Source organism: Pseudomonas sp. C321, assembly GCF_055407105.1.
The window spans coordinates 1-55,837 of the sequence record NZ_JBUZRB010000003.1 but is presented as its reverse complement, the minus strand read 5'-3'; the positions used below and the strand labels follow the sequence as shown (position 1 = coordinate 55,837).

General features: G+C 59.0%; 54 protein-coding genes, 1 tRNA gene and 2 pseudogenes (1 of these 57 cut by a window edge). 31 read left to right on the top strand and 26 right to left on the bottom strand.

The features are described from left to right. From sctJ to ACZRJ6_RS09700, 8 genes are all read left to right on the top strand, one after another. Positions 1-173, top strand: partial view of a type III secretion system inner membrane ring lipoprotein SctJ gene (gene sctJ, locus ACZRJ6_RS09735; RefSeq protein ID WP_463967983.1) — the 3' end only. Its footprint begins 640 nt before the window's first position; the window shows 173 of its 813 coding nt (coding positions 641-813); its start codon lies beyond the left edge, outside the window; it ends in the stop codon at positions 171-173. Further along, positions 166-720, top strand: a complete 555-nt coding sequence (locus tag ACZRJ6_RS09730) for a type III secretion protein (protein ID WP_463967982.1) — start codon at positions 166-168, stop codon at positions 718-720. Before sctJ ends, ACZRJ6_RS09730 begins: the two co-directional genes overlap by 8 nt. An 11-nt stretch (positions 721-731) precedes the next feature. Continuing rightward, entirely contained in the window at positions 732-1,307 is a 576-nt protein-coding gene (gene sctL, locus ACZRJ6_RS09725) for a type III secretion system stator protein SctL (protein WP_463967981.1), read from the top strand. A gap of 121 nt (positions 1,308-1,428) precedes the next feature. Next, positions 1,429-1,647 (top strand): type III secretion protein, encoded by a 219-nt coding sequence (locus ACZRJ6_RS09720; protein WP_463967980.1) that lies wholly within the window; start codon positions 1,429-1,431, stop codon positions 1,645-1,647. Next, positions 1,631-2,038, top strand: coding sequence for a CesT family type III secretion system chaperone (locus ACZRJ6_RS09715; RefSeq protein WP_463993535.1), 408 nt, complete (start codon positions 1,631-1,633; stop codon positions 2,036-2,038). Before ACZRJ6_RS09720 ends, ACZRJ6_RS09715 begins: the two co-directional genes overlap by 17 nt. Positions 2,039-2,051: 13 nt before the next feature. After that, a complete protein-coding gene (gene sctC, locus ACZRJ6_RS09710; RefSeq protein ID WP_463967978.1) occupies positions 2,052-4,199 on the top strand; it encodes a type III secretion system outer membrane ring subunit SctC in 2,148 nt (715 codons plus the stop codon). Beyond that, a complete protein-coding gene (gene hrpT, locus ACZRJ6_RS09705) occupies positions 4,196-4,399 on the top strand; it encodes an HrpT family type III secretion system protein (RefSeq protein ID WP_463967977.1) in 204 nt (67 codons plus the stop codon). Before sctC ends, hrpT begins: the two co-directional genes overlap by 4 nt. A 56-nt stretch (positions 4,400-4,455) precedes the next feature. Then, on the top strand, positions 4,456-4,776 hold the full coding sequence (locus ACZRJ6_RS09700; RefSeq protein WP_463993534.1) for a transcriptional regulator: 321 nt from the start codon (positions 4,456-4,458) through the stop codon (positions 4,774-4,776). 33 nt (positions 4,777-4,809) lie between these two features. Here the strand turns inward: ACZRJ6_RS09700 and sctU are convergent, their stop codons facing one another. The 11 genes from sctU to ACZRJ6_RS09645 are packed head-to-tail and all read right to left on the bottom strand — an operon-like array spanning position 4,810 to position 14,986. Then, entirely contained in the window at positions 4,810-5,907 is a 1,098-nt protein-coding gene (gene sctU / locus ACZRJ6_RS09695) for a type III secretion system export apparatus subunit SctU (protein ID WP_463967975.1), read from the bottom strand. Beyond that, complete coding sequence (sctT, locus tag ACZRJ6_RS09690; protein WP_463968415.1) at positions 5,904-6,692, bottom strand: type III secretion system export apparatus subunit SctT; 789 nt, start codon at positions 6,690-6,692, stop codon at positions 5,904-5,906. Before sctT ends, sctU begins: the two co-directional genes overlap by 4 nt. A gap of 15 nt (positions 6,693-6,707) precedes the next feature. Then, positions 6,708-6,968 (bottom strand): type III secretion system export apparatus subunit SctS, encoded by a 261-nt coding sequence (gene sctS / locus ACZRJ6_RS09685; protein WP_463967974.1) that lies wholly within the window; start codon positions 6,966-6,968, stop codon positions 6,708-6,710. Between the two features lie 7 nt (positions 6,969-6,975). Then, positions 6,976-7,629 carry a type III secretion system export apparatus subunit SctR gene (sctR, locus tag ACZRJ6_RS09680; RefSeq protein WP_463967973.1) on the bottom strand — a complete coding sequence of 218 codons (654 nt, stop codon included), beginning with the start codon at positions 7,627-7,629 and terminating at the stop codon, positions 6,976-6,978. Then, entirely contained in the window at positions 7,626-8,660 is a 1,035-nt protein-coding gene (locus tag ACZRJ6_RS09675) for a FliM/FliN family flagellar motor switch protein (protein WP_463967972.1), read from the bottom strand. The genes sctR and ACZRJ6_RS09675 overlap by 4 nt, the downstream gene beginning before the upstream one ends. Beyond that, positions 8,657-9,115: a type III secretion system HrpP C-terminal domain-containing protein gene (locus tag ACZRJ6_RS09670; protein WP_463967971.1), complete on the bottom strand. Its 459-nt coding sequence runs from the start codon at positions 9,113-9,115 to the stop codon at positions 8,657-8,659. The genes ACZRJ6_RS09675 and ACZRJ6_RS09670 overlap by 4 nt, the downstream gene beginning before the upstream one ends. Next, positions 9,112-9,525 (bottom strand): type III secretion system stalk subunit SctO, encoded by a 414-nt coding sequence (gene sctO / locus ACZRJ6_RS09665; RefSeq protein ID WP_463967970.1) that lies wholly within the window; start codon positions 9,523-9,525, stop codon positions 9,112-9,114. The genes ACZRJ6_RS09670 and sctO overlap by 4 nt, the downstream gene beginning before the upstream one ends. Further along, on the bottom strand, positions 9,512-10,870 hold the full coding sequence (locus tag ACZRJ6_RS09660) for a FliI/YscN family ATPase (RefSeq protein ID WP_463967969.1): 1,359 nt from the start codon (positions 10,868-10,870) through the stop codon (positions 9,512-9,514). The genes sctO and ACZRJ6_RS09660 overlap by 14 nt, the downstream gene beginning before the upstream one ends. Then, a complete protein-coding gene (locus ACZRJ6_RS09655; protein WP_463967968.1) occupies positions 10,867-11,763 on the bottom strand; it encodes an FHA domain-containing protein in 897 nt (298 codons plus the stop codon). The genes ACZRJ6_RS09660 and ACZRJ6_RS09655 overlap by 4 nt, the downstream gene beginning before the upstream one ends. 23 nt (positions 11,764-11,786) lie before the next feature. Further along, positions 11,787-13,883: a type III secretion system export apparatus subunit SctV gene (gene sctV / locus ACZRJ6_RS09650; protein ID WP_463967967.1), complete on the bottom strand. Its 2,097-nt coding sequence runs from the start codon at positions 13,881-13,883 to the stop codon at positions 11,787-11,789. Further along, positions 13,880-14,986 carry a TyeA family type III secretion system gatekeeper subunit gene (locus ACZRJ6_RS09645; RefSeq protein WP_463967966.1) on the bottom strand — a complete coding sequence of 369 codons (1,107 nt, stop codon included), beginning with the start codon at positions 14,984-14,986 and terminating at the stop codon, positions 13,880-13,882. The genes sctV and ACZRJ6_RS09645 overlap by 4 nt, the downstream gene beginning before the upstream one ends. 262 nt (positions 14,987-15,248) lie before the next feature. Here ACZRJ6_RS09645 and ACZRJ6_RS09640 point away from each other — a divergent pair, with 262 nt between their 5' ends. Beyond that, the gene (locus tag ACZRJ6_RS09640) at positions 15,249-15,797 is read left to right on the top strand and encodes an RNA polymerase sigma factor (RefSeq protein ID WP_463967965.1); all 549 of its coding nucleotides are present in this window, start codon (positions 15,249-15,251) and stop codon (positions 15,795-15,797) included. A gap of 53 nt (positions 15,798-15,850) precedes the next feature. On the opposite strand, the gene ACZRJ6_RS09635 is transcribed toward ACZRJ6_RS09640, so the two are convergent. Continuing rightward, positions 15,851-17,068 carry an MFS transporter gene (locus ACZRJ6_RS09635; RefSeq protein ID WP_463967964.1) on the bottom strand — a complete coding sequence of 406 codons (1,218 nt, stop codon included), beginning with the start codon at positions 17,066-17,068 and terminating at the stop codon, positions 15,851-15,853. A 377-nt stretch (positions 17,069-17,445) separates the two neighbouring features. Here ACZRJ6_RS09635 and ACZRJ6_RS09630 point away from each other — a divergent pair. Then, positions 17,446-17,522 (top strand) — tRNA-Met (locus ACZRJ6_RS09630). 170 nt (positions 17,523-17,692) lie between these two features. After that, positions 17,693-17,945: pseudogene (locus tag ACZRJ6_RS09625) on the top strand (phage integrase central domain-containing protein); the annotation flags it as partial. A 41-nt stretch (positions 17,946-17,986) separates the two neighbouring features. Here the strand turns inward: ACZRJ6_RS09625 and ACZRJ6_RS09620 are convergent. Both ACZRJ6_RS09620 and ACZRJ6_RS09615 read right to left on the bottom strand, forming a co-directional pair. Beyond that, positions 17,987-19,543 (bottom strand): methyl-accepting chemotaxis protein, encoded by a 1,557-nt coding sequence (locus ACZRJ6_RS09620; protein WP_463967963.1) that lies wholly within the window; start codon positions 19,541-19,543, stop codon positions 17,987-17,989. A gap of 399 nt (positions 19,544-19,942) precedes the next feature. After that, positions 19,943-20,917: a bifunctional helix-turn-helix transcriptional regulator/GNAT family N-acetyltransferase gene (locus tag ACZRJ6_RS09615; protein WP_463967962.1), complete on the bottom strand. Its 975-nt coding sequence runs from the start codon at positions 20,915-20,917 to the stop codon at positions 19,943-19,945. A gap of 119 nt (positions 20,918-21,036) precedes the next feature. Here ACZRJ6_RS09615 and ACZRJ6_RS09610 point away from each other — a divergent pair, with 119 nt between their 5' ends. From ACZRJ6_RS09610 to ACZRJ6_RS09595, 4 genes are all read left to right on the top strand, one after another. Next, on the top strand, positions 21,037-21,816 hold the full coding sequence (locus ACZRJ6_RS09610; RefSeq protein ID WP_463967961.1) for a PhzF family phenazine biosynthesis protein: 780 nt from the start codon (positions 21,037-21,039) through the stop codon (positions 21,814-21,816). A 34-nt stretch (positions 21,817-21,850) separates the two neighbouring features. Then, positions 21,851-23,695, top strand: coding sequence for a gamma-glutamyltransferase (ggt, locus tag ACZRJ6_RS09605; protein ID WP_463967960.1), 1,845 nt, complete (start codon positions 21,851-21,853; stop codon positions 23,693-23,695). Positions 23,696-23,856: 161 nt separating this feature from the next. Further along, complete coding sequence (locus ACZRJ6_RS09600; protein ID WP_463967959.1) at positions 23,857-24,177, top strand: transcriptional regulator; 321 nt, start codon at positions 23,857-23,859, stop codon at positions 24,175-24,177. Then, entirely contained in the window at positions 24,164-24,478 is a 315-nt protein-coding gene (locus ACZRJ6_RS09595; protein ID WP_463967958.1) for a helix-turn-helix domain-containing protein, read from the top strand. The genes ACZRJ6_RS09600 and ACZRJ6_RS09595 overlap by 14 nt, the downstream gene beginning before the upstream one ends. 21 nt (positions 24,479-24,499) lie before the next feature. On the opposite strand, the gene ddlA is transcribed toward ACZRJ6_RS09595, so the two are convergent. Continuing rightward, positions 24,500-25,594 carry a D-alanine--D-alanine ligase gene (gene ddlA, locus ACZRJ6_RS09590; protein WP_463967957.1) on the bottom strand — a complete coding sequence of 365 codons (1,095 nt, stop codon included), beginning with the start codon at positions 25,592-25,594 and terminating at the stop codon, positions 24,500-24,502. Between the two features lie 252 nt (positions 25,595-25,846). On the opposite strand from ddlA, the gene ACZRJ6_RS09585 reads away from it, so the two are divergent. Then, positions 25,847-26,650, top strand: a complete 804-nt coding sequence (locus tag ACZRJ6_RS09585) for an AraC family transcriptional regulator (RefSeq protein WP_463967956.1) — start codon at positions 25,847-25,849, stop codon at positions 26,648-26,650. A 117-nt stretch (positions 26,651-26,767) separates the two neighbouring features. Continuing rightward, a complete protein-coding gene (locus tag ACZRJ6_RS09580; protein ID WP_463967955.1) occupies positions 26,768-27,358 on the top strand; it encodes a GNAT family N-acetyltransferase in 591 nt (196 codons plus the stop codon). On the opposite strand, the gene ACZRJ6_RS09575 is transcribed toward ACZRJ6_RS09580, so the two are convergent. After that, positions 27,306-27,638 (bottom strand): DUF2790 domain-containing protein, encoded by a 333-nt coding sequence (locus ACZRJ6_RS09575; protein ID WP_463967954.1) that lies wholly within the window; start codon positions 27,636-27,638, stop codon positions 27,306-27,308. The two genes, ACZRJ6_RS09580 and ACZRJ6_RS09575, sit on opposite strands and share 53 nt — an antisense overlap. A gap of 257 nt (positions 27,639-27,895) precedes the next feature. Between ACZRJ6_RS09575 and ACZRJ6_RS09570 the strand changes: the two genes are divergently transcribed. The 4 genes from ACZRJ6_RS09570 to ACZRJ6_RS09555 all read left to right on the top strand — a co-directional run bounded on the left by ACZRJ6_RS09570 (position 27,896) and on the right by ACZRJ6_RS09555 (position 31,926). Next, positions 27,896-29,224 carry an OprD family porin gene (locus tag ACZRJ6_RS09570; RefSeq protein ID WP_463967953.1) on the top strand — a complete coding sequence of 443 codons (1,329 nt, stop codon included), beginning with the start codon at positions 27,896-27,898 and terminating at the stop codon, positions 29,222-29,224. A gap of 184 nt (positions 29,225-29,408) precedes the next feature. After that, positions 29,409-29,603, top strand: a complete 195-nt coding sequence (locus ACZRJ6_RS09565) for a hypothetical protein (protein ID WP_463967952.1) — start codon at positions 29,409-29,411, stop codon at positions 29,601-29,603. Positions 29,604-29,875: 272 nt separating this feature from the next. Further along, the gene (locus ACZRJ6_RS09560) at positions 29,876-30,550 is read left to right on the top strand and encodes a heavy metal response regulator transcription factor (protein WP_463967951.1); all 675 of its coding nucleotides are present in this window, start codon (positions 29,876-29,878) and stop codon (positions 30,548-30,550) included. Then, the gene (locus tag ACZRJ6_RS09555) at positions 30,547-31,926 is read left to right on the top strand and encodes a heavy metal sensor histidine kinase (protein WP_463967950.1); all 1,380 of its coding nucleotides are present in this window, start codon (positions 30,547-30,549) and stop codon (positions 31,924-31,926) included. Before ACZRJ6_RS09560 ends, ACZRJ6_RS09555 begins: the two co-directional genes overlap by 4 nt. 23 nt (positions 31,927-31,949) lie before the next feature. Here the strand turns inward: ACZRJ6_RS09555 and ACZRJ6_RS09550 are convergent, their stop codons facing one another. From ACZRJ6_RS09550 to ACZRJ6_RS09540, 3 genes are read right to left on the bottom strand one after another with little or no spacing between them, the layout of a single operon-like run. Next, on the bottom strand, positions 31,950-35,120 hold the full coding sequence (locus tag ACZRJ6_RS09550) for a CusA/CzcA family heavy metal efflux RND transporter (RefSeq protein ID WP_463967949.1): 3,171 nt from the start codon (positions 35,118-35,120) through the stop codon (positions 31,950-31,952). Between the two features lie 18 nt (positions 35,121-35,138). Continuing rightward, positions 35,139-36,293 carry an efflux RND transporter periplasmic adaptor subunit gene (locus ACZRJ6_RS09545; protein WP_463967948.1) on the bottom strand — a complete coding sequence of 385 codons (1,155 nt, stop codon included), beginning with the start codon at positions 36,291-36,293 and terminating at the stop codon, positions 35,139-35,141. 17 nt (positions 36,294-36,310) lie between these two features. Beyond that, complete coding sequence (locus ACZRJ6_RS09540; RefSeq protein WP_463967947.1) at positions 36,311-37,555, bottom strand: TolC family protein; 1,245 nt, start codon at positions 37,553-37,555, stop codon at positions 36,311-36,313. Positions 37,556-37,806: 251 nt separating this feature from the next. Here ACZRJ6_RS09540 and ACZRJ6_RS09535 point away from each other — a divergent pair, with 251 nt between their 5' ends. Continuing rightward, the gene (locus ACZRJ6_RS09535) at positions 37,807-38,481 is read left to right on the top strand and encodes a heavy metal response regulator transcription factor (protein ID WP_463967946.1); all 675 of its coding nucleotides are present in this window, start codon (positions 37,807-37,809) and stop codon (positions 38,479-38,481) included. A 74-nt stretch (positions 38,482-38,555) separates the two neighbouring features. Here ACZRJ6_RS09535 and ACZRJ6_RS09530 read toward each other — a convergent pair whose 3' ends face one another. Beyond that, positions 38,556-39,845 carry an MFS transporter gene (locus ACZRJ6_RS09530; protein WP_463967945.1) on the bottom strand — a complete coding sequence of 430 codons (1,290 nt, stop codon included), beginning with the start codon at positions 39,843-39,845 and terminating at the stop codon, positions 38,556-38,558. Between the two features lie 174 nt (positions 39,846-40,019). Between ACZRJ6_RS09530 and ACZRJ6_RS09525 the strand changes: the two genes are divergently transcribed. The 5 genes and pseudogenes from ACZRJ6_RS09525 to ACZRJ6_RS09505 all read left to right on the top strand — a co-directional run. Continuing rightward, positions 40,020-40,724 carry a hypothetical protein gene (locus ACZRJ6_RS09525; protein WP_463967944.1) on the top strand — a complete coding sequence of 235 codons (705 nt, stop codon included), beginning with the start codon at positions 40,020-40,022 and terminating at the stop codon, positions 40,722-40,724. An 11-nt stretch (positions 40,725-40,735) separates the two neighbouring features. Further along, on the top strand, positions 40,736-41,200 hold the full coding sequence (locus ACZRJ6_RS09520; protein ID WP_463967943.1) for a hypothetical protein: 465 nt from the start codon (positions 40,736-40,738) through the stop codon (positions 41,198-41,200). Between the two features lie 106 nt (positions 41,201-41,306). Continuing rightward, positions 41,307-42,725 carry a short-chain fatty acid transporter gene (locus ACZRJ6_RS09515; RefSeq protein WP_463967942.1) on the top strand — a complete coding sequence of 473 codons (1,419 nt, stop codon included), beginning with the start codon at positions 41,307-41,309 and terminating at the stop codon, positions 42,723-42,725. Positions 42,726-42,955: 230 nt separating this feature from the next. After that, a complete protein-coding gene (locus tag ACZRJ6_RS09510; RefSeq protein WP_463967941.1) occupies positions 42,956-44,125 on the top strand; it encodes a hypothetical protein in 1,170 nt (389 codons plus the stop codon). Between the two features lie 48 nt (positions 44,126-44,173). Further along, positions 44,174-44,509: pseudogene (locus ACZRJ6_RS09505) on the top strand (SET domain-containing protein-lysine N-methyltransferase); the annotation flags it as partial. Here ACZRJ6_RS09505 and can read toward each other — a convergent pair. Then, the gene (can, locus tag ACZRJ6_RS09500) at positions 44,506-45,150 is read right to left on the bottom strand and encodes a carbonate dehydratase (RefSeq protein ID WP_133101908.1); all 645 of its coding nucleotides are present in this window, start codon (positions 45,148-45,150) and stop codon (positions 44,506-44,508) included. The pseudogene ACZRJ6_RS09505 and the gene can sit on opposite strands and share 4 nt — an antisense overlap. A gap of 151 nt (positions 45,151-45,301) precedes the next feature. On the opposite strand from can, the gene ACZRJ6_RS09495 reads away from it, so the two are divergent. Beyond that, positions 45,302-45,706 carry a serine kinase/phosphatase gene (locus tag ACZRJ6_RS09495; protein ID WP_463967940.1) on the top strand — a complete coding sequence of 135 codons (405 nt, stop codon included), beginning with the start codon at positions 45,302-45,304 and terminating at the stop codon, positions 45,704-45,706. A gap of 57 nt (positions 45,707-45,763) precedes the next feature. On the opposite strand, the gene rimI is transcribed toward ACZRJ6_RS09495, so the two are convergent. Beyond that, on the bottom strand, positions 45,764-46,216 hold the full coding sequence (gene rimI, locus ACZRJ6_RS09490; RefSeq protein WP_149411788.1) for a ribosomal protein S18-alanine N-acetyltransferase: 453 nt from the start codon (positions 46,214-46,216) through the stop codon (positions 45,764-45,766). After that, positions 46,209-46,955 carry an energy transducer TonB gene (locus ACZRJ6_RS09485; protein WP_463968414.1) on the bottom strand — a complete coding sequence of 249 codons (747 nt, stop codon included), beginning with the start codon at positions 46,953-46,955 and terminating at the stop codon, positions 46,209-46,211. The genes rimI and ACZRJ6_RS09485 overlap by 8 nt, the downstream gene beginning before the upstream one ends. A 214-nt stretch (positions 46,956-47,169) precedes the next feature. On the opposite strand from ACZRJ6_RS09485, the gene mksB reads away from it, so the two are divergent. The 3 genes from mksB to mksF are packed head-to-tail and all read left to right on the top strand — an operon-like array spanning position 47,170 to position 51,996. After that, the gene (gene mksB / locus ACZRJ6_RS09480) at positions 47,170-48,462 is read left to right on the top strand and encodes an Mks condensin complex protein MksB (protein WP_463968413.1); all 1,293 of its coding nucleotides are present in this window, start codon (positions 47,170-47,172) and stop codon (positions 48,460-48,462) included. After that, positions 48,452-49,159: an Mks condensin complex protein MksE gene (gene mksE, locus ACZRJ6_RS09475; protein ID WP_133101905.1), complete on the top strand. Its 708-nt coding sequence runs from the start codon at positions 48,452-48,454 to the stop codon at positions 49,157-49,159. The genes mksB and mksE overlap by 11 nt, the downstream gene beginning before the upstream one ends. Then, the gene (gene mksF, locus ACZRJ6_RS09470; protein WP_463967939.1) at positions 49,156-51,996 is read left to right on the top strand and encodes an Mks condensin complex protein MksF; all 2,841 of its coding nucleotides are present in this window, start codon (positions 49,156-49,158) and stop codon (positions 51,994-51,996) included. The genes mksE and mksF overlap by 4 nt, the downstream gene beginning before the upstream one ends. Positions 51,997-52,062: 66 nt before the next feature. On the opposite strand, the gene ACZRJ6_RS09465 is transcribed toward mksF, so the two are convergent. From ACZRJ6_RS09465 to ACZRJ6_RS09455, 3 genes are read right to left on the bottom strand one after another with little or no spacing between them, the layout of a single operon-like run. Continuing rightward, positions 52,063-54,366, bottom strand: coding sequence for a PqiB family protein (locus ACZRJ6_RS09465; protein WP_463967938.1), 2,304 nt, complete (start codon positions 54,364-54,366; stop codon positions 52,063-52,065). Further along, the gene (locus ACZRJ6_RS09460; protein WP_149411792.1) at positions 54,359-54,982 is read right to left on the bottom strand and encodes a paraquat-inducible protein A; all 624 of its coding nucleotides are present in this window, start codon (positions 54,980-54,982) and stop codon (positions 54,359-54,361) included. Before ACZRJ6_RS09460 ends, ACZRJ6_RS09465 begins: the two co-directional genes overlap by 8 nt. Next, positions 54,969-55,628 carry a paraquat-inducible protein A gene (locus ACZRJ6_RS09455; protein ID WP_463967937.1) on the bottom strand — a complete coding sequence of 220 codons (660 nt, stop codon included), beginning with the start codon at positions 55,626-55,628 and terminating at the stop codon, positions 54,969-54,971. Before ACZRJ6_RS09455 ends, ACZRJ6_RS09460 begins: the two co-directional genes overlap by 14 nt. Positions 55,629-55,837: the final 209 nt, after the last annotated feature.

The following is a 55,837-nucleotide window of genomic DNA, read 5'->3' as shown; positions in this document are numbered from 1 at the left end:
AGAGCAACGACCTTGGATTTTGGCATCGGAGCCTCGTGGGAGGGCTGATAACACTCCTGCTGGCCGGAGCCGCCGTTGTACTTTGGCGCAAACGGGCCATGCAAGCACAACGCGACAGGCATCCTGAAGAATCAGCACTGCATTCCAACCCGCATACGTCATCTTATGAATGAGCACCTGGCCTGGGTTCATTGGTGGGCTTACGCCTGGATGTCCCGTCGCACGGACTGGCTGCCTGTCAATCCAGGCAAAACCAGCCAGCAATCCATCGAGAGTATTTCGCGTAGCCACCACCTGCTGTTGAGCAAGCAATTTGGGGTGGAGCCTTGCTCTCCTCCACAACCCCAACCCACCCTGCTGCGCCTTGTACTTGCCTCACCACAACAGCAAGCCTTGATCCTGGCGCTGATTGAAACCGTATGCCATCCCGTGATCGACCATAAATTAAGCGATGAGCAGCATATCTGGTGTCAACGCCTGGCCAAGGCCATGCATCCCGAACAATGGCTGGAAAATGACCAGGACCCGCTGAAGCTGCTCCAAGCCTGGGTTGCACCTGCAATTTGGCAGCGGCTGCGATTGCGTTTTCCCCGTCAACGGATTCTGGCGATAGAACAAACTCGCGATCAATCCATGTCACGCATCAAGCTCGATGCACTCTGGCAGGCTGTTATCTGGCGTGCAAATCATGCGCCAGGACCTCAAGGGTCCGTCATTTGAGGAACAGCACCATGTTATGCCATCGCAAAATTGAGTTATGCCCCAATTCGCCTCGATTGCCACAACCCTTGATTAGTCGGGAAACACTTGTCGACTGCGGCCGAGCCGACCAATTACTCCGGCAAACAAAAGAGCGGGCGCGTCGGTTATTAAGACAAGCCAAGCAACAGTGTGAAGAGCAACGTAACGAGGCCAGCCATGAGTTCTGGGAGCGAGCCAACAGGCAATTGAAGCATTGGCAGATGGAGCGCGAACTGATGTGCAATGCGCTGGAACAATCGGCCTCCAAACTGACCAATCAAGCGCTACGTTGCGTATTGGAAGAAGTGCCGTCCGACCAGCGCATCACTGTTTTATTACGCCAACTCCTGGAGATTCAAAGCCCTGCACCTGACATGACGCTGCGCTGTCATCCACTCGTCCGCAATGACGTGATGCGGTGGATAAGTGAACAGGAAAACACCCTCTGGAACCTTCAATCGGACGACACCCTTGATACTCAGGGACTCGTACTGGAAACGAGCGAAGGTGATTTTCGGATCGATTGGGCTTCGTCCATGGAGGTATTGCTACTACCAGAGAATTAGCGCTGGAAGATGTTTTTAGAGCGTGACCAATTGCTTACGTCCTTTGCAGGCACCTTGTCGCAGATGGAACTGATTTCAGTATTGAAACCACTGACAGGAACCCCATCGCAGAGGACAAAATGTGATTACTTACGAAAGTGCCCAAGCCCGACTTGACCGACGCTACAACCAAGCAACTAAAAACATTCACGACATGGCCGCCAACGCCGATGGCTCGGTCGAAGACTCACGAGAGTTCGTGCGTGCCATGCAGGAGATGGCTTACGCGGGCTTTGCCGTAAGGGAGCAGCACCGCCTCAAACACAGCCTGACTAAAGCGGTTATTGATGCGATTCAATGAACTTGAGGGCCATCTTGTTGATTGGTGGAAAAGCGGTGAGGACCACATCACGCTGCTTGAATCAAACGACCTGATCAACCTGCAACGCAATGCAAACGGCCTGCTGTTGAGTGTCCAGCTAACCCACACGCCCTCCGACAATCTGTCGTTGGAAACCTGGATGCGCCACGGACAATTGAGCCTTGAGTACTTCCAGGGTGCACTCGCCCAGGCCCCCGCAAGCGGCCATCTCTGGTTACTCCAGCAACGGCCTGGCGATTGTGGCCAGGATCAACTCCTTGACAGCCTGCAGGCTCTGCTCAATCAACGTGACACCTGGCGCTCCATGTGGATGCGCCCCCCTCGGCCGATGGCAAAAAAAACCCCACTGCTGCGCTCGCTACCGCACTGATCAGAGAAGCCTCATGCCTAACAATATCCACACGCGAACCTGCTTGCGTAAACCTTCGCCTTCCGCAACAACGACACAGCGTGCCCATTGGCCCTGGCTTGCCATGTTGCCCTGGCTGCTGATGCCTCTGGAAAGCACGCTGGCAGCCATCCCCGCCGAATGGAAAACCACGGCATTTGCCTACGAGGCCGACAACAAGACCCTGCAGGAGGTACTCGAAGACTTCACGAAAACCTTCGGCACCCAACTGCAAATCGACGGTTTCCTGGAAGGCTACGTCAATGGCAAAATTCGCTCAAACACGCCCCAATCGCTGTTGGACCGACTCGCCGTCGAGCACCGTTTCCAGTGGTTCATGTACAACAACACTCTGTACATCAGTACCCTGGACCAGCAAGAGTCAGCACGGCTTGAGGTTTCAGCCGAAACTGTTGCCGACCTGAAGCAGGCCTTGACCGACATCGGCCTGCTGGATAGCCGTTTTGGCTGGGGTGAACTGCCGGATGACGGCGTCGTATTGGTCTCTGGCCCCAAGCGCTATATAGAACAGATCAAACAATTCAGTAGCAAGCGCAAGACGCCTGATGAAAAACAGAGTGTGCTGACGTTTACCCTGCAGTTCGCCAATGCCGCGGATCGCCAGATCGACTATCGCGGCGAAAAACTGGTTATCCCGGGCGTCGCCAGCATGCTGCGTGGTCTGCTGGAGCCGCGAACATCCTCGACGCTCTCGAATGCGGCTCAAAACCCTGCGCCAGCGTCAATGCCATCCCCCATGGCCCAAAGCTTTCCACGGCTGAGCAATCCTCTGCTGGGGCAGATGCTCAGCCCCCCGGCCGCCCTCGGCCAGCCGGATGACAACTACGCCATGACGCCCCGAGCTCCGACACCCACGAGCAAAATCCGCGTCGAAGCCGATGTGCGCAACAACGCCGTGCTGATCTACGACCTGCCGGAACGCCAGGCCATGTACCGCGAACTGATCGCCAAGCTCGACGTGGCGCGCAAGCTGGTGGAGATTGACGCGATCATCCTGGACATCGATCGCACTCAACTCAAGGAGTTCGGAGTGAACTGGGGCTTTCAAAACAGTCGCTTCAGGGCCGGGGTCAATAACGTTGCCCCGGGGACGGCATCGCAAGTGTCTATAGGTAACCGTGACCGCTTTGAAGCAGACCTGCGGGCACTGGAAGCCCGCGGCCTGGCGACCGTAGTGTCCAATCCCTCGATCCTGACCCTGGAAAACCAGCCGGCGGTGATCGACTTCAACCGCACGCAGTACATTACCGCAGGCACCGAAAACGCAACCATTCTGCCGGTCACAGTGGGCACCAGTTTCCAGGTTGTCCCACGGGTCATTACGTCCAAGGGCGCGCACCAGATCCACTTGGTAGTGGACATCGAAGACGGCAGTTTCGATGAAACCAACCCCAATCGAATCGGCCCGGATGTGCGTAAGGGTAAGGTCAGCACCCAGGCGGTGATGGCGGAAAAGCGCTCGCTGGTAGTGGGAGGGTTCCATGTCACAGAGAACGCCGACAGGCTGAACAAGGTGCCATTACTGGGGGATATCCCACTGCTGGGCAAGGCGCTGTTTTCCTCTACCGAACGCAAGAGCAACCGGCGAGAGCGTCTGTTTATCCTGACGCCCCGAGTCATCGGTGATCAGGCCGACCCCTCGCGCTATTTGCCAAAATCTGATCAGGTGGAATTGGAAGACGCCCTCAAACCGCTGGCGCGTCGCTACGCCGAACACCAGCCGGTGATCAAGCGTAGCGATGTCACCTCTACCCTGGCCCATCTGGTCACCGGGCAGGTACCCAAGGACTTCAAGGCCGCGCCCATGCCACTGGGGCTCGATACCCTGTGCCGAACCCGCGACCTCCTGACGCTCAACACCGCCAGCAGCCAGTGGTATGCCGGCCCGCAGTACAACGTGGCCGTCATCGTTCTGCGTAACCAGTTCAACCGCAATGTACGCATCGACGAGAGGGAATGCAGCAACTCGCAGACCCTGGCCGTCACTGTCTGGCCGCACGCCTGGCTCAAGCCGGGCGAGGAAGCGGAAGTGTTTATCGCCATGCGCCCTGTTGTGAAGGACGAACACATTGGCGTGTCTCGCCCTTCCCTGCTCACACCGACCCGGAAGACCAATCAATGAGAAAGATACTCTCGCCCCTCGCACTCCTTGCCCTGGCCTTGGTCATGTCGGGTTGCACGCCAACCTGCAAGGGTGACTCCTGCTCACGGCCGCAATCAAACGCCCAGCAAATGGTGATCTGGTGGCCTGAACAGATGCGGGTGGAGCCCGGCCCGTCCGGCGAACACTCGGACTATCAGACGGTCTCTCTGGAGCGATGAAGAACGCAGGGATTTCTGCCGACGAGCAACGTCGGCAGGCCTTTCTGGACGCCCTCATGGCTGGCAATGACGATGAGTGGTCGTTGTGCGACGGCATCATTTTTTGTCGGTTGAGGGCGGGGTCCAAGGTGGGGCTGGCCTTGCGATTACCGCCTCACGCCATCAAGACGGGTCAGCTGCAGCGCGTGCTGGAACGACGCTTTGCGCAGGCACTGGCATTCGATGGACTGTTCGCCTATCTCGACGACGAGCGAGCGCTGGTGATCTGGCAAGCGCTGCCTGAACGCCACGAGAGGGCATTGCTTGACGGCATGCTGAGTCGAAGTCTGTCACTGGCGGAACTTGAACGACTGGACGCGTACTGCACGCGCTATTAAACCCCTTGGTACACGCCGCAGCGTGTATGCCAATCAAAGATCATCAAGCTCTGACAGCTCAAGCGTCTCGCGCTTGGCCGCATCATCCAACTCCTGCAAGGTGCGATAGATAAGGGCCACAGCCTTCAGCGTTTCACGGGTGATATGACTGCCCAGTTCTCCCTTGTAAAGGGTGCGCGCCAGCCACACACACTGGATAACCGGTATCTCTGCCGCCTTGGCCCGATCAATCAACTTGCGTGCTTCGGCATCCGTACCTTTTTCCACCATCATCGGCAGAGGCGTTTCCCCGGAGCGGTAGTACAGGGCCACGGCAAAGTGCGTCGGGTTGACCACCAGCATGTCGGACTCTTCAAACTTGGGCAGCTTGACCTTCGGCTCTTCGTTGGCCAATTCATAGGCCAGTGAGCGGCGCTGGTTCTTGACGTGCGGGTCGCCCTCCATGTCCTTGTACTCCTTGATGACCTCCACCTGGGTCATGCGCATGCGCTTGGCGAAGAAGTACTTTTGCAACGCCAGGTCAATGAGCGCCAGGACCAGCAACAAGCCCAGGCAGGTGTTGAGCAGATGGCGAAACAGCACGATCAGGGCCGAGATGTAGCCTGGCAGATCTCCACTGGTCAACCCGATCAAGGGACCTAATGCCGGGCCAACCACCACATACAGGATCAGAGTAATAAACAGCGCCTTGGCCACACCCATGAACAGGTTCATCAACGATTGGCCGGAGAACATCTGCTTGGCCTGGTTGAGCGGGTTAAGGCGGTTGAAATCCGGCTTCAAGGTTTCAGGAGCGAACAGAAAACCGAACTGCATCCAACTGCTGATCAGTTTTGTCGCGATAGCGACGGAGGCCATCAACAAGGCGAAACTGAAAAACACCACCGCACCCGCCACCACAACCTCTTCCAGCGTGCGCACAAAGGGTTGCCCGATGCGCGACACTGGCAACATCAACAACTGCTGAAGACGTTGCATGCTGGTTTCGGCGGTGAACAAGGCGATCTGGCTCAGCACAGTCAACGCCAGTAGTTTGCCAATATCCTGGCTCTGGGCGACCTGACCCTTCTTGCGTTGGTCACGCAGTTTCTTTGCCGTCGCCGGGTGTTTTTTCTCCCCCGAATCACTCATGTTGCCGCCACCCGAAACAACAGGCCCAGCGAGTGCTTGAGCTCGCTCAGCAAGCTCATGCGGCCCACGATCAAATCTTGCAGCACGGGCAGGTAGAGCAGCAGAAATGCCAACCCTGCCAGGCTCTTGGCTGGCATCGACAGGACCATCACCTGCAACTGCGGGCTGTAGAGACTGAGCAAGGCAATAGCGAATTCGATCAGCAGCAACAGGGCGATAAAGGGCGCTGCATAGAGGGTCATATGGGTGAAGGTATCGGCGAGCAGTTGGAGAAACGTGCTGAAGCCATTGACGGCCGGAACAGGCAACCAGACGGTCGGCGGCCAGATCAGGTAGCTGTCCCAAATCACCTGGGTCATCGCGCCAAGGCCCAAAGTGACGATCAACAGAAAGATGCTCAATTGCTTAAACATATGCCCGATGGGCGTGGCGTCCGGTCCGAGAGAGGGGTTGAGTTGCCCGCCGATCAGGGCACCGCGCTGGTTATCCAGCAATGCCCCCACACCCTCGAACAGCCAGAACGGCATCGCCAGCAATATGCCCAACAACAAGCCCAGTGCGACCTCCTTGAACACCAGTGCGCTGATCAGCAGCAAGGTAAATTCCTGGTCCACCAACACCGCGTGAATACCGGGTGTCGGCAGCAACGCCATAACCAGGACAATGACATGGCGCGGCATCCCGCGCACATGCTGAAAACAAAACGCCGGCACCAGGAAGGCACAAGGGTAAATGCGCGCCATGGCAATCGCCAGGCTGGGCAAGTATTCAAGATACGGGATCACCACGGGGCCAATTCCTCAGAGCGCTGAACGCGCAACCATGTCGAAGGTGAGATTGATCAGCTTGATCAACTCGACACCGATCCAGCGTCCCGTCACGACCAGAGTAATACCCACTGCCACCAGCTTGATCCCGAACGGCAGCGTCTGGTCCTGCACCTGCATCAGGGCCTGCACCAGGGACGTCAGCACCCCGACAATCACTGCCACAATCAGTGGCGGAGCCGACAGCACCACCACCAGCAACATGCCCTGTTTGAACAGCTGAATAGGGTCCATGTTTCACTCACAGGAAGGAAAGAAAGAGGCTGTCGAGCAGCCGCGACCACCCCGATACAAGAACGAACAGCAGCAGCTTGAGGGGCAGCGAGATGGTCATGGGCGAGACCATCTGCATGCCGAGTGCCAGCAGCAGATTGGAGACAATCAGGTCGATGACGATGAACGGAATGTAGATCAGGAAGCCGACTTCAAACCCTGCCTGCACTTGTGACAGAACAAACGCCGGCATCAGCAGGATCAAGTCATCGCGTTCGGTGCTCTGCACCATTTCGGGAGGCCACAGGCGCGCGGTATTTTCATGAAGGTGGGTCAACAAGTCCGGATCGGTGTTGCGAAACATGAAGGCCCGCAGTGGTTTTATCGCAACCAGCCCGGTTTCCTGAAACGCCTGCACACTGGTGGTGTCCAGCGGCGACACCTTGACGATCTGCCCGATTTCATAGCCCACGGGGGCCATGATAAAGAGAGTCGCTGCCAGCGCGATCCCGTTCAAGGCCATGCTCGGTGGAACCTGCTGCACGCCGATGGCGTTGCGGGTAATCATCAGCACGATAACGATTTTCAAAAATGCCGTGCAGATGATCAACAGCATCGGCATCAGCGTCAACGAACCGAGGAACAACGCCAGCAGAAGGGGATCAAGTCCTTGAACACTCATCGGGAAAAGATTACCCGTGACAGCTGCAACCCTAGGCGCCCATCCACCTCCACCAGTTGCCCATGACCAATGGGACGGTCTGCATAATAGAGCCCGGCCATCCCCGGCCCATAACCTGAAATGCCCAACACAGCGCCCGGCGCCAACTGCCGCAGTTCCCCCAGGGTCAGCTGCAGGGTGCCGCAGCGCACGGTCAGGGCAATCGACAACTCATCGAACGGCTCATGCCCGAAGACATTAACCAGCGGCTCGTCGCGTGCCTGATCACCGGGTTCGCCCCATCCCTGTCCCTGGGAACTGTCCCCATAATCTTCGTCCACAGTCGCTTCCTCGATAGAAAATAGGATCAGGCGCAGAGCGCCTGTTTCATCGTCAATGCGCCCTTGCAGGCGGTGGCGCCCCAGGCGCAATTGACCATCACCCTGGGCATTGAAGAATAGGGACTCCAGCAGCAGCACATCTCCCGGGCGCACGGTGCCCAACTGCGTGACGGGCAGTTGCAGGCGTCCGATAGTCACCGGTACGCAGAGGGGAAACGAGTCTGGCAATGGGCCGCTCATCGGCCGCCATAACGCGGCATCGCACAGCGCCAGCAGGCTGGCCGGCGCCAGTATCAGACGCGCAACCACCCTGGACGCACCCAGCACCACGGTGAGTCGACAGCCAAAGGTCTTGCGCTGCAATTGCCCCAGCGGTCGCAGATACCCGAACACGTCAAGCAACTGGGGACTCAGGCTGTGCTGGAACAACGCCCAGAACCAGGAGTCCGGATCGTTGCCGGCCTCGGCCAGCACCACCGGGCACTCACCAAACAGACTCAGCACCGCGCTTGGCTCACTGAACGTCAGCACCCCACGAGCTGTCTCGAATGAAAGCAGCCCCCGGCCAGCCGGTGCGGGCCCAGGCTCCAGCAGCAGTTCACCGCACTGGTCGGCCACCTGAAACGGCAGGCGTAGCCCGCGCCCCAGACGACGCCGCGCCGCGACCTTGACCCCATCGACAGCTGGCAATTTCAAGGCCGGCAACATCATGCTGGGTTCACTTGTACCACCTGTAAACTGACGGGTTGTCCGAGGCGTTTGGACAGTCTGTCCTGACAGGCCTGCCGGGAGCCGGTGAGCCAGATCGAGGTCCGTTCTTCTTCCGCCTCCAGGTCAATCTCCCAGGACTGGTTCTCATGTTTGGCGCTGACATTGATCCGCCCAAGGCGCGGCAGGTAGATGGCGGCGTGCAGAGGCCACTGGGATACGCCGCTCAGGCGAAGTTCCAACTGCTCGGACAAGGTGTTAATCGTTGCAACATCGACCTGCCCTGCCTGAGAAGGTCGTTCGCTGGTGTATCCACCTTCCCCGCCATCGTCGGCAAAATACTGAGTAAACAATCGGCTCGACTCCATGGACACGACGAGGCCCTGTCCCGGTACGACCTCGTTCTGAGACTCGCGCACGCGTGCACGCTCCTGCTTGCTGGCAGACAGTTGTGTCATGGCGCTTCCTCGGCCAGTAGCACGGCCAACTCCTGAAGTTTTTCAACTTCGCGTAAACACTGGGTGACCTGCTTCTGTGCGGTATCGATATGTGTCACTTGCCTCTCCTGTTGCTGGTACAAGGTCTGCAGTTGCCCCTCATCACGGGCCGTGCCAGCCGATAATTTGCGCTCTTGGGCACCCCAGGCCTTCAGGTCTTGCAGCGAAACCACCTGCCCTTGATGCTGGTTCGCCAGTTCTGCGGTTTGCCGGACTTCTTCCAAACGGGCTTGCTCAAGCGCCTCTTGCGCCTGTTCGACCTTGGCCTGGAGGGCTTTCTGAGCTTTTTTCGCCTCACGTAAGGCTCGCTCGGCGCGGTCGGCCCGGTGCCTGCGCAAACGCCGCAAGGTGTCTATTTCAGAAGGGAACATAAGCTGTCAGCTCACTCAGTTGATCCAGGGTCGACTCCATCGGTGAAGGCACCCTCAAGTCCTGCCGCAAAAAGGCATCGACCGCTTGCCGACTCTCGACCGCCAGGTCAGTCAGGGCGTCAGCACCGGCCTGGTACTCACCCAGCTTGAGCATCAGTTCGATCTGCTGGTAAGCCGACAACAACCGCCGCAGTGCCGTGCTCGCTTGTATGTGTGCAGGCTCGGCCACGTTGCTGAGCGTCCGCGACAGGCTGGCCAATACGTCCACCGCCGGGTAATGGCCGCGTTCAGCCAGTTTGCGTGAGAGCACGATGTGGCCGTCCAGCAGGGAACGGACCTCATCGGCGATGGGGTCGTTCATGGAGTCCTGCTCGATCAGCACGGTGTAGATGGCGGTGATGACACCCTGACGGGTCAGCCCCGCGCGTTCCACCAGGCGTGGCAACAGGCTATAGACCGAGGGCGGCAAGCCGCCGCGCCCCAACGGCTCACCGGCAGCCAGGCCGATTTCGCGCTGGGCGCGGGCGAACCGAGTCAGGGAATCAATCAGCAGCAGGACCCTCTGCCCCTTGCGCCGAAAACCCTCCGCCAAGGCCGTGGCGGTAAATGCCGCGCGGGCACGCTCCATACTGGACCGGTCAGAGGTGGCACACACCAGCACCGCCTTGGCGCGCAATTGATCATCGAGTTCATGATCGAGAAATTCGCGCAGCTCCCGGCCACGCTCACCAATCAGGCCGAAGACGATTACATCACAGTCAACGTTACGGGCGATTTCCGCCAGCAAGGTGGTCTTGCCGCAACCCGCACCGGCGAACAAGCCAACCCGCTGGCCCTCACACAGGGTCAACAGACCATCGATCGAACGCACGCCCGTGGGCAACGCCCGGCTGATTCGCGGACGCTCGGTGGGCAACGGCGCCTCGCACAACACCGCACTCGCCTCTTGTGTATCGGCGCCGGCAAACGCGCTGGGGCCGATTCCGGCAATGGGTCTACCGAACCCGTCGAGCACCTGCCCCAACAAGTCATCACCCACCCGTACCCGGTGGGGCATACCCAGGCGCTGCACGCTGGCGCCCACTCGCACACCCTCCAGGTTGCCCAGGGCACTGAGTACCGCGTCTTGATGATCGAAACCTATAATTTCCGCCAGCATGCTGTCTTCACCGACCTTCTCCACCAGGCACAAATCGCCGATGCACGACGCAGGCAAGCGGCATTGCAGCAACATGCCGTTGACCCTTTGTATGCGCCCACGCACCGTGACCGGCGCATAGCCTGCCAGCCTGGCAGACTGGCGCTGCTGCCAGGCGTCAAGCCGCTCTGTGAAGGAGTAGTTCACCAGCCGACCTCATAACGCTGCGGACCGTCAAACACCACCTTGTTGTTGTCGATGGAGGTCAATCGCAAACCGTCTATTTCATCCCCCAGAAACAACCGACGCCCTTCTGCCAGGACGACATGGCCATTCTTGCCGCCGACAATTTGCACAATCCTGAACGGCAGATCGGTGTTGCGCTCACGCACCCGGCTGATAACGGGAACCGGTGTGTCGAACTGCTCCTGAAAACGGTTGAGCATCCGCGAAACCAGCGCCACCTCGTCCCTGGACGCTGTACCGTCGATCATCACCTGCCCATTAATGATTTCCAGGACAAAACGATGACCCAGTTCACGCTCACTCAGCATCTTCAGCAGTTGCTGGCGCACCTCATAAGAGCTGGCCAGTTCGAGCTTTTGCCCAACAACCGGCATCAGCGACGCCTGGGGCTGGCTCTCATCGGTGGAGGTCATCCCCAACGCCATGATGATCAGGGCCACAATCGCCAGAATCCCCATGACGCGTCTTTGTTGAAAAATCGACGGCACGGCCGCTTCGGGTTCCGGCTGTTCAGGCAGCTCCACTCGGTGTACGTAAACGGGCGCCGGTTCCTCGGGCCAGGGTTGATCGGCAGGGGCCACATAGAGTCGAACACCCGCGATGGTAAAGGGCATGTTGATCGCAAGGTCAGCGATTTGAGCCAAAACCTGACCGCCAGCATCCTGCAAAAGGCCTTCTTGCGCTTGCACCGCCCATTGATCGACGACGCACAGCAGATGCACATGGCGTGGTGCAATTCCCGGATCGTAAAGGGTCAGGTCGGCGTCCACACTGGCGCCAATGCACCATTGCTCCCCAAACAGAGGTAATGCGGCGCCCTGGTGCAAACCATTGAGTACTCGCAACTCGAACATGATCAGAGCCTCTGTCGTTGGATTCACGCCACGGAGTCGTGCAGCAAGCCGTCCTGACCTAGGTCAAACCGACCGAGCACCTTGACCTTCGCGGCACTCGTCAGCTCGGCAAAGGACAGCACCGGCACATGGTTGAACTCCTCCAGCAACAAAGCACGCAAGGGACTGCGCAGATCCTGCGCGACCAACAGCACGCTCTTGGTCTTGGATCGCAAGACAAACGCCTCTTTCAACAGGCTGATCAGCAGCGCGCTGTGTTCATTGTCCAACGCAAAAAACACTCCGGTCTGGGTCTGGCGCAGCGCTTCACGGAAAACGTTTTCGGTGTATGGCGAAAACAGCCAGGCATGCAAACCGTCTTCTTCGCTGTACTGGTGGTAGATCTGGGATTTCAAGGCGATCCGGGCATAGTCAGCCAATGCTTCGGGCTCACGCTCATGTTGGCCGTACTCAATCAACGCCTCGACAATCAACCGCACCGCCCGTAGAGGTATGCCTTCACCGGCCAAGCGCTGCAATACCGCAGAAAAACGCGACAGAGGCATGATCCGTTGCAGCTCCTGAACCAGTTCCGGCTGGTTGAACTCCAGCCAGCTAAGGATCGATTTGCTCTCCTGAATACCGAGAAACTGTGGCCCGCTGACCATCATCGCCCGCTGCATGCGCTCGATAATCAGATCCTGCGCAGTAATCCGTTCCAAATGCTCATCACCCAGCAGGGCATCATCGGGATGCAGCCACAGCCAATCTTGCTCATCACGCTCTGCAAGGCCCCTGATGCCATCGTTGGGTTCGTCGGCACACGCCTCGCGCTGCACGGCCAATCGCTCGGTCAGCGTCGCCGTGAGCATTGGTACTTCATGCACGCAGAAACGAAATTCATCGTCGGCCAGCGGCGGGCTGTATTCAATCTCAAAAGGCGGCAGCGTCAATCCGACGCTGGTAACGATGCCATTACGGGTTTGGCGAATCGCCTGAATAAGTGCTGTCACACTCGGATCTCCCAAGCGTGTAGAGGGGAACTGCAACAAGTACGGGCGGGAGGGATCAAAACCACGCAAATCTTCCTCGCCGTTTTTTTCCGGCGCAACGATCTGCGCCGTCGATGCCTCGGATTGGTCGTCCTGCGTTTTTTTGCGGGTAAGGTAATAGCCCAGGCCTCCGGTCATCAGCGAAATAACAATAAAGACCATCGTCGGCATTCCGGGAAGTGCGGCGAACGCCAACATGCCGACCGATGCGATCATCCAGCTCTTGGGTTCACTGGTCATCTGCCGGGCAATTTCAGCGCCTATGTGATTGGCGCCCTTGTTTGCGCCATCCGGCGCAACTCGGGTGATGATCATGCCGGCAGTCAGGGAGATCAGCAGTGCCGGAATCTGTGCAATCAGCCCGTCGCCGATCGTCAGTACCGAATACAGCGCCATGGAATCCCCTGCGCTCATCCCATGCTGGAACATGCCGGTGGAAAACCCACCCAACAAGTTGATCACCACGATCACCAGCCCGGCGATAGCATCACCCTTGACGAACTTCATGGCCCCGTCCATAGCCCCGAACAACTGGCTTTCCCGGGACAGTTGCTCGCGCTTGTTACGGGCCTGGTTGCCGTCGATCAAGCCGGCACGCAAGTCACTGTCGATGGACATTTGCTTGCCGGGCATCGCATCAAGGCTGAAACGGGCCGCCACTTCAGCGACGCGCTCCGAACCCTTGGTGATCACCAGGAAGTTGACGATGGTCAGGATCATGAAGATCACCAACCCCACTGCCAGGTTGCCACCCACCACAAAGTTGCCAAATGCCTCGACGATGTCACCGGCGTCCTGTTCCAGCAGGATCAGACGGGTGGTGGCAATCGACAGCGCCAGCCGGAACATGGTGGTCAGCAGCAGGATCGAAGGAAAGGACGAAAAGGCCAGTGGCCCTGGCAGGTAAAGCGCCAACACGATCAACAGGCACGAGATACAGATATTGAGGGCAATGAGGATATCCACCAACCAGGTGGGCAACGGCACGATAAAGATGAAGACGATGGCCAGCACGACGACAGCCCCCAGCACGTCGGCTCGACGCGCAACGGTCAGCAGTACCGTGTTCAGCCATTGAAGTGCAGTCACGGCGCTGCGGCTACCAGGCGGGACGTGGCGCGCCCTTCGGCCGTCGTACGCTCATCCATCAGCATCAGAAAGTTGTGCAGGGTTTCCTGGCGGCTTCGTCCGTCTCGCCACAGGGACAACGGCAGACGCTGAATCAACGGATAAAGGACGTTGAGCGAGACCAGTTGCGCGGACGGGCTCTCGCCCCCCAGTTCGCTGCCAAGACGTAACACTTCGTTGGGCGCGATGCCCGTACTGGCGTAGCCCAACAAGCGCTGCAACAGCGTAATGGCATCCTGTTCGCTGCGTGGATGCTCGGAAACCAATCGCCGGCCCAACTCCCGACAACTGCACAACACCCCATTGAGCTGACCGCACGCCTGCAATCCCAACAACAATGTGCGCAGCTTGGCGATGGGCAATGAAGGGGTATGGGCGGCAACATCATCGGCGAGGGCCCGACGCATCACTTGCAGCCCGGCATTGAACTGCTCGCCACCAAACAACCCCAATAGCGCCTGCATCATGGTCGCCAGGGATTGGCGCTCCACCACGCTGGCGTAGTACAACTGGCGAACCGCCTGGCGTAACGCCGGATCATCGCTGGCCACCTGCAGCGACTGCGCAATATTGAGCCCCGCCTGAATCTGCGGAGCATAGAGCGCATGCATTTGCTGAAGAAAATCGCGGGCCAGATCGGCCTCATGAGTGCGGCCTTCGGCCTGGGCCTGGGCACTGACCTGATGCAACACCACATGGGTGCGAGCCGGATCATCCCCAGTCAACCCCAGCAGGTTCTCGGCACTGGGCCGCTGCAGCAACTGAATCCGCGCCTGGCGCACCAGATGCTCCAGGCTCGCTTGCCCAGGGTGCCCCAACTGCTCATACAGCTGTGCCAACTGCTCGACTTTTTGAACCCGGTTCTCCGTACGGGCAAGCCTCAACTGACGCTGATCCAGACCTTTGCTGCTGCGCTCCATCTGCTGGCTGAACAGCATGCCAACTTCCTCGGCAGCATTGTGCTGTGCAACCTGTGCCGATTGCCCACGTGCCAAGGGGATTGCAATAGCAGGGTTGAGCTGCTGAAGCTTTTGCGCATCGCTGTGGGATGTATCAACTTTCATAAAGGCGCCGGGAGTTAGGTTTCGTGCTCCTGTGTGGCGAGCCACTCCTGAACAGTTCCAACCCCTGGCACATTTTCTTGCACGTGTAATAACTGGCACGGCTTTAATCAGCCCTGTGCAAGCTTTGACATTCCACGTCTAAAAAACAAAAAAAATAACTAATTATATCAATGCATTAGACAATTAATGCGATTGGCACAGGCGGTGCTTAGGGAGTCCCCATCGAAACCATTTCGATAGCGATTACCCTAAGGAAAAAATAATGGATAACTCTTCCGATGTAGAACCTACTTCTCCTGTCTCACCTCAAGCCATGCTCGACCTACCGGGCGAGCATCAGAAAAAGCTGCGCAGTTTTATCCACAAGCGCGTCCTGAACCCCGAAGATGCCGATGACATCTTGCAGTTGACCTACCTTGAAGCCTGGCGCAACAAAGAGCGTTTCAGCGGCCAGGCCGCCCTGAGCACCTGGATGTGTGGCATTGCACAAAATCTGATCCGCAACCACTTTCGCCGTCTGTACGCCAAGCCTGTGCATTGCGAATTTGATGAGTCGCTCTGGCACAGCCAGGACGAAGGGCAGGATCTGGGGTGGCAATTCGAAATCAACCGCCGGCTGGAAAAGACCCTCAGCGCCATCAAAGGTCTGCCGGTAGAAATGCGCAACACTCTGTATGCCTCACTCGAAACCGACGGCAGCTACCAGGACACCGCCGATGTGCTGGCGATTCCAATCGGCACCGTACGCTCCCGGCTATCCCGCGCGCGCGAACAGCTCAAACGGGTGACACAGTCCCACGCTTCCCGATAGGAGAGGTATCGCCCAGGGACGGAGCGATACCCCCCTGGGTCAAGACTCAGGTATCACGCCTGTTTCGCGCGCGGCAATAGAATCGCCAACACCCCCAACAATGGCAAGAACGAGCACAACGTGTACACGTACTCAATGCCGTGAATGTCAGCCAGGTGCCCCAGCAGCGCCGCACCAATCCCGCCAAAACCGAACATCAAACCGAAGAACACTCCGGCGATCATCCCCACGTTCCCCGGCACCAGCTCCTGTGCGTAAACCACAATCGCCGAGAACGCCGACGCCAGAATAAAGCCGATCACCACACTGAGCACGCTGGTCCAGAACAGGTCGACATGGGGCAATAGCAAGGTGAATGGCGCAACGCCCAGGATCGAGAACCAGATCACCGCCTTGCGGCCGATCTTGTCGCCAATCGGCCCGCCGAAAAACGTCCCCGCCGCCACCGCACCGAGAAACAGGAACAGGTGCAACTGGGAACTGGCCACCGACAAGTCGAACTTCTCGATCAGGTAGAAGGTGAAGTAGCTGGTGATACTGGACATGTAGAAGTACTTGGAAAACACCAGCAGCCCCAACACCACCAGTGCGCTCAGTACGCGCCCCCTGGACAAGCCGTGGGTCGCCGCCTGGCCTTGCTTAAGCTTGAACAGGTTCAAATGGTTGCGGTACCAGCGACTGATGGCATACAGCACACCCAGCGCAAATACCGCGAACAAGCCAAACCAGGCCACATTGCCCTGGCCGAACGGAATGATGATCGCCGCCGCCAGCAACGGGCCAAAGGCGGAACCGGCATTACCACCGACCTGGAACGTCGACTGCGCCAGGCCATAGCGCCCGCCCGAAGCCAGGCGCGCCACACGGGAAGCTTCCGGGTGAAACGTAGAGGAGCCAACACCGATCATCGCCGCGGCAACGAGGATCATCGGGAAACTGCCGACCTGGGACATCATCAGAATCCCGATCAAGGTGCACACCATTCCGCATGGCAACAGGAACGGCTTGGGATGGCGATCGGTGTAATACCCCACCCACGGCTGCAACAGCGACGCGGTGAGCTGGAACGTCAGGGTAATCAGCCCGACCTGGGTGAACGTCAGGCCATAACTGGCCTTAAGCATTGGATAGATCGACGGCAACACCGCCTGGATCAAGTCATTGATCAAATGCGCCAGCGCCACCGCGCCGATGACAGGCATGACCAATGGGCTGGATTGCCCGGCGGCAGGCGCCGTAGCCACTGTAGGCTGGGAATTGCTCAGAGCCATGAAGAAGGTTTCCGTACAACAGATGGATGCACAGGTGCAGGTGCGACAATGTGCCACTTTTCGCTGCCGGATTGCCATCCCCTTAGGGTGCTAACGAGTTGATGAGTTAGTACTGCCGCCACGGCTTGTAAAAAGCCAGCACGGAAAATCGCTGTATTTTGCGGGACGTTTCCTAGAGAAACTTTCGGCTTTATGCCGTGTGGGTTCGCTGGCTTGTCTTCGGATTGCCTGCCCTTGCGCGCTGGCACAGGAACGACCAAGGCCCCGCCACTCGTCACCTTACCCGGCGATTTTCGATAAACAGTTGATAGCGTAGATAAAATTTCAACAAAAAGGCTTGACGCATTCCCGTTCTCCGCGAATAATGCGCGCCACTTGGCTACATAGCTCAGTTGGTTAGAGCATAGCATTCATAATGCTGGGGTCCGGGGTTCAAGTCCCTGTGTAGCCACCAAGTACCGATCCATAGATGTCTACAGCAGTCTATGAATCACCTCAAGAAGCCCGCCTCGTGCGGGCTTTCTTGTTTCTGGCTATCTCGCGCGGCCTCCCCCTATACCCTCCCGCCGTGTATCCCCCTGTGCATCCTCGATAAATAATTGAACCGAGGGGATACAAGCCCAAATGAAGCGATCCGAGATAAAACGCCACCCCCTTTCCGATACCGCATTGGCCGGCCTGGAGCCTGATGCCAAGGAGTATCGCGAGCTGGACGGAAGCGGAAAGGGATATCGCCGGCGAGACATTCGAGCCACTGGCACGAGAGTGGCACGCCTCACGCCTCACCAACTGGGATGCGGGCACCGCGAAGCGAATCATCGGCGCCCTGGAGCGTCACGTCTTCCAGGTGTTCGGCAAACGTCAGCTTCAATCTATCCGTCTACCGGCTAACTGATTGGGCTGCGCTTTAGATCAGCCCTATAATCGAAAGCGCTTAACCAAAACGTCAAGCTCCTGGCCTAAGCGTGCCAACTCGATACTTGAGGCGGCTGTCTCATTACTAGCGCCAGCGGTTTGTTCAGAGATATCACGCACGCTCAGCACGCTACGGTTGATCTCTTCAGCCACTGCGCTCTGCTGTTCAGCGGCTGAGGCAATCTGCTGATTCATCAACTGGATTGTAGACACCGTGCGGGTGATATTTTCCAGAGATGTTCCTGCACGACGAGTTAATTCAACACTGCTATCAGTCAATATACGACTGTTCTCCATAACGGCGGACACCTCTTGAGTGCCGTTTTGCAAGCTGGAGATCAGCTTTTCAATTTCTTCGGTGGATTGCTGGGTACGCTGCGCCAAGCTACGAACTTCATCGGCAACTACCGCAAAACCTCTTCCAGCTTCACCAGCTCGCGCGGCCTCAATGGCGGCATTGAGAGCGAGTAGGTTGGTTTGTTGGGCGACCGCCTTAATAACATCGAGCACGCCGCCGATTTTGCTGCTTTCCTCTCTGAGATTACTCATAGCTACGGTGGAGTTGCCGACTTCGATAGCTAGACGTTCGATTTGAGCCACGGCCTCGCCAACAACTTTGTCACCTTCGCGAGCCTGCTGATCTGCGGCGGCCGCGGCGTCAGAGGCTTCTTCAGCATTACGCACTACCTCTTGCACGGTGGAGGTCATTTGGTTCATGGCAGTAGCAACTTGATCGGTTTCGACTCTTTGGCTGTTCACACCAGCACTGGTCTGCTCGGTGACGGCTGACAACTCTTCGGCAGCGCTAGAAATCTGGATGACACTAGCGCCAATACCGCCAATCAGTTCGCGCAGGCTGGTGGTCATCTGTTGCAGGCCTCTCTGCAATTGCCCTACCTCATCGCGGCGATTGACCTCCATATCCTGACTCAAATCGCCGGAGGCAATACGATCGACGTCCTTTAGGACATGCTGCAACGGTGTAACAATTTGCCGGGTAATGATCCAGGCCGCGACGGCACCGAGCAGCAACGCCAGCGCAGCGATGCTAGCAAGCAAGGTTTTAGCAAAAGACGAATCGGCATCGCGCTTGGCGGATTGCGACGCTATCAACTGCTGGGTGGTATTGAGCAGGATATCGCCTTGCACACCTATTCGGGCGAACACCGGAGCCAGATCGGCTCCCGCCTGGCTTAAGGCGCCCTGGGCATCGCGATACACCTTGACCGCGGCTATCTGCTGGTCAATCAGCGCCGCATCGCTGGGCACGGTCAGTTGGACACGAGCAGTATTCAAATACCCAGCCAGTTCGTCGAGCGTCTGGAGGATCATCCGGGCACTGTCCCCCTTAGGGTTGAGCTCCATCTGCAAGCGATGAATTCGCAGGTCCTTGGTCATCTCGCTGACACGAGCGATGCCCTGTACTTTGACGCCGCGCTCAGCAAGAACATTGATTGCTGTCCAGCCAGTTAGCGCAAGGAGAAAAGTCAGTCCTAATACCAAGCCGAATCCAAGCCCGAGTTTGGCGCTGACACGGATATTGCTGATCCAACCAAACATTTAATACTCCAGAGCTGCAGATTGCGTTTACCTAGGTGATAAACCACAAAGGTCTATCGACGGCTCTTTGTTCTGCTTTAGGTACGTTGTCCACCCTTCGTCGGAATGTAAGACAGGCATGAGACGAAACCGGTGCCGGGTGGGCGTCTGAGGCTTACTTCATGCGGTGGCCGTCAAAGAGCCGGGCTTTGCCGTCTCACACCCAAGACAGACCCCAGACGGATTCTGGACAGGCTCTGGGCGGATCACAATAAAGCTGAATCGCTCCCACGGCTCCGCCACCCAACATTGAAAGAGTTACATACCCAGTTCAAATGTCTGTGTACCACCAAGTACTAAAAACGGCTTACCGAAAGGTAGGCCGTTTTTTTATGCATGGAGAAAAGCCCTACCCCTGCATTACCGCAGCCTTACAAAACACTGCTCAATCACCAGCGCGCCCCACTGCTGCCCTTCCTGTTCCGATTCCAGAATAAAGCCAGCGTCTTCATAGAGCTTGCGCGCGACATCAAGCCCCTTGAACGTCCAAAGCCGCACGACGGGGAACCGCTGCTCATCGCAAAAGGTAAGTGCCTCGTTCAACAAGCGTTTACCCAATCCCTGGCCTTGAGCCGATGGGTCAAGAATAAAGCAGCGCAGTATCGCCTCGCCCTTTTCGCCCTCAGCGTCGATGGCAATCGAGCCGACAATCCGCTCAGCGTCCAATACGCTCCACACCTCGTTGCGAGGGTTGGACAAGCGCCCCATCAACTGCGCCATGTCCGATGCCACCAGGCTTTCAAAGGGCTGGCCGAATTCGGCGTGCCTGGAATAGTAATCGGCATGCATTTGCGTAATCCGCCCGATCACGCCTGGCCGGTAGCCTCGAACGATACTGAAACGCTGTTGTGCAGACGGCTCGGCACCCAATCGATGCACCCGCAAAGCGTGCGCATAGTGTTCGATGCCCTGACTCACGGCTTGCTGTTGTTCACTGGACAAAAGCCCCAGCGCATCACCCACCTGACGCCGGGCAAACGTCTCAATCTCCCGCAGGGTTTTCGTACCTTGGGCTGTGAGGCGCAGCAGTTTCGAGCGCGCATCGCCAGCGTTGGCAAACTCTTCGATTTCGCCCGCCTCGATCAGCTTGCGCACCATCCGGCTCACTGAAGACTTTTCCAATCCCAGCAGTGCTACCAGCGCACCCGCGGTCAGTGATCCACGCTCGCCAATCTCTACAATCGTATGCACCGATGAAGGTGGGTAGTGAGTCTCTGCCAACCTGGGCTGCATGAAACCCAGCTCTCGAACCATGAGTCGGGATGCCGAACGGATTTGATCAATGAGATCCGGTTGGAAAGCATTCACAGGGGCCACCTCATCTGAACAGGGCATTTAGTTGTGCAAGGCAACTATATGAATTTAAGTTGCACCGAACAACTACCTCTCGGATTTTGACGCTCGCCCTCCCCCACTGCTAGTGTCCGACCTCCCCAAACAGACGGAGCGCCCCGGTGAAACTGGACATCTACCAAGTCGACGCCTTTAGCGACCACCCTTTTGGTGGCAACCCGGCTGCAGTCTGCCCGCTTACCGAATGGCTGCCCGACAACCAACTGCAGGACATCGCCGCTGAGAACAACCTGTCCGAAACCGCCTTTTTCGTGCCTCGGGGCGAGGTGTATGAGCTGCGCTGGTTTACCCCGGAGGTGGAAGTGGACCTGTGCGGCCACGCCACGCTGGCTACCGCCTGGGTGTTGATTCATGCGTTGGCGGGTGCGCCAGAGGTCCTGCGGTTTGCCACTCGCAGCGGTGAGCTTCGAGTGACCCGCATTGGCGATGAGCTGGCGATGGATTTTCCGGCCAAGACTCCGGCTGCCTGCGAACCGCCCACCGGAATGTTGAGCGCCCTGGGGATTGAGAGCGCCGAGGTGTACGCCACCGATGACTACATCGTGCTGGTGGAAGACGAGGCGCTGGTCGCCGCCCTCACCCCGGATTTCGCGCGGCTCAAGGGGCTGCCAAAACGCGGCATCGCGGTGACGGCCAAGAGCACACGCTTTGATTTCATTTCCCGCTGGTTCGGGCCCAATGTCGGCGTCAATGAAGACCCAGTCACCGGTTCCGCGCACACATCGTTGGCGCCGTTCTGGGCCGAGCGCCTGGGCAAGACGCGGCTGCACGCTGAGCAGGGCGGCAAGCGCCGCGGCCAGTTGAGCTGCGAATTGCAGGGCCAGCGGGTGATTATTTCCGGCAAGGCCGTGCTGTATATGCAAGGCACGATTTACCTGTAGAGCGTTACCCCAGGGACAACAGATCATTCTCAAAATGAACGGAGTTCATCGCGTGTTTTCGATTTTTCATCATCGCCGGCTTACCACCCTCTCGTTGATAGCCGCCGCTCTCACCCTCGCCGCTTGCCACAGTGCCACCACGCCTGAGTTGCCGCCTGCCCCCGAGTTGGGTTCGGGCTATCGCACCGATATGAGCGTGCGTCACGCCGAGCGCCATATGGCTGCAGCGGCTAACCCGTTGGCAGCCGAAGCCGGGCGGGAAATCCTGCGCAAGGGTGGCTCGGCCATTGATGCGGCAATTGCCATGCAAGCGGTGCTCACCCTGGTGGAACCGCAATCCTCCGGGATCGGCGGCGGCGCTTTTATCATGCTGTGGGACGGTAAACAGGTACGCGCCTACGACGGTCGCGAAACTGCGCCGGCCGGCACCACCGAGCGCTTGTTCCTGAAGGCCGACGGTACGCCGATGGCGTTTCCTCAGGCGCAGATTGGTGGCCGTTCAGTCGCCACACCCGGTGTGTTGCGCGCGCTGGAGATGGCGCACAAAAGGACCGGTCGCCTGCCGTGGGCCACGTTGTTTGAGCCGGCCATTAACTTGTCCGAAAAAGGCTTCCCGATTTCCCCGCGCCTGCACAGCCTGATTGCCGCCGACCGGTACATCAACCAATCACCGGACATGGCCGCCTACTTCCTCAACACCGATGGCACGCCAAAAGCCACTGGCACGCTGCTGAAAAACCCAGCCTTGGCCAACGTCTTCAAACGCATTGCCAAGGAAGGACCGGACGCTCTTTACCACGGCCCAATTGCCGAAGAAATCACCCGCAAGGTCCAGGGTAATAGCAACGCCGGCAGCCTGTCGCTGGACGATCTCAAAGGCTACAGCGCCAAGGAGCGCGCGCCGTTGTGCACCGACTACAAACGCTGGCAAGTCTGCGGCATGCCACCACCGTCTTCGGGCGGGATTGCCATTGCGCAAATCCTTGGCACCTTGCAGGCATTGGAAGCCCGCGATCCACGTTTGGCGCTGGCCCCCTTGAAACCGGTGAAGACGGCAACAGTGGCAGGCCTGGAGCCGGTCCCGGAAGCCGTCCACCTGATCGCCGAGGCCGATCGCCTGGCCTATGCCGACCGCGCCCTGTACGTAGCCGACAACGACTTCGTTCCGGTACCGACCGCCGGGCTTGTGGCCCCCGACTATCTGGCCAGCCGCGCCGCCTTGATCAGTGATCGCAGCATGGGGATTGCCCAACCCGGCAAGCCTGCTGGAGTTGAGGTGGCATACGCGCCGGATCGCTCGCCGCTGCGCATCTCCACGTCCCAGGTAGTGGCCGTGGACGATCAAGGCGGCGCCGTGTCGATGACCACCACCGTCGAGGCGGCCTTTGGCTCCCACGTCATGGTTCAGGGCTTTTTGCTCAACAACCAGATGACGGACTTTTCCTTTATTCCCGAGGAAAACGGCAAGCCGGTCGCCAACCGAATCGAGCCGGGCAAGCGCCCACGCTCCTCCATGGCACCGACCCTGGTATTCGACCGCCAAAGCGGCGAACTGCTGGCTACCGTCGGCTCCCCAGGCGGTTCGCAGATTATCGAATACGTCAGCAAATCCCTGGTAGCCATGCTCGACTGGAACCTGGACCCGCAAGCCGCCATCAGCCTGCCCAACTTTGGCAGCCGCAACGGCGCGACCGAGCTAGAGCAAGGACTGTTCAGCCCGCAGTTGAAACAGGCGCTCAAGGACAAGGGCCACGCCCTCAGCGAAATCGACATGACCAGCGGCACCCAGGCCATCGTTCGGGTGCTGGATGCCCAGGGCAAGGTGTCGTGGAGTGGTGGAGCAGATCCGCGGCGTGAGGGGGAGGCGCTGGGGGATTAAAAATTTTGGGGCTGCGATTGATCCCGTAGATCGCGGCCTTCTCTATACAGCATGCCCTGTCATTTTTTGCGATGAAAAGCCACTTGAGCGCCCGCTCTTCTCCTGACATTTTCTGGCCCGTCACTTCTTGTTAGAGGCTACGTCAAGGACGTAGCATTTGCGTGTTAACGATCATTGAATCTGCGCTATTCAGCAAACTCTGGCCCGATTACTGGACCGAGGAGGAACGGGGTATTTTCATGGGTTTTCTGGCCAGCCATCCTGATGCCGGGACAGTTGTTCCGGGCTTGGGTGGTTGTCGAAAAGTGCGCTGGAGCCTGGAGGGCCGAGGCAAGAGCGGCTCAGTACGAATCATCTACACAACACAGTTAGCTTGTGGCGCGCTGGTTGTCTTACTGATCTATGGCAAAGGTGCCACTGAAAATATTCCAGCGCACATCCTGTACAAAATCGCGAAGGAAATGAACTATGCCGCTCACTGAGAAACAACTGAAGGAACGTGACGCCAAGCGTAATATCGGCGAGGAGCTACTGGCTGCCATTGTTGACGTCAAGGCAGGACGTCATGGTCAGGTTCATCACGTTGAAGTCACTCAAGCTGCTGAGGCGCGTAGCAAGACGGGGCTGTCGCAACCCCAATTCGCCGAACTGCTGGGTGTTTCCGTACGCACTCTTCAAGAGTGGGAACAAGGTCGCCGCTCACCGTCCGGCGCAGCGCGTTCGTTGCTGCACATTGCAGCCATCAGGCCGGACGTATTCCGCGAGGTCCTCAGTAACGCCTGATGACGTTACTTGGCAACAGCGTTAACGACTGATCTTCAAGCCCTTGCGCCCTGCATGCCGCTCCAGCGCCAGCTCGATCAAGCGGCTGACCAGTTCGCTATAGCTCATGCCAGCGGCCTGCCACAGCTTGGGGTACATGCTGATGCGGGTGAAGCCGGGCAGTGAGTTGATTTCGTTGATCAGCACCTCACCGTCGTCCGTGAGGAATACGTCGACCCGCGCCAGTCCGGCGCAACCCAGGGTTTCAAACGCTTCGATGGCCAGGGCACGAATACGCTCGCTGACCTCAACGCTGATAGCCGCTGGCACCACCACTTGGGCGGCCTGGTCGTCGATGTATTTGCTGTCGTAGGAATAGAACCCGTCACGCACCACAATCTCGCCGCAGCCGCTGGCGATGGGGTTGTCATTGCCCAGCACGGCACATTCGATTTCCCGGCCTTTGACCGCCGATTCCACCAGCACTTTTTCATCAAACCCCAGGGCCAGTTCAACGCCGGCGTGGTACTCGGCTTCGTTGCCGACTTTGCTCACGCCCACCGAAGAGCCCTGGTTCGCCGGTTTGACGAACATCGGCAAACCGAGTTTGTGCTGCGCCTGCTGGAACGAGGTACGGGCGGCGTTGCCACGGTTGAGAGTGATAAACGGCGTCACCGCAATCCCGGCATCGCGCAGCAGGCGCTTGCTGATGTCCTTGTCCATGCACACCGCCGAACCCAATACGTCAGAGCCGACAAACGGCAAGTCCGCCATGCGCAGCAGGCCTTGCAGGCAACCATCTTCGCCAAGGGTGCCGTGGACGATGGGGAAGATTACGTCGACGTGTTCCAGCAAGGCCTGGCTGGAGGTTTCCACCAATTGCTGGCTGGCCTTGCCTGGCACCACGGCCAACTCGCGGTTGGACTGGTTGAGGGCGATCAACGCAGGGTTTTCCTGGTTGATCAGAAAATCGGAGGTGTCATTGAGGTGCCAGTGGCCGGCCTTGTCGATGCCAATCAGCACCGGCTCGAAACGCGAACGGTCCAGGGCATCGACGATGTTACGTGCCGACTGCAACGACACCTCGTGCTCGGCCGAACGCCCACCAAAAATAATACCTACCCGCAACTTGCTCATGACTGGCCTCGCGTTGAACGTGTTCTGAAAAGTCACGCTACTTAACACCAGGCTTGCATCAACTTAAAGGGGCTGTGGCACTTTTTCCCACGCGCTGATCTCAGCGAGTAGTAAGGGTTGCGCCAGGTCGGTGCACGAACACGGATCAGAGACCCGCTGCCCACTGCGTGCACGATCGTTCAAGACCCCAGCAGACAGCTGATTCACACTGGGTTAACGTGTTTACATTCCTGTGTGACAAGTCACTCTGCCATGGCCCAATCCAACATCGACTGGCTGCACCGCGCCCCCCACGCCAGTGGGCTGGAGCGCATCGAGGCGTATTTTGCCGGGTTTGGCTACGACCCCCATCGCCACGACACCTACGCCATCGGCCGCACCCTGTTTGGCGTACAGAGCTTTCACTATCGCGGGGCCCAGAGTCACAGCCTGCCGGGCGGGACCATGGTCTTGCACCCCGATGAAGTCCACGACGGTTATGCCGGCAGCGCGCAAGGTTTCAAGTACCGGATGATCTATGTCCAGCCGGCGCTGATCCAGCAGATCCTCGGCGGCAAGCCGTTGCCGTTTATCCACAATGGCCTGTCCAGCGACCCGTGGTTGTACCGGGCCAGCGAAGTGCTGCTGCAAAACCTGGATTGCCCGATTGATCCGTTGCAGGAACAGGACGCACTGTTCGACCTGGCCCATGCCCTGAATAACGCATCGGGCATCAGCACCCGTCGCAAGACCTTCGATTACTGCGCCGCCGAACGTGCCCGGGAATTTATCCACAGCGCCCTGGGCCGCACCATCACTTTGGATGAAATGGCCGAACACAGCGGCCGGGATCGCTGGGCATTGTCGCGCGATTTTCGCCTGCTGTTCGGCACCAGTCCCTATCGCTACCTGACCATGCGCCGCCTGGACCTGGTGCGCAGCCTGCTCGTGCAGGGCCAGTCGATGGTCGACGCCGCGCTGACCGCAGGTTTCACCGACCAAAGCCATATGACCCGGCAATTTCGCAGCACCTTCGGGTTGCCGCCGTCGCGCTGGGTGAAGATGCTCGGGCGCTGAGGCCGCGCGCGATGGTAGGTTTAAAGCTTCATGCCCAGCCACCTGAAACTTGAATCCACACGCTGGGTTGTGAGATGAAGATAACGTTCGTTACAGCGACCGCGAGGCTTTACAAGGATGAACCTGACATTGACGCCCCCGCAGTGGGATGACGTGAACGAAGTGCTGGCCTTCGAGCTGGGGAATCGGGCGTACTTCGAAAGCTGGGTCAACGCCAGACCCGACACTTACTACAGCGTCGACGGCGTAACCCGGGCAATCGAGACTGCCCTGCTGGAAGCCAATGAAGACCGTGCCTATCAGTATCTGGTGCGCGAGAACGGGGTTCTGGTGGGACGGATCAACTTTACCCAGGTCCGGCGCCGGTACTTCCATTCGGCGTCCCTGGGTTACCGCATGGGCGCCGACCACACCGGGCGCGGCCTCGCCCGGCAAGCCGTGGGGCTAGGCTTGAAAAAAGCCTTTGAGGAGCACGCCCTGCTACGCATCGAAGCCACGGTGCGCCCGGAAAACCCAGGTTCCCTGCGGGTGCTGGAACGCAGCGGCTTCACTCAGTACGGCCACTCACGCAAAAGTTTTCTGTTCCATGGGCAGTGGTTCGACATGCTGCACTTTGAAATCCACGCACAATCCAACACTACGACAAGCACTCAGGTCAGCTACCGTTGTTACGGCACAAACCCATCACCTGATATTCAAGAGTGTTGAGGGTGCCGTTGGAGTCCTCATAAGTCATGCGCGAGGGCACGGTCTTGCAAGCGCGAATCGGTGGCGTGACGCTAACCACCCTGGCGATGTCCAGCTTCATGCCATACCGATAGGCCTGCACCTGGGGCGCCGGCTTGCCCTTGCTGGCGGCATACACAGCCATGGCTTTCTGGTTCTGTTCCATCAGTTGACCAAAGGTGCGATCACCACCGCCTTCGGCCATTGCGCCCATCGACAGCGATAAAGCCAATACGCCCATGGCGAGTGTTAAACGGTTCATGACAGTGTCCTCGTCTGATTTCAGATAGTTGAAAGTTCAGAGCCAAGGGTAACTAATGCACCCTGTCAGATTATTCACCGAAAGATTACATATCCGTTATATCCCGCTGAACTGGCAGAATTGTAATCCTCACGCCACCTCTTCGTTATCTTGTGTTTGCAACTATGAGCCTGGCTCTCTTTATCAGAGAACAACTCCAACAAGAACGCCCCTGGCGACCCAAAAAGCTAATAGCTGCCAATACCGAGGAGCGCTACATGTGCACTAACCGCAAACGTACCCTTACAATAATCGCCGCATTGGCCGGATGTACGCCGCTGGCGAGCGTGGCCGTGGAAGATAAACCCGAAGGTTTTATCGATGGCAGTACCTTGAACGTGCTGGCTCGCAACTTTTACTTCAATCGTGATGACCGCAAAGGCCAGTCCAGCCCCACCGGCAATGGCTATTCAGAGGCCTGGGCGCAAGGGCTGATCGGCAAGTTCGAGTCGGGATTCACTCAGGGCAGCGTAGGTTTTGGCCTGGATGCCTTTGCGATGTACGGCTTGAAACTGGACTCGGGCACCGGGCGCAGCGGTGGCAAGGGGTCGTTCGGCGTGCTGCCGGTGGACAGCGACAACCGCCCCGAAGATGGCTACAGCAAACTCGGCGGCGCGGCGAAAATGCGCCTGCTGGATACCGTGATCAAGGTCGGTGATGTGTTCCCGCAAACGCCAGTGGTGCACTACGGTGACTCGCGTTTGTTGCCGGAAAGCTTTCGCGGCGTCACCCTGGAAAACACCAGTCTGGAAGGCTTGAACCTGCAAGGCGGGCGCCTGCATGCCATGAGCCAACCCGCCGCCAGCGGTATGCGCGACGGCTTCGCGACGTTTTATGCAGGCAATGTGGATTCGCCCTGGGTCGGTTATTTCGGCGGCGATTATCAGCTGAACAAGCATGTGAGCCTGAGCCTTTACAGCAGCCGCCTGAAAGATGCCTGGGATCAGTATTACTTCGGCACCGCCGCCAGCTACCCACTGACCGACGAGGTGTCGGTGTTTGGTGGTTTTAATTACTACAAGGCGGTGGACGAGGGCAAAAAGCTGTTGGGCGAGTTCGATAACAACATCTGGAGCGCCCGGCTCGGCGTGAAGGTTGGCGCGCATCGCCTGGCCCTGTCGCACCAGCGCAACAACGGCGATGACGACTTCGATTACTTGCGCCAGTCGGACTCGATCTTCCTCGACAACTCGATCCAGTACAGCGACTTCAACTCACCCAAGGAACGCTCATGGATGGTGCGCTACGACCTGGACATGCAGACCTTCGGCATTCCCGGCCTGTCGTTCATGACCCGCTACGGCAAAGGCACCGGCGCTGACTACAGCAACGCCAACGCGGTGTACATGCGCCGCGATGGCGCGGGTGACCCACTCACCAACCAACGCCGCTGGGAGCGCGATATCGAGGCCAAGTACGTGGTGCAAGGCGGAAATTTGAAAGATCTGTCGCTGCGGCTTCGCCAGGCGACAGTTCGCTCAAGTGCCTTTGAATCGGACCTGGAGGAATTTCGGCTGATTATTGAATACCCGTTGGCCATCCTCTAAACAACAGAAACGGCAAGTACTTACATTCACTTGCCGTTCACTAGCACTTCTTCACAAATTGAATGCTTTCAGAACTGTAATATCGCCCTCACCTTCTCGTTAAGTTGAGCTTCTTATACTGCCTGCATCGCCAAGCCGAGCGTTTATTTCAACTAATGGCACGGGCCTTATTGGGAGAGAGTTAATGAAACCGCTCTATTTTCTATTGCTCAGTTTGCTGAGCGCCACATCCACCGCTGCACTGGCCGATGACGGCAGCGACCGGGCCCGACAGTTTCTGACTGAGTTTCGTCAGCAACAGCAGCAGATCCACGGCTCGCAAGCCGTGGCCCAGCAATCTTCCGCGTCTGCAGAGACACCTTCCCAAGAGGACATCTGACCTGCGCACACCGAGCACATTCATCTCTGAAGCTTTTGTGTAGCTCCTTTGGAAAGAGATGAATTTTTAGCGCCCCCATGGGGCGTTTTTTTTGCGCGTACAAACCTCGCAACTAATCGTCGCCCCCCAACAAAAACAAAGGGTTAGAAAAGAGACGCGCCTTGACCCTATAGCTACTTCAGACTTCAAACTTCCCCTACATTCTGGACTACGACCTTTATGAAATCGTAGCCCCTGCCGCCTATTCGTTCATCAGTAAAAGGTAAATTCTCATGCGTATCCTTGTGGTTGAGGACGAGCAAAAAACCGCCGACTACCTGCACCAGGGCCTGACCGAAAGTGGTTATGTCGTCGACTGTGCGTCCACCGGTGTTGATGGTCTTCATCTGGCAGGGCAACACGCCTATGAGCTAGTCATTCTCGACGTCAACCTGCCGGAAAAAGATGGCTGGGAAGTGCTTGAGCAATTGCGCCGCGACAACACCCTGCGGGTCATGATGCTCACCGCTCGCGGCCGGCTGACCGACAAGATCAAAGGCCTGGACATGGGCGCCGATGATTACTTGGTCAAGCCCTTTGAGTTTCCCGAATTGCTGGCCCGCGTGCGCTCCCTGTTGCGGCGTAGCGAGCCGATTGTACTGCCGGAAGTATTCCGGGTATCGGACCTTGAACTCGACCCGCGCCGCCATCGCGCCTACCGGGGCACGCGACGGATCGACCTGACCACCAAGGAGTTCGCGCTGCTGCAGGTACTGATGCGCCAGAGTGGTGAAGTGCTGACCCGCACACAGATCATTTCCCTGGTCTGGGACATGAACTTCGATTGCGACACCAATGTAGTGGAAGTGTCCATCAGCCGCCTGCGGGCCAAGGTCGATGACCAGAGTGAGGTCAAGCTGATCCATACCATTCGCGGTGTCGGCTACGTATTGGAGGCGCGCCAATGAGGACCGGCAGCCTGTCGATGCGCCTGGGGCTGACCGTCAGCCTGATGGGCGCGGGTCTGGTGTTACTGCTGGCGACCCTGGCGTACCTGGCGCTCACCCATGAACAGGAAAAACTGGCGCGCAAAGGCCTGGAAAACAAGATGGAGCAAATCCAGCACAGCCTGGCCCAGGACCTCAACACCCGCGACATCAGCGACCGCCCCCATTCGCTGCTGGACCTGGTGATGGGCCACGATAATTTTTACCTGACCATCATCGGCCCCGACGCCGCCGTACTGCTCAGCGTCGGCGCCAAGTCACAGGAACCCTTGCTGACCGACTTTGCCGCCAGTCAAACCCTGGGCTACCTGAACTGGACCGACAGCCGCGGCAATCAGATTCTCAGCGCCTCCAGCCTGATGCGTTTGCACACGGGCGAGAGCGTGCGGGTGCTCTTGTCCCTGGATCGTTCGGATGACCTGGCGTTGCTCAGCGCCTACCTGCGTTCCACGGTGATCGCCCTGCCGCTGCTGTTGATGCTGATCGGCATCGGCGCCTGGTGGCTGGTGCAACGGGGATTGGCACCGCTGCAGCAGTTCAGCCGCGTCGCCGCCAAGGTCACCACCCAGGACCTGACCCATCGGCTGGCGGTGGACAACCTGCCCAAGGAGCTGGGCGAACTGGCCCAGGGCATCAACTTCATGCTCCATCGCCTGGACGCCGGTGTGCAGCAGTTATCGCAATTCTCCGATGACCTGGCCCATGAGCTGCGCGCGCCCCTCACCAACCTGATGGGCAAGGCCCAGGTGACGTTGTCCCGTGTGCGTGCGCCAGAGGAGTACAAGTCGGTGCTGGAATCCAGCACCGAGGAGCTGGAGCGGCTGGCGCGGATTGTTTGCGACATGCTGTTTCTCGCCCAGGTCAGCCATCCTGCGGCACGCGCCTCGTTTGAAGTAGTGTCCCTGGGGGATGAAGCGCGCCGGGTCATGGAACTGTTTGCCTTGAGTGCCGAAGACAAGCAGTTGACCCTGAGCCTGTCCGGCAACGCCTGGGTTCATGGCGATCGCCTGATGATTCAGCGGGCCATTTCCAACCTGTTGTCCAATGCCATCCGCCACAGCCCGCTGACCGCCAGCGTTTCCCTGCAGGTGGAGTCCCACGACCAAGGTGTGTCGCTGTCGGTGAGCAACCCGGGCGCGGGGATTGCAGCGCAACATTTGCCGCACCTGTTCGAACGCTTTTACCGCGTCGACAGCAGCCGCGCCCGGGCCGAAGGCGGTACCGGCCTGGGTCTGGCCATCGTGCGCTCGATCATGAACCTGCATCAGGGGCAGGCCGAAGTCAGCAGCCTGCCGGGCAGCGCCACGCTGTTTCGGCTGGTGTTTCCCTGTGGCTAGCGGGCTTGTCGGATCACCACAAGTTATTTGCCAGGCATCAAGGGGGTGTTCAGGTCTTCATACTCTTCACGCCGGTGCGCCCAGTGGTACAGCGCTGGCAATACCAGCAAGGTGAGGATGGTCGAGGAGATGATCCCGCCGATCACCACCGTCGCCAGCGGGCGCTGAACTTCGGCGCCGGTGCCGGTGGCCAGCGCCATGGGGATAAAGCCCAGCGAGGCTACCAGCGCCGTCATCAACACCGGACGCAATCGGGTCAAGGCACCTTCGTTGATCGCCACCGACAATGAGCGCCCCTCCTCCCGCAGATTACGGATGAAGGCGATCATCACCAGCCCGTTGAGCACCGCCACCCCCGACAACGCAATAAAACCCACCCCCGCCGAGATTGACAGCGGAATATCCCGCAGCCACAGCGCCATGATCCCACCGGTCAGCGCGAAGGGAATTCCGGTGAATACCAGCAACCCATCCTTGAGGTTGTTGAACATCATGAACAACAGCCCGAACACCAGCAGCAGCGCCACCGGCACCACGATTTTCAAGCGTTCGGAGGCTTCCTTGAGCTGTTCGAACTGGCCGCCCCAGGTGGTCCAGTAACCGGCCGGGACTTTTACCTGACTGGCGAGGGCGGCTTCGGCCTCCTCAACAAATGAGCCAATGTCACGCCCACGCACGTTGGCGCTGACGATCACCAGGCGCTTGCCGTTCTCGCGGCTGATCTGGTTCGGGCCAAGCACCAGGTCCAGGTTGGCAACTTGCGACAAGGCGATAAAGCCCAACTGACCTTGCGCATTACTGGCCAACGCAGGAATCGGGATCAACAGCCGCGACAACCCGTCGATATCGGTGCGCAAGGCGTCGGACAAGCGCACAACCATGTCAAAACGGCGGTCGCCTTCGTACAGCGTGCCGGCCTGGCGCCCACCCACAGCGACGGCAATGGTGTCCTGTACATCGCCGACATTCAGGCCAAATCGCGCCGCCTTGTCGCGGTCGATATTGATGGTCAGCACTGGCAAGCCGGAGGTTTGTTCCACCTTCACTTCCGAGGCGCCGTTGAGTTTCTGCAACGTCTCGGCGATGTCCCCGGCGGTCTTGTTCAGCACCGCCATGTCGTCACCAAACACCTTCACCGCCACATCACTGCGTACCCCGGAAATCAGCTCGTTGAAACGCAGCTGGATCGGTTGCGACAATTCGTACTGGCTGCCCGGCACAATCGCACTGGCGCGTTGGATATCAGCGATAAGGTCTTCGCGGGACTTCTTCGGATCGGGCCACAGGTTTTTCGGCTTGAGCATCACGTAGCTGTCGGAAATATTCGGCGGCATCGGGTCAGAAGCAATTTCCGCCGTGCCAGTGCGGGCAAACACTCGCTCGATCTCCGGTACCTGGGCCATCAGCGTTCGTTCAAGCTGCTGCTGCATTTGCACCGATTGCGTGAGGCTGGTGCCCGGCACGCGCAAGGCCTGTTGAGCGAAGTCGCCTTCGCTGAGGCTGGGGATAAATTCGCTGCCCATGCGGCTGCCCACCACGCCGGTCACCGCAAGGGTCAACAGCGCCAGGCCGAAAGCCAAGGGCCGGTGCGCCATCACCCAATCCAGCACCGGCGCATAACCCCGACGCGCGGTGCGCATCACCCAGTTTTCGTCTTCCTTGACCTTGCCGGTGACGAACAGCGCAATGGCCGCTGGCACGAAGGTCACCGAGAGAATCATCGCCCCCAACAGTGCGATCACTACCGTAAAGGCCATGGGATGGAACATCTTCCCAGCCACCCCGGTCAGGGCGAAGATCGGCAGGTACACCACCATGATGATCAGTTGCCCGAAGATCAGCGCACGCCGTGCTTCCTTGGCCGCCGCGAACACTTCATGCAGGCGCTCGCTGCGGGTCAACAATCGCCCGTGTCGCTGCTGAGCGTGGGCCAAGCGGCGGATAGCGTTCTCGACGATCACCACCGCGCCGTCGACAATAATCCCGAAATCCAATGCGCCGAGGCTCATCAGGTTGGCGCTGACCTTGTTGGTGAACATCCCGGTGAAGGTGAACAACATGGCCAGGGGAATCACCATCGCGGTGATCAGCGCGGCGCGGATATTGCCCAGGAACAGGAACAGAACCACGATCACCAGCAGCGCACCTTCGAAGAGGTTTTTCTTCACGGTGGCGATGGCTTTTTCCACCAGGTTGGTGCGGTCGTAGACAGTGACTGCGACCACGCCGTCGGGCAGCGAGCGGTTGATCTCTTCAAGTTTTTTCGCCACGGCCTGGGAAACGGTGCGGCTGTTTTCACCGATCAACATGAATACGGTGCCGAGCACTACTTCACGACCGTTTTCCGTCGCGGCGCCGGTCCGCAACTCACGGCCAATTTCGACCTGGGCGACGTTGCGCACGCGAATCGGCGTGCCGTCGACGGTATTGATGACGATGTTGGCGATGTCGTCGATGGACGCCACTTGCCCCGGCGCGCGAATCAGCAACTGCTCGCCACTGCGCTCGATGTAACCGGCCCCGACGTTGGCGTTGTTGCGTTCAAGGGCTGTGACCAGGTCGCTCAAGGTCAAGTTGTAGGCCGCCAGGCGCTTGGGGTCTGGCGCTATCTGGTATTCCTTGGCGAAGCCGCCGATGGTGTTGATCTCGGCCACGCCCGGCACGTTGCGCAATTGCGGCTTGATGATCCAATCCTGAATCACCCGCAGATCCGTCGGCGTGTAGGCTGAGCCGTCCTCTTTGCGCGCGCCGTCTTGTGCCTCCACGGTCCACAGGAAAATTTCCCCAAGGCCGGAGGAAATCGGCCCCATCGCCGTTTCGATGCCATCCGGTAATTGTTCGCGGGCCACCTGCAAGCGTTCGTTGACCAGTTGCCTTGCGAAGAACAGGTCGGTGCCGTCCTTGAAGATCACCGTCACCTGGGACAAGCCGGAGCGGGACAGCGAGCGTGTCTGCTGCAACCCCGGCAAACCGGCCATGGCGGTTTCGATGGGAAAGGTGATGCGCTGTTCGGTTTCCAGCGGTGAAAAACCGGCCGCCGCCGAGTTGATCTGCACCTGGACGTTGGTGATGTCCGGTACAGCGTCGATGGGTAGCTTCTGATAGTTGGCAATACCGATACCGGCCATCAACAGCACCGCCAGCATCACCATGATGCGCTGCTCGATGGCAAATTGGATAAGACGCTCAAACATGAGAAATCACTCGCAGGATCAATGGGCGTGCTCGGCCGAGCCCTTACCCAGCTCGGACTTGAGGATGAAGCTGCCAACGGTGGCCACCTGCGCCCCGGCGTCGAGGCCCTGGCGGACTTCGACAAAGCCGTTTTCGCTGACACCCAGCTCGATATGGTGGGTCATGAAACCATCGCTGGTGCGTACGAACACCGAGGGTTTGTCCTCGACGGTCTGGATGGCTTCCTGCGGGACAGTGACGTTGGCCTGGTAGGTGTCGGTTGCCACTTGCACGGCGACAAACAGCCCTGGACGCCAGGTGTCATCAGGGTTTGGCACGGTCACCCGAACCGTTGCGGTGCGGGTCTGTTCCCCCAGCAAATTGCCGACATAAGCCACCGTGCCCATCACTTCAGTGTCCAGTTCCGTGGAGCTGACCTTCACCGGCTTGCCGACCCGGACCTTGTTCAGGTCTTTGGGGAATACGCCGAAGGTGACCCAGACCTGGGACAGGTCCGACAGGGTGAAGGCATTGCTGGTCTCGCTCACCACCTCGCCAACACCGAGGTGTTTTTCCACTACCACGCCGTCGAAAGGCGCACGCAATTCATAGCGATTACCGCCAGCCAAAACGGTGCTGCCGCTCAAGGCATTCATCTTTTGCCGGGCGTTGTTCAGGGCTATTTCGGCCTCTTGCAAGACTTGGCGCGCCAGCAGGTAATCCTGTTCGGCGGAGATCTTGTCTTGCCACAACTGGCGCTCACGCTGGAAGGTAGTGCGGGCCAGTTCGACCCGGCGTTCGCTGGCCGCCAGCTCGCTGCGCTGATCGGAAATCTGCTGGCTGGCGATCACTGCCAGCAACTCGCCCTTCTTTACCGACTGGCCAAGGTTGACCTTGACTGACTCCACCACGCCCGCAGCACGAGGGACGATGTGGGAGGTGCGGTCTTCATCGAAACGCACTTCTCCCGGTAACGACAACAGGGTACTGATCTGCCGGGGCTGAGCCTGGGCGAGTTGAATGCCGGCGGCCTGAATTTGCTGGTCATTGAGTTCCAGCTTGCCCTCCTCTTCGGGTGCTTCAACGGCTGCAGTCGGTTCCTTGACCGCAACGCTGGTGGCAGGCCACACCATCACCAGTCCTAGCGCGACGGCCACCGCAACGGCCAAAGCAATGCCTTGTTTCTTGTTCATGGGATGCTCCTGAAATATCAAATCTGGGCGATGTCGCCGTAAATCCGCTCGATCCGCACCCAGGCTTCGGTGGCTTGGGCGACAGAGGCGAGGTATTGGGTACGGGCGGCAATCAAGGTGCGCTGGGCGTCGAGCACGTCAAGGAAGTTGAACTTGCCCATTTCAAAGCCACGGGTGGCGCTGTCCACCGCGCTCTGGGCGGCTGGAAGGATCACTTGGTTGAACGACTGGACTTCACTGTTGGCGGTCGCCCACAGGTCCAGGGCCTGACGGGTTTCAGTGCGCAACCGCAACTCGGCGGCATTGCGCAAGTCGCGGGCTTGATCGGCGCGTCGGCTGGCGGCGAGCACGTTGCCCTGGTTGCGATTGAACAGCGGGATCGGCATCGAGACGCCGACCACATTGACCCGCTCGCGAGCGCCGGCGTCGTATTGGCTGCCGATCGAGACGTCAAGGTCGGGAATGCGCTGGGCTTTTTCCAGGCCCAGGGCCGACTCACGCAGCAGGATCTGCAACTCGGCCAGGCGCAACTCAGCGGTTTGCTCCAGACGCGCCAGCAATTGCGTGGGGGGCGGGATTGTCGGTGCGGTCAGGGCTGACGAGGCAACGGACTGGAAGGCCGTGCTGGCCGTGCCAGTAGTGGCGGCCAGGCGGCGATAGGCATCGGTGAGGCCCATTTCGGCGCGGCTGCGCTCCAGGCGAATTTCCGAGAGTTGCACCTGGGCGCGGGTGGCTTCCACCGGTGACGACTTGCCCGCCGTGACCCGGCCATTGGCGACCACCAGGCCGCGCTCGGCAAGGGTCAGCGAGCGCTGCGCCAGATCCAGACGCTCCTGGGCGCGGAGTGCGCCATAGAATCCTTCGATGACCTCGGCCCGCAACCCATTGCGTCTCTGCTCCAATTCCAGAGCTGCCGCGTCCTGACCACGGGAAGCAACATCGATTCGCGCGCCGCGCTTGCCGCCCAACTCCAGGGTTTGGGTCAGTTTGACGGTGGTGGTGCGCGAGTTACGGCGAGTGTCCTCGGCATCCCAGGATGCCACCGGGTTTGGGATCAACCCGGCCTGTTGCCGACCACCCTGGGCAATGTCGATTTCCCATTGAGCGGCGGCCAAGTCCGGATTGTTGTCGAAGGCGGTTTGCAGGGCCGAGTCAAGAGTCAAAGTTTGGGCCTTGGCTTCTTGAAGCGTCGCCGTCCCCAATAACAAAACAGCGAACAAGGCGCCCACTGTCCACAGTGATTTTCTAATGCGAGTTGGCATAACGAAAGTTCCACACCCATGAAATAGCTAATCAATCCAAGCAGGGGCAATGTAACTTCCACTCCTTATCAGAGGGGTGGCCAGGACATTACAAATCCGTTATCAACCGCTCTGCCTCGGGCATTTGCTTTAAGCTCACAGCCATTAAAACTCGCAACATAAACTTACTTATCCAACATAACTCCCATACAACTTCGCACTCATCCGCCCCACTCACTTAATCCTCTCTATTGCTCCGAGGAACTCTGCCCATGCGCATTCTGGTTATCGAAGACGAACCCAAGACGTCTGATTATTTACATCAGGGCCTCAGTGAAAGTGGCTATATCGTCGATTGTGCGGCCACCGGTGCCGACGGTTTGCACCTGGCTCGGCAACATGCCTATGACCTGGTGATCCTGGATGTGAACCTGCCGCATATGGATGGTTGGGAGGTGTTGCAATGCATCCGCCAGACCAGTAACACACGGATCATGATGCTCACCGCCCAGGGCCGCCTGGCCGACAAGGTCAAAGGCCTGGAACTGGGCGCCGACGACTACCTGATCAAGCCCTTTGAGTTTCCCGAACTACTGGCCAGGGTGCGCACCCTGATGCGCCGCAGTGCCCAAGCACCCATACCGGACGTGCTGCGGGTGGCTGACCTGGAACTGGACCAGGGGCGCCACCGAGCGTTTCGTGGCACCCGGCGCATCGACCTGACCACCAAGGAATTCGCCTTGCTGCACTTGCTGATGCGTCAGACCGGCGTGGTGCTGTCGCGCACGCAGATCATCTCGTTCGTCTGGGACATGAATTTTGATTGTGATACCAACGTGGTGGAAGTGTCGATCCGCCGCCTAAGGGCGAAGATCGATGACCCGTTCGATCACAAGCTGATCCACACCCTACGCGGTGTGGGCTATGTATTGGAGGCGCGTGACTAGCCGCTGATTGCACCAAAACAGCATACGGACGCTCTGGTTCAGTGACCTGGGCGTGGCACTTTCTGACGTAACGATCATCCCGCCAAGATGTGGCGCTTGCCGAAGTGCGCCGCACTCACCGCCCCCACTGCCCCCATCACCACGCAATACCCTACGCATATCCACGGACGAGTGGGCATCAACGCGATCAACATCAGCGGTGTAGTACTGCCCCACAGGGCGTAGGCAATGTTGTAGGTGAAGGAGATCCCCGAGACGCGAATCGGCGCCGGAAACAGGCTGACCATCACCGACGGCACCGCGCCTACCACGCCGCAACTCAAGCCGGCGATAGCGTAAGCCGCGCCGAGCCAGACGCCACCCGCGATCAAACTGGCGTAGAGCACGGCAATCCCCATCGGCAGCAGCAGGCTGTAGACCAGCACTGCGCGCCAGGCGCCGATGCGGTCCACCAACAGGCCGGCAAGGACGCAGCCAATGTTCAGGAAGACGATGCCCAGACTGCTCAGGGCGAAGGTGTGGCTTGGGGTCATGCCGAAGGTTTTCTGCATCATGGTCGGGGTGATGACCACCAGCACGACCACCGCCGAGGTCAGCACGCAGGTGAGGATCATCGCCGGCAGCAGCGCGTGGCGGTGTTCACGCAAAACGGTGCGCAGGGGCATTTCCGTATCCGTCTTGCGACGGGCCTGCATCGCCAGGAACACGGGGGTTTCGCTAAGCCAGCGCCGTAGCCAGACGCCGATCACGCCAAACACACCGCCCAACAGAAACGGAAAACGCCAAGCGTAGTCAAGTATCTCGGCCGGGGTGAATACTTGCGCCAGCAATGTTGCCGTCAGTGCGCCGAGCAGGTAGCCGAAGGTCAGGCCGGCCTGCAGGAATCCCAGGGCATAACCACGGTGATTGGCCGGTGCGTGCTCGGCGACGAACACCCAGGCGCTCGGTACTTCACCGCCCACCGCGGCACCTTGAAGCACCCGCAGCACCAGCAGTATCAACGGCGCGAAATAGCCGATTTGCGCGTAGGTGGGCATGATGCCGATCAGCAGGCACGGCAGCGCCATCATCAGGATGCTCAGGCTGAACACTCGCTTGCGTCCCAGGTGATCGGCGAAGTGCGCCATCAGGATTCCTCCCAGGGGCCGCGCCAGGTAGCCGGTGACGAAGATGCCGAAGCTTTGCAGCAGGCGCAGCCATTCGGGCATTTCCGGGGGAAAGAACAGTTGACTCAGGGTCAGGGCGAAAAACACGAAAATGATAAAATCGTAGATTTCCAGGGCGCCGCCCAGGGCAGCCAGGCCCAGGGTTTTGTAGTCGGAGCGGGAGAAACGCTGCGCCTGTGGATAAGAGATGGCAGTCATGACAAAACTCTGAATATTGAAGATGTGACGAAATGTGAGGGCATGGTCTACGCAAACCACGGAGCGGGCAACTCGGTTATGCGCCAGTTAATACTTCACGACCATCGCGCTTTCGCCCTACAGGCTCCAGCGGCATAATCGGTTCCCCTCATGGATGAATGCAGGCCTCGCCCGATGACCAACCCACAACAGAGTCAACAAGCTGTTTTTGAAAGTGCGATCAAGACCCTGGAGGTCGAAGTCGCTAACGTCGGCATCCACTTGAATATTGATGCCAGTGCGCGCCAGGCCTATGCCCAGCAAATCAAGCTGATGGCCGATGACCTGCGTCAACAAGCCGCCAGCGGTCGTTTGACCTGGGCCCAGGCCGCGTCCCAGGCCCAGGAAACCCGCAACACCATCATGGAAGTGATTCGCGGGCGCAGCACGCCGGTAGGTCGGGCCATGGCCGAGCAGTTGAAGCGTGAGGGCAAGACCCTCAATGAATTGGTGGCGCGCAAGACTACGCAGTTGCACGGGCCGAATGCTCAGTTCAACCGTCTGTCGGCGCCGCAGCAGAATGCGGTGTATGCCGAAATCGTCAAGTCCGCGGGCAAATCCAACCCTCGGGTGACCGCCAATATGCGCAATCTTTCGCGCTTCGGGCGCGGCCTGATTGTGCTGTCGATCGCCATTTCGGTCTATAACGTGATGAGCGCCGAAGACAAGCCCAAGGCTATCGGCCGAGAGGTTGCAGTCACCGGAGCGGGAATCGCCGGGGCCATGGCTTCGGGCGCCTTGGCCGGTTTGGCCTGCGGCCCTGGCGCGCCGGTGTGTGTGACCATCGGCGCATTTGCCGGCGGAGCATTGGCGGCCTTTGGTATGGACTTGTTCTGGTAAGGGGATTGGCGATGCGCTTGGCTTCTGAGATCAGCGTCCGGCATCAGCCCGATGCCGATGAAAATGTTGTCCCAACCTGCGCAGTGCTGTTGCAGGGAGCTGCGTGTAGCACCACCGTCAACGGTGCGGTACTGGAGGCTGCGGTGCGTTGGCGCAGCTTTTACCTGCTGTTTGTGACGGACGACGTGCCGTTCGAAGAAGGGCTCAATATTCATCTGCTCGACGACCACGGCAGGTTGCTCGACTCTGCAACCCTGGGTGGCGCCTACAGCACCGGGAATTTTCGCGACCTGAGCCTGAGTGAAGGCAATACCTTGAGCTTTCGCTTTATCGGTGACACCACCTGGCATCTGGAACTGCTGGAGCGCTCGCAATTTCGCCTGCCTCTGGTGTCCGAGCCGGCGGGCGTCAGTCGCCGAATGGGGTTCTCCCGGCACTTCATACTGCGAGGGGACCCCAAGCCCGAAGTCGGTTGAAACAGGCAGCCAACTCTCCACCGTTTGATTTAATGTGGACGTCTGAACCAAGGGCCTGCCCAAGCCCTGTGCCCCACCATAATCATAAAAAACCTGGAGTTGCTTAATGGCCGCTGATATCGAAGATAGCCGCTATGCCCGTTTCGCCTTGCGCTGTTCAAACTTTGCCGAACGCTGGTTTCCCGATTCCTGGGTGTTTGCCGCCCTTGCCGTGATCATTGTCGCCGTAGCGACCTTGAGCATGGGCGCAGCACCGACCGAGGCTGCCAAAGCCTTCGGTGATGGTTTCTGGAGCCTGATCCCGTTCACCATGCAAATGGCCTTTGTGGTGATTGGCGGTTATGTGGTCGCCAGTTCGCCGCCGGCCGTAAAGTTGATTGATCGCCTGGCGCGCATTCCCAAAAACGGCCGCTCCGCCGTGGCTTGGGTAGCGTTGATTTCCATGGTCGCCTCGCTGCTCAACTGGGGCTTGTCCCTGGTCTTCGGCGGTTTGCTGGTGCGCGCTCTGGCCCGCCGTACTGACTTGCGCATGGACTACCGCGCCGCTGGTGCCGCCGCGTACCTGGGCCTCGGCGCGGTATGGGCCCTGGGGCTTTCGTCGTCGGCAGCGCAGTTGCAGGCCAACCCGGCCAGCCTGCCGCCGTCGATTCTGTCGATCACCGGGATGATTCCCTTCACCGAGACCATCTTTCTCTGGCAATCGGGCGTGCTGTTGCTGGCGTTGATTGTGGTGTCGCTGGTCATCGCTTACGTCACCGCGCCTGGACCCAATTCCGCCCGTGACGCCAAGGCCTGCGGGGTCGACCCGGCATTTAACCTGCCAAAGCCGCAACCACCGACCCGCCCCGGCGAATGGCTGGAGCACAGCCCATTGCTGACCATCCTGCTGGCCTTGCTGGCGGCCGGGTGGCTGTTCCATGAGTTCTCCACCAAGCCGGCGATCAGCGCTATTTCGGGGCTAAACACCTACAATTTTTTGTTCCTGATGGTGGGGGCATTGTTGCACTGGCGCCCGCGCAGTTTCCTCGACGCGGTGGCCCGTGCAGTGCCAACCACCACCGGGGTGCTGATCCAGTTCCCGTTGTATGGCTCCATCGCAGCGCTGATGACGGTGGTCAAGGGCGGCGACGGGCAGACGTTGGCCCACCATATCTCGACGTTTTTCACCTCTATAGCTTCCCACGACACTTACGCCCTGCTGATGGGCGTGTACTCGGCGGTGCTGGGGTTCTTTATTCCGTCGGGTGGCGGCAAGTGGATCATCGAAGCCCCTTATGTGATGCAAGTGGCCAACGACCTGCAATATCACCTGGGCTGGGCGGTACAGATCTATAACGCTGCCGAGGCGCTGCCCAACCTGATCAACCCGTTCTACATGCTGCCGCTGCTGGGTGTGCTGGGGTTGAAGGCGCGGGATTTGATTGGTTTCTCGTTTGTGCAGTTGCTGGTGCATACGCCGCTGGTGCTGTTTCTGTTGTGGGCGCTGGGGACGACGTTGACGTATTTGCCGCCGGTGATGCCTTAATTTAGTTGAACCGCGCCTGTTATTGCGACAGGTGCGGTCAGGTTCATGATCGCCCGAGGCCAGAAACCCATGGGCGACCTGAGCAACGCGTTGCACTTTACGGTGTAGCCGCTCTTGCCCAATAGCGACAAGAAAACAGATTTACCACGCGTTTATCCTGGTCAACCGCTACTGTGTGGGGGTGGGCACTCACCCCGCGCAGACGGGCTTTCGCTGACAAGGAAACACGCATGTTTAAACTGACCAGGTTGTCCTTCACCCTGGCCGCACTAACCTTGAGTGCGGTCGTACAGGCTGACGTCATCGTGCCGCTGGGCACCCCGCAACGGGTCACCCAACTGTTCGCCTACCCCAATAATTGCAGCGTTATCTGTTTTCGGCCACTGACGCTGGAGCAGACCGTTGAGCATTACCTTAACCAGAGCCTTCAGCGTGATGGTTACAGTCGAGCGAAAGTCAGCGTAAAAAACGATCAGAGTCAAATGTTGGCCCACTTCAGCGGCGTGCCGGACGGCTACGGCCAGCCGTTGACCACACTGCTCAACACGGCAGACCTGGCCTATCAGGGCGCCAGCAAACTCAACAGCGACGGCAAGTGGCAGTTCAACTGGTACCTGTTCCTGCCGTTGGGCATGGCGCTGGAAAACCGCAAAAGTATCGAACTGCTGCACTTCCCGCCGGACTATTCCCTGACCCACTTCCAGGACTACCTTGAATCAGCCACTACTGACCGTTGGGCCACGCTGCTGACCGCCAACGGCCTTCCGGCGACCCAGACGCCGGAGTACCAGACCATCATCGATATTGCACCGATTGCCGCCCCCGCCACGGCAGGCAAGGATTTGGAGGGGGTCTACGGTTACTTCACCGAGTACCAGACGCGGATGGTCAAGGAACTCAGCCATAACGCCAGCGGCTCGTTGCCGATGGTAGCGTTCGGCGCGCCAGTGCGCAGTTGGATCAAGCAGCAGTACGGACAGAGTGTGGCGGTACTGGGCCTCGCGCAGATCAGCCCAGCCGAAGGCGCCAACGTCGCGGTATTGGGCGCCAACCACCCCAGTTACATCTGGTACGCCGCCAACCCCGACACCTACGACGGCGACGAACAAAAAGCCGACGATGCCGGCTTGAAAATCATGGGCCAGGACTTGAGCGCTGCCTGCTGGCAGGCCGCAATGGGCCAAAAGCCCGCCAGCGATCCTAATGTGCAACTCAAAGGTTGTATGAACACCTGGCAAGTGACCCGCAAGGAGCAGACCTGCGAATTGTTCTATACCTCGATTCGCGAGTTCCCCCCCGAGCAAGCGAAGGCCAAGTGCGCCACGCCAGCGATCAAGGCTCAACTCAAGCAATTGAAGAGCGCAGCGCCTGCCCCGTCAGCGAGCATCCCGGCGCTTTAATGACAGGTAATCAGCAGGCATTTTCTTACGCAAAAAATGGGCAATATCTCCGGGCACACCCTGGGCGAGCGACGCCTGCATACGCTACAGGTGTCTGCTCGCATCCACCTGTATGACCCCTGCTTCAGCGGCCTGCTATTACACTCCTGCAACCCGAACACTTTTCTCGACATCAGCGAGCTGGAGCTGTGGTCGGTCCAGGCCATCCCCGCCGGAACCCTCCTGACCATGGATGACGCCAGCACTGAGGACGTGTTGTTTCAGCAGTTCCCTTGCCGTTGCAGCGCCGGCAACTGCCGGAGCTGGATCACCGGTATAAAGGAGCCGCTGAACGCTGAAGGCCAGCTGTTCATGGAACAGTGGCGCAAACGTAAAAGCCCTTAAACGGCGCCTACCGGACGCAAACGGTACTGCGGCGGCAACTGCTCAAAGCCGCTGATGGTGGCGTTCAGGCTTTTCCAGCGACCGTCCTTGATCCCGTAGATGCAGCCGTGGATCGACAGGCTCTGCCCACGGTGCCAGGCGTTTTGCACAATGCTGGTGTGGCCGACGTTGGCCACTTGCTGGATCACGTTCAGCTCACAGAGGCGGTCGACCCGCTCTTCTTCCGTAGGCAATTGGCCCAGTACTTCGCGGTTTTCGTAGTAAAGGTCGCGGATTGAGCGCAGCCAGCCGTCAATCAGACCGAGCTGGCGATCCTGCATCGAGGCGCGCACACCACCGCAGCCATAGTGGCCGGTGACCAGGATGTGCTTGACCTTGAGGACGTCAACGGCGTACTGAATCACCGACAGGCAGTTAAGGTCGGTGTGCAGCACCACATTGGCCACGTTACGGTGTACAAACAGGTCGCCAGGCAACATGCCGACGATCTCGTTGGCAGGTACTCGGGCGTCCGAACAGCCAATCCACAGATATTCTGGGGTTTGCTGACGGGCGAGCTTGGCGAAGAATTCCGGATCTTCCTGTTTGATCGCATCCGCCCAGCGTTCATTGTTATCAATCAGGTCTTGTAGTTCGTTCATCAGGTCAGCCTCAGGAATCATGCGCAGCTTTGACAGACGACCACCCATCGGGGTCACGCCCAGGACGCAGATAGTCGAACGGAAAATACCTTGAATCTTAAAGGGCCGCGCCTGTCCACACACTATAAGCCCCACATTATGAGGAATAGCCATGACTGAATCACGACGTCCTTTCGGCACCACTCAACCGGAGCCGATTGATGACAACGAAGACCGCATGGGCTCGATGCGGGAGCTGGACTTTGATGAGGAGGAGCCGACGGCGGAAATTGGCAATGAGCTCCCGCAGGGTGAACGCGAACACTTGATGCCCGAGCAGCGGGTGCGAGAAGCCGGGATGACCGGAGCTTCGACCGCCGATCATGAGGCGACCGATGACGATATGAGCCCAGAAACGCTGATCCGTGAAGATGGTGCGCGCGATGGCCATGAAGCCGGGGAAGGTGAGCCGGCGGATTGGGACCTGAGCATCGTTGATGAGGATGATATTGGTGGCGGAAATGGTCTGGATGAGGCGGAGATGGCGGAGCGGGACCCGGTGGATGGCAATCGCTGAAGCAACGCGGTTCTAACTATGGGAGCGAGCAAGCTCGCTTCCACATGAGTTTTATACTCAGTCCACCAAGGTGCAGGCCATGACGACTGCATCCTCGCGCCCGCCTACAGCCGGATAGTAATCCCGACGCCGGCCGATTTCATTAAAGCCATAGCGCTCATACAGGCGAAACGCCCCGGTGTTGCTGTCACGTACTTCCAGGAAGCACTCGCGCGCCTTGGCCTCGTAGGCGCGTGACATCAAATGCTCCAACAGGCTCAAGCCCAGGCCACGGCCCTGGTTTTCCGGCTTGACGGTGATGTTCAGCAGGTGCGCTTCATCGAGGATGAGCTGCACCACGCCATGCCCCACCTGTTGCTCACCCTCAAACATTAGCCAGATCTGGTACTTGCCCAGTCCGTCGAGAAAAATCCCGCGAGTCCAGGGGTGGCTGAAGGCTGCGTATTCGATCTTCAGCACAGCATCGAGGTCCGCCTCGGTCATCGGGCGGAAAGATAAAGCCTCACTCATCGGTACTTTTCCAGCGCGCCATCAGCCGGCGCATGGCTTGCCAGACATCAGCCTTACGCTGTGGCTCTTCCATTAATAATTCCAGGCCCGGCAGGGCCCAGACTGAACCGAGGCCTTCGACCTGCAGTTCGCGGTACCAGGACTCGGCATTGGCCTCGCCGGCAAAACGCACGGCTGGCAGGCCGATCAGCCACAGGCAGACGCAGGGCTCGTCTTCCAGGCGGGCCGAGACAAAGCCTTGGACAAAGTCCCGGGCCGCTTCCGGGCCTTGGTCCATAGTGCCTCGTACCAGCAGCGGCCAGCGCACCGGGTCGCCGACGATCTGCGGGCTGTCCGGCAGGCCGGCAGCGCGTAGCATGTCCTTGAGCAGCAGATACGCCGGATCGCGCGTCTGGAAGCGCTCGCCGGTGGGCAATTCCACCAGCACCAGGCAGCGTCCAGCTCTTAGCAACTGCAGGGAAAAACGCGGCGGTAGCACCACCGGAGCCTTGACCACGGGGGCTGCCTGCTCTGCAATCACCGGTTTGGCAACGGGCGACCGACGCGGTACTTCGACCTTGACCCGCTCTGTCGGCCGAACAATCGCTTCAACCGCAGGTTTGACCACCGCTACAGGCGCAGCCGCCTCCTCGCCAGACGACTCGAAAGGCTCGTAAGGTTCCAGCGCTTGCAACAGCTCGGGCCGCGAAGGCGCGGCAAAGGGCAATTCGGTGCGTGGCAGCCAGTTGACCACCTGCATGGCGGTCAAGTAAGCGCGACGTCGGGACTCGATAAGCAAAGGTCGGCCACTTGTGGATAACTAAAGAACGGTGATTCTACCGCCCTTCGACGAAGATCGCCCACCGTTGATGCGTTTAAAGCCCATCCAGGAGCACCCTGACCGGCTGTGGATAAATCCCACCTTGGATGCAGTACAATCGCTGCTTTTAATCGCCAACCAGCTGGCCATTCCGATGATCGAACCCAAGCGCGTCTTGCGCGCCCTCGCCGAACACTGGGCCCTGCTTGAGCCTCTGTGCGAACACTTCGACCAAGGCACCCTGAGCCTCGCCGAACTGCGCGCACAACTGGCCGCCCAACAACTGGACAGCACGCCCCAGGACATCACCAGCCTGCTGGACGTGTGGATTCGCCTGGATATCCTGGTGCCTGTCGCCAAGAGCCCGAACCGTTTCGAGCTCAACGCGCAGATCCACGACTTCCTCGCCTATCTTCGCAAGGAGCACCGGCTAGGCCTGTGCCTGGAAATCGAAGCCTACCTGCGCCACCTTGAGCGCCTGGCCGGTTATATCCAGGACGCCTTCGATATCCGTGACGGCCACGACCTGGCCCGGCAGCTGCGGTTGCTGGACATGCGCGTGCGCGACGTGCTGAAAAAGCTCGCCAACGACGAACAGGCCCTCGCCGCCGTAGCTGATCGGGCCAAAACCAGCGACCGGCAGATCCCGTTGCGCCAGCGTTACGCCGAAGTGCTGGCGACCTGGGACGAATACGTAGAACCGATGATCCAACTGGTGAACGCCGACGGTGCCTTCGAACAAGGCGTGCGCAAGGTGGAAAACGTGCTGCTGCGCATGCTCACTGAGCAGCAGCGCCTCGGCCACCTGGTGGACGATGACATGCTGCTGCGCACCCACGCGCGCATCCTCGAGATGCAAACCAGCGCCCAACTGACCTTGCGTCATGCCCGCGAATTACTGCTGCCGCTGCGCGAAGAAGCCCGCCGGCACAACGCAGTAACCCGTGGCGCCGCGCTGGCCTTGTCGGCGATTCGCCGCAAGGGCCTGGACGCGGTGCCGCAAGCGGCTATGCCAATGTTTACCCGGCCGCAAAGCACCTTTCTCGGCAGTGCTAGCCAGGTCGAGGCTTATGTCTACGCTCTGGCGAACTTCGAACCCAAACCCGCGCGCTTCCCCAAGGCACACAAATCCCACAAGGGAGAAGCCCCTCGCGCACCGCGCACGGTCAAGGAAATGCTGGAGCGCTGCGAAGATGCCCTGCCTATGCCGGACCTGATGACCTGGCTGCTGGAGCAGGAACCGGACGGCGCGACCGACGAGTTGCTGTACTGGTTCTCACGCCTGTCGCGGGAGAAACGCTTCAAGCGCGAACGTCTGGAACGCCAGGATTACCACACTCACGAGCACCAGGTCAGCCTGCGCTCATTCGCCCTGCTCCCGGCCACGCCTGATGCGACCGAGAATTCTGCGAGCACCCCTTATGCAAGTACTCAGCATGCAACTTGATCTATCCGAACTGTCCCAGCTCGCGCCGATCTTTCGCGAGCTGTTCAAGGGGTACCACGTCAGCCGCCGCGACCCGGAGCTGTACGCGCAACTGTCGAACTTCCAGGACCAGTACCGCACGCTGTTCAAGGCCCTGGGCTTTGAGCTGGTATGCGATACCCGTGGTTTCTATTACTTCGTCCCGGACACCGCCGTCGCCGCCGCGCAGGTCAACAAGACCGCCCAGCGCCTGGCACTGTTCACCTTCATCATCGTCGAGCACCTGGCCGACCAGGGTCGCGACCCGATTGCGGTGCTCGACGGTGGCAGCCTGGGCCGTGATGAGCTGCCGTCGTTGCTGGAAAAGTACCGCGACCTGTTTATCCAGGCCGAAGTGCAGACCCAGGAAGAGCTGGAAGAAAAAATCATGCGCCGCATGACGCAGCTCGGTTTCGCGAGTGAGGAGAACGGTATCTACCGCTTCCTGCCGCCGATGCATCGATTCCTCGATGTGTGCCTGTCCGTGCAGCAGGACCGCGATTTGGCGGCCAGCTTGCATAGCGTGTTGCCGTTACCCGCTCCGGTGTTGATCGACGAGGACAGCGACGAAAAGTTGCTGAAGACCAATGATCCGCTGGACCTTAGTGACTTCGCCGACGACAGCGAAGAAGACGCCATGGCCCGCGCCATTGCCGAAGAACAGGAGACCGATGCATGAGCAAGGAACGCTACGGCATTCGCCGCTTCGCCCTCTTGAATACCGCCGGTTACAGCCTGGGCTTGTTCCCGCTGGAAGAGCCGCTGTCGGTGTACGGCGCGAACAACCTGGGTAAATCGGCTTCGATCAACGCCTTGCAGTTCCCGATCCTGGCGCGCATGTCGGACATGAGTTTCGGCAAGTACACCCTGGAGCAATCCCGGCGTTTCTACTTTGCTACCGACACCAGCTACATCCTGGTGGAAGTGTCGCTACCACACGGCCCACATGTGATCGGCGTGGTCGGTCGCGGCCCGGGGGGTGGTTTCGGTCACCAGTTCTTTGCCTACGCCGGCAAGCTGGACCTGGCCCACTACCAGAAAAACGATACTTGCCTGCGCCAGAAAGAGCTGTTCACCAACCTTGAGCGTGAAGGCTTGAAAGCCTATGAACTCAAGCCCGATGAGCTGCGCCGTTTGCTGGTGGGTGGTCACACCTCTATTCCGCTGGACCTGACGCTGATCCCGCTGCGCTCTACCAGCGAGCAGAGCCTGAAGACCTTCCGCGCGTTGTTTATCAACCTGCTGCATATGCGTGAAATCACTGCGGCCAAGCTTAAGCAACTGTTCCTCGATGCCTTCGAACACAGCCTGCGCTCTGGCAGTGTCGATTACATCGCGGCGTGCGAAGAAGCTTTCCGCGATGTAAGACGCATGGAGCAGGACTACAACGCCCTAGTAGCTGCCGGCCCTCTCGTCGAAGCCTTGGCCAATGGCGTGAAGCACCGCGATATTCTGCGTGGCAAGCTGCACCGCCTGTCGCCACTGCTGGACTCGTTGCTGGGCACTTGGTCGGACTACGCCGGTGCGCGCAAGGAAGAACTGACGATCCAGGCCGAGCACTACCGCAACGAACAAGATTCGCTGCAGAACGACCAGCGCGGCGGCACCCAGGAACTGATGCGCCTGGAGCGGGAAATCAGCGGTATTCAGCGCTGGCTGGGTGAGTTGTCGGTGCTCAAGCATCGCTTTGCCCTGGTGGATGACGTCAAGGTGTTGGAACAGCAACTGCTCGCGGCCAAGGATGCTCACGATGAGCTGGCAGGGGCCCTTGCGCAGTCGCGCCAGTTCAGCGCCGAGGACCTGGATGAGCGTCTGCGGGACCTGGAAAAACGCCTGAAGTCGGTCAAGCAACAACTCGATCACGCCGACAACAACAGCTACGCCAAACTGCGGGAAGAATTCTCCCAGCAGGATGTCGAGCGCCTGATGCGCCTGTTCAACAGCTCGTTGTTCAGCTTGCCATTGGGTGAGCATGGCATTGCCCTGGACGACGACGGTCAGTGGGTCAAATCCCTGGAGCTGATCCTCAATGGCTTCAAGGGCGAGCGCTTTGAAGTGCCGGGGCTGTCCATCGACATCTCACACATCGAGCCGCCGGCGTTGCAAGCCCTGGCTGACCGCGCGGCACTGCGCGACCAGAAAGAGCGCCTGGAAAAAGAACTCAAGCAACTGAAAACCCAGCAAGCCGTGACCTCCGACCGCGCGGCGAGCAAGACCCAGACCGAGGCACTGTACCAACAGGTGCTGGATGCGCAGAAAGCCTTGGAAGACTTCCGCCGTGCGCAAACCCTGAGCGCCGAGGAAGGCGAGAAGCTGGAAAACCTGGCGCAGATGGAAGCGGCGCAAGACGAACTGAAACGCTCCAGCGATGCCTTTACCGAACGCGTCCAGCAACTGTCGGCCAAGCTGCAACTGGTGGGTCGCCAGATCGGTGACATGGAAGCCAAGCAGCGCACGCTGGATGACGCCTTGCGTCGTCGCCAGCTGTTGCCAGCGGACTTGCCGTTTGGCACGCCGTTTATGGACCCGGTCGACGATTCCATGGATAACTTGCTGGCGCTGCTCAATGACTATCAGGACAGCTGGCAGGGTTTGCTGCGCGGCGATGGCCAGATCGAAGCGCTGTACGCCCAGGTGCGCCTCAAGGGCGTGGCCAAATTCGACAGTGAGGATGACGTTGAGCGTCGTCTGCATCTGCTGATCAACGCTTACGCACACCGTACCGACGAAGCCCTGACCCTGGGCAAGGCGCGACGTGCTGCGGTCACCGATATAGCGCGGACCCTGCGCAATATCCGCAGCGACTACGACAGTCTTGAGCACCAGTTGGCACTGTTTAACCGCGAGATCAACAAGCGCCAGGTCTCCAACCTGCAAAGCTTCCGCATCGTGCTGGCGCCGAACAAGGAAGCCCTCAAGCATATCGACCAGATCATCCACAGTGCCGGTCAGTATGAAGAAGGCGAAACCCTGTCGGTGTTCGACTTGAGCCAGAGCGCCGAGCAGGACAACAAGAACGAAGAGGCCAAGGAATACCTGGCACGCCTGGTAGCCGCCAACCATAACCAGCTGGGCCTCAAGGATCTGTTTGAGCTGGCGTTTGAGATCACCAAGGTCAACGGTCAGCCGGTGATTCACACCGACATCGATGGCGCCGCCTCCAACGGCACCACCATGACCATCAAGGCACTGACTAACATGTACTTGTTGCTGCACTTGATGGACCGCGACCAGGCCGGGCGCGTGCGCTTACCGTATTACCTCGATGAGGCAGCAGACATCGACGAGAAGAACCAGGCGGCGCTGCTGGAAACCAGCTTGCAGCTGGGCTTCGTGCCGATTCTGGCCAGTGTGAAGCCACAGGTTTCCGCCCAGGTGGCGATTGACCTGGAAGGCGGTAGCGGACCGAACGGCATTTACATTGATGAGGCGGACTGGAAGTACATTCGCCGTCACGACGCAGTGAAGGCGACAGTGAGGGTGCAGGCGGACGAGCCGGAGTTGGATGAGGTCTGATCGGCTGCACTAAAAGCAAAAAAGGCCACGATCCAATGGATCGCGGCCTTTTTTATGGGCTTGGGTTTATTTACCCAGAGGAATCTTCGGTGCCCAGATTAGCCACTCGTCTTCGAACTTGTCGAACAACGGGAAGGTCTGCTCGGGACGTGCGGCATTGCCCATGCGTTCACCGTCTGGCGTGGCAAAGGCGATGCCGCCCTGGATCAGGGTCTCCAGGGACTCGGTGCGTACCGTCGCGCCCTTGAACAGGCCGAAGTCGACACCGAAGCCGCTGCTGTTCCAGAACCGACTGCCTGTGCGTACCAGTGGGGCGTACTTGGGTTCGATCAAGATATGGATCAGCACGCGGTCAGCGGTCTGGCCCAGTTCGTAACCGGTGACCTTGCCCACGGTGACTTCACGGTAGGTCACCGGCACACCAACTTTCAACGATCCACGGCGGGCAGCACTGAGCACCAGGCTCAAGCCGGCTTCCTGTTGGGTAGCCTCAGGCGGTTGGGCCAGGGCGACAAAGCTCTTTTGTGGGCCAGCGCTTTTCGCCGCAGGTTGCACCTCGATGTACTGGCCCGTCACCAGGGTTTCCAGATTGGACGTCTTCATCAAGCCCAGTTCAGGCTTGACCACCCAGAACTGGCTGCCAACGCGAGCAATACGTTCCGGCACTTCGGTGATACGTGCGCTGAGCATCACGGACTGCATATCGGCGCTCAGGTCGACGCTTTCAATCTTGCCCACGTCCAGACCCTTGAAGCGAACCGGCGTGCCGCTGCGCAAGCCATCGGCACGGTCAATCTTGATGGTCACCAGCGTGCCCTTTTGATTGGCAGCGTCGTGATCCGGGAACAGGCGGAAACGTGGGATGCGTTTTTTCAGTGGTACGTTCTGCTCTGGCGTCTCGAAGGCGATACCGCCGGCCATCAGACTCTGCAGGGACTCACTCTTGACTTGGATGCCGCCGGTCAGACCGCCAGTGAGCGTTACGCCGCTGGCATTCCAGAAACGGGTAGAACCGTTAACCAGGCCTTCGTATTCCTTCTCGATATGGATACCGATCACCAGTTGCTTGCGCTTGCGGGAGAATTGATAGCTCTGTACCGAACCGACCTTGACCTGCTTGTAGAGAATCGGACTGCCAACCTCCAGGGAGCCGAGGCTGTCGGTGAACAGCACCATATGCAAGCCTGGGGAGCGCAGGTCCAACGGGGGGGCCTTGGGCCGGGCCTCGAACTCACGCTGGGGGGCAGTGCCTTTATCGCCGGGGCGGATGGCGATGTAGTTACCCTTTACCAGAGCTTCCAGACCGGTAATGCCGGCCAGGGAAATGGAGGGTTTGACCACCCAGAATTGGGTACCCTGGACCAGATAGTCTTCGGCCAATGGATCAAGGGTCAGTTCGGCGCTGGCGCTGGACAGGTCTGGATCGACCTTCAAGGTCTTCAAGCTGCCGACCTGAATGCCTTTGTACATCACAGGTGTACGGCCGGCCTGCAGGCCTTCGAAGTCGCTGAGTTTGACCTTGACCCGGATACCTGCGGCCGCGGCGTCAAAGTCTTCGTACAGCCTGAACGGCAGGCTTGGATCGGTGGGTGGGCTGTCCTTGCGGTTCTCAGGAGTGGCGAAGGCGATACCGCCGGCGACGATACTGGCCAGGGATTCGCTGCGCACTTTGACCCCGGACAGGTTGGCATCAATGCTGATGCCACTGGCGTTCCAGAAACGCGTATGTTTGCGCACCAGATTGGCGTAGGTCGGCTCGATGTATACCTTGACCTCAACGGTACTCTGGTCTTCGGAGAGCAGGTAGCTTTTGACCTGGCCCACCTGGATCTGTTTGTAGAACACCGGGCTGCCCCGGTTAAGCGAACCGAGGCGTTCGGCCTTGATGGTCAGGTGCAGGCCGGGCTTGGCATCCGATAGTGGCGGCTCTTCGGAAAGCGCCTTGAACTTGCGCGAAGACTCGCCATCGCCGGGGCTGGCAGCGATGTAGTTACCCGAGACCAGGGTCTCCAGACCGGTAATTCCGGCCAGGCTGACGCTGGGCTTGACCAGCCAGAAGCGGGTGTTGGTCTTGAGGTATTGCTCCACGTCCTTGTTCATCTCGATGGTAGCAATTACCCCGCGATTATTGCCTTCATCATCGAGGGCCAGGGTTTTGACCTTGCCCACAGGCATGCCTTTGTAGACCACTTCGGTCTTGTTGGCCTGGATGCCTTCGCCGCTTTCAAAACGAACCTGGATCTCGATGCCCGTCTGGTTATAAGCGCGCCATCCCAGCCAGCCGCCGATCACCAGTGCAATCAGGGGCAGCACCCAAATAGCCGACCAGTTCGAAGCTGGGCGGGTTTTAGCCTTAGGCAAATCAGTCATGGTCGTCGTCCGACTCCGTGTTATCCCAAATCAGTCGGGGATCGAAAGTTACTGCGGCAAGCATCGTCAAAATCACCACACTGGAGAAAGCCACAGCGCCGAGATTAGCCTCGACACTGGCAAGTCGCCCAAAATTTACGACCGCCACCAGGATGGCGATCACGAAGATATCCAGCATGGACCAGCGGCCAATGAATTCGATAAAGCGGTACATGATAATGCGTTGTCGCGCTGAAAGCGGCTGGTGGCGTTGCACCGAGAACAACAGTAAAGCGATACCCACCAGTTTGAACGTTGGCACCAGGATACTGGCAATAAAGACTACGGCCGCGATAGGGAACATCCCATGCTGCACCAATTGGATCACCCCGGACATGATGGTGCTCGGATCGCCCTGCCCCAGGGAACTGACGGTCATGATCGGCAGCAGGTTGGCGGGGATGTACAAAATGGCCGCAGTGATCAATAAGGCCCAAGTACGCATCAGGCTGTTCGGACGACGAGCGTGGACCAATGCACCGCAACGGCTGCAGGTTTGCTCGTCAGTGTCCGGGTCTTGCTTGTTCAGCTCGTGGCATTCGGTACAAATCAGAATGCCCGCATCAATCGCCCGCATGAGCATCCTCTCCTGACAACGCCTGCCAGATCTGGTGAGGTGACATCACCACCTCCAGCAGCACCTGGACCATTAACAGACCGACAAAACAGGCCAAACCCAAGCCTACGGCGATGGAAGCCATATCGGCCAGCTTTACGATTGCCACCAGCACACCCATCAGGTAGACCTCAAGCATTCCCCAGTCCCGCAAATGGTGATAAATGCGATAGAACAGCAAGCCGTAGCTGCGGCCGACGTTCCAACGAATGCTCAGCAATACCGCCAATTGGCAGATGAGTTTGAGCAATGGAATGCCCATGCTGCAGAGGAAAACCACCACGGCGACGCCTTGCATCCCGGTGTTGAACAGGGCGACAACGCCGCTCCACACCGTGTCCTGCGAGGACTGCCCGAGTAGATTGAGCTGCATGATGGGTAAAAAGTTCGCCGGGACGTACAACAGCAGCGCCGCGATCACCAAGGCGAGGCTACGCTCGACGACATTGTGCCGATGGGCGTACAGCTCATAACCACAACGCGGGCATAAGGCTTTCTCACCACGGGTAAGCTCTGGCTTGCGCATCAGCAAGTCACACTCATGGCATGCCACCAGGTCGTCCAGCGGTAAGTCTGACACCTTGAGGGTATCAACCGGATCCGGCATATAGGGCTCGAACTCTAAAAAAGGTTAGGTGCCTATTCTAGTGTTCTGCTTCAGAAATAACTGTGCAAATTTGTCGGGGCTTCAACTCTAGGATCGAGCTTGCTCCCGGCGCGCTCGCTCATACTTTTCGAGCGCCCAAAACAAAACCCCATCTGCTTTCGCAAATGGGGTTTCGGAATTTAATCTTGACGATGACCTACTCTCACATG

What these genes read in the sequence shown, in the direction of transcription:
- ACZRJ6_RS09730 (WP_463967982.1), top strand. Translation starts at nt 166, where the DNA reads ATGAATGAGCACCTGGCCTGGGTTCATTGGTGGGCTTACGCCTGGATG.
- sctL (WP_463967981.1), top strand. Translation starts at nt 732, where the DNA reads ATGTTATGCCATCGCAAAATTGAGTTATGCCCCAATTCGCCTCGATTG.
- sctC (WP_463967978.1), top strand. Translation starts at nt 2,052, where the DNA reads ATGCCTAACAATATCCACACGCGAACCTGCTTGCGTAAACCTTCGCCT.
- hrpT (WP_463967977.1), top strand. Translation starts at nt 4,196, where the DNA reads ATGAGAAAGATACTCTCGCCCCTCGCACTCCTTGCCCTGGCCTTGGTC.
- ACZRJ6_RS09700 (WP_463993534.1), top strand. Translation starts at nt 4,456, where the DNA reads ATGGCTGGCAATGACGATGAGTGGTCGTTGTGCGACGGCATCATTTTT.
- sctU (WP_463967975.1), bottom strand. Translation starts at nt 5,907, where the DNA reads ATGAGTGATTCGGGGGAGAAAAAACACCCGGCGACGGCAAAGAAACTG.
- sctS (WP_463967974.1), bottom strand. Translation starts at nt 6,968, where the DNA reads ATGGACCCTATTCAGCTGTTCAAACAGGGCATGTTGCTGGTGGTGGTG.
- sctR (WP_463967973.1), bottom strand. Translation starts at nt 7,629, where the DNA reads ATGAGTGTTCAAGGACTTGATCCCCTTCTGCTGGCGTTGTTCCTCGGT.
- ACZRJ6_RS09675 (WP_463967972.1), bottom strand. Translation starts at nt 8,660, where the DNA reads ATGATGTTGCCGGCCTTGAAATTGCCAGCTGTCGATGGGGTCAAGGTC.
- ACZRJ6_RS09670 (WP_463967971.1), bottom strand. Translation starts at nt 9,115, where the DNA reads ATGACACAACTGTCTGCCAGCAAGCAGGAGCGTGCACGCGTGCGCGAG.
- sctO (WP_463967970.1), bottom strand. Translation starts at nt 9,525, where the DNA reads ATGTTCCCTTCTGAAATAGACACCTTGCGGCGTTTGCGCAGGCACCGG.
- ACZRJ6_RS09655 (WP_463967968.1), bottom strand. Translation starts at nt 11,763, where the DNA reads ATGTTCGAGTTGCGAGTACTCAATGGTTTGCACCAGGGCGCCGCATTA.
- ACZRJ6_RS09645 (WP_463967966.1), bottom strand. Translation starts at nt 14,986, where the DNA reads ATGAAAGTTGATACATCCCACAGCGATGCGCAAAAGCTTCAGCAGCTC.
- ACZRJ6_RS09640 (WP_463967965.1), top strand. Translation starts at nt 15,249, where the DNA reads ATGGATAACTCTTCCGATGTAGAACCTACTTCTCCTGTCTCACCTCAA.
- ACZRJ6_RS09635 (WP_463967964.1), bottom strand. Translation starts at nt 17,068, where the DNA reads ATGGCTCTGAGCAATTCCCAGCCTACAGTGGCTACGGCGCCTGCCGCC.
- ACZRJ6_RS09620 (WP_463967963.1), bottom strand. Translation starts at nt 19,543, where the DNA reads ATGTTTGGTTGGATCAGCAATATCCGTGTCAGCGCCAAACTCGGGCTT.
- ACZRJ6_RS09615 (WP_463967962.1), bottom strand. Translation starts at nt 20,917, where the DNA reads ATGCCCTGTTCAGATGAGGTGGCCCCTGTGAATGCTTTCCAACCGGAT.
- ggt (WP_463967960.1), top strand. Translation starts at nt 21,851, where the DNA reads ATGAACGGAGTTCATCGCGTGTTTTCGATTTTTCATCATCGCCGGCTT.
- ACZRJ6_RS09595 (WP_463967958.1), top strand. Translation starts at nt 24,164, where the DNA reads ATGCCGCTCACTGAGAAACAACTGAAGGAACGTGACGCCAAGCGTAAT.
- ddlA (WP_463967957.1), bottom strand. Translation starts at nt 25,594, where the DNA reads ATGAGCAAGTTGCGGGTAGGTATTATTTTTGGTGGGCGTTCGGCCGAG.
- ACZRJ6_RS09585 (WP_463967956.1), top strand. Translation starts at nt 25,847, where the DNA reads ATGGCCCAATCCAACATCGACTGGCTGCACCGCGCCCCCCACGCCAGT.
- ACZRJ6_RS09580 (WP_463967955.1), top strand. Translation starts at nt 26,768, where the DNA reads ATGAACCTGACATTGACGCCCCCGCAGTGGGATGACGTGAACGAAGTG.
- ACZRJ6_RS09575 (WP_463967954.1), bottom strand. Translation starts at nt 27,638, where the DNA reads ATGAACCGTTTAACACTCGCCATGGGCGTATTGGCTTTATCGCTGTCG.
- ACZRJ6_RS09570 (WP_463967953.1), top strand. Translation starts at nt 27,896, where the DNA reads ATGTGCACTAACCGCAAACGTACCCTTACAATAATCGCCGCATTGGCC.
- ACZRJ6_RS09565 (WP_463967952.1), top strand. Translation starts at nt 29,409, where the DNA reads ATGAAACCGCTCTATTTTCTATTGCTCAGTTTGCTGAGCGCCACATCC.
- ACZRJ6_RS09560 (WP_463967951.1), top strand. Translation starts at nt 29,876, where the DNA reads ATGCGTATCCTTGTGGTTGAGGACGAGCAAAAAACCGCCGACTACCTG.
- ACZRJ6_RS09555 (WP_463967950.1), top strand. Translation starts at nt 30,547, where the DNA reads ATGAGGACCGGCAGCCTGTCGATGCGCCTGGGGCTGACCGTCAGCCTG.
- ACZRJ6_RS09550 (WP_463967949.1), bottom strand. Translation starts at nt 35,120, where the DNA reads ATGTTTGAGCGTCTTATCCAATTTGCCATCGAGCAGCGCATCATGGTG.
- ACZRJ6_RS09545 (WP_463967948.1), bottom strand. Translation starts at nt 36,293, where the DNA reads ATGAACAAGAAACAAGGCATTGCTTTGGCCGTTGCGGTGGCCGTCGCG.
- ACZRJ6_RS09540 (WP_463967947.1), bottom strand. Translation starts at nt 37,555, where the DNA reads ATGCCAACTCGCATTAGAAAATCACTGTGGACAGTGGGCGCCTTGTTC.
- ACZRJ6_RS09535 (WP_463967946.1), top strand. Translation starts at nt 37,807, where the DNA reads ATGCGCATTCTGGTTATCGAAGACGAACCCAAGACGTCTGATTATTTA.
- ACZRJ6_RS09530 (WP_463967945.1), bottom strand. Translation starts at nt 39,845, where the DNA reads ATGACTGCCATCTCTTATCCACAGGCGCAGCGTTTCTCCCGCTCCGAC.
- ACZRJ6_RS09525 (WP_463967944.1), top strand. Translation starts at nt 40,020, where the DNA reads ATGACCAACCCACAACAGAGTCAACAAGCTGTTTTTGAAAGTGCGATC.
- ACZRJ6_RS09520 (WP_463967943.1), top strand. Translation starts at nt 40,736, where the DNA reads ATGCGCTTGGCTTCTGAGATCAGCGTCCGGCATCAGCCCGATGCCGAT.
- ACZRJ6_RS09515 (WP_463967942.1), top strand. Translation starts at nt 41,307, where the DNA reads ATGGCCGCTGATATCGAAGATAGCCGCTATGCCCGTTTCGCCTTGCGC.
- ACZRJ6_RS09510 (WP_463967941.1), top strand. Translation starts at nt 42,956, where the DNA reads ATGTTTAAACTGACCAGGTTGTCCTTCACCCTGGCCGCACTAACCTTG.
- can (WP_133101908.1), bottom strand. Translation starts at nt 45,150, where the DNA reads ATGAACGAACTACAAGACCTGATTGATAACAATGAACGCTGGGCGGAT.
- ACZRJ6_RS09495 (WP_463967940.1), top strand. Translation starts at nt 45,302, where the DNA reads ATGACTGAATCACGACGTCCTTTCGGCACCACTCAACCGGAGCCGATT.
- rimI (WP_149411788.1), bottom strand. Translation starts at nt 46,216, where the DNA reads ATGAGTGAGGCTTTATCTTTCCGCCCGATGACCGAGGCGGACCTCGAT.
- ACZRJ6_RS09485 (WP_463968414.1), bottom strand. Translation starts at nt 46,955, where the DNA reads ATGCAGGTGGTCAACTGGCTGCCACGCACCGAATTGCCCTTTGCCGCG.
- mksB (WP_463968413.1), top strand. Translation starts at nt 47,170, where the DNA reads ATGATCGAACCCAAGCGCGTCTTGCGCGCCCTCGCCGAACACTGGGCC.
- mksE (WP_133101905.1), top strand. Translation starts at nt 48,452, where the DNA reads ATGCAACTTGATCTATCCGAACTGTCCCAGCTCGCGCCGATCTTTCGC.
- mksF (WP_463967939.1), top strand. Translation starts at nt 49,156, where the DNA reads ATGAGCAAGGAACGCTACGGCATTCGCCGCTTCGCCCTCTTGAATACC.
- ACZRJ6_RS09465 (WP_463967938.1), bottom strand. Translation starts at nt 54,366, where the DNA reads ATGACTGATTTGCCTAAGGCTAAAACCCGCCCAGCTTCGAACTGGTCG.
- ACZRJ6_RS09460 (WP_149411792.1), bottom strand. Translation starts at nt 54,982, where the DNA reads ATGCGGGCGATTGATGCGGGCATTCTGATTTGTACCGAATGCCACGAG.
- ACZRJ6_RS09455 (WP_463967937.1), bottom strand. Translation starts at nt 55,628, where the DNA reads ATGCCGGATCCGGTTGATACCCTCAAGGTGTCAGACTTACCGCTGGAC.